The sequence below is a fragment of the Pediococcus acidilactici genome (genome assembly GCF_016127815.1).
Lineage (GTDB): Bacteria > Bacillota > Bacilli > Lactobacillales > Lactobacillaceae > Pediococcus > Pediococcus acidilactici.
On sequence record NZ_CP066046.1, the window covers coordinates 919,518 to 976,549 of the forward strand.

Below are 57,032 nucleotides of genomic sequence, written 5' to 3' on the forward strand. Positions count from 1 at the left end.
TTTGCCAACTGCCGTAGGACCCACAATTGCTAAAACTTTTTGCATCTCATCCTCCTTGAATAGTTGCCCGGACTTGTAATGCGCGGGTCGGATAATCCGTAATCACGCCTAAAAAGCCCTTTTGAAAGCAAAATCTTAAATCACTTTCCACGTTAATTGTCCAAGGGCGTAAACGTCGTTTTCCTAGAAGAAAACGATGCCCCCGAACCCAAGCCATACTAGGGTGCCAATTTTGAATTACCTTACGGTGCGTCAACTTGCGAGCTGCCTTTGCGTTAAATTTGAACAAACTAGCCATCTCTACGTCTGGCTGTAAAGTATGCATTGTAACTAATGTTTCCGGGTTAAAACTCGAATACACCAGCTCGAACGGGTAGTCGAGATCCTTAAAAAAACTAAACACTTTTTGTTCAATCCCAGGATACTTAAATTTGTCGGACTTCAGTTCTAGATTAAAGATTCCGGTATATCGTTCCGCAATTAGTAAGTCGACCACTTCTTGCAATGTAGGGATTTTCTCGTTTTGGTACCTTCCGCTAAAGGAGCCTCCAGCGCTTAGCTGCTTTAACTCAGCTAAAGTATGGTCAAATACGCGGCCCGTTCCGTTAGTGGTGCGATCAACAGTCTCATCATGAATGATCACCATTTCACCATCTTTAGATAAATGTACGTCCGTTTCGATTCCATCAGCACCCTCTTCAATTGCTTTTTTAAAGGCTGCTAGTGTATTTTCAGGTCGAACACCCTTACTGCCCCGGTGGGCGATTACTTGCGTCAACATAACATTCTCCTAGATCTATTTCTGGTATTTTTGGGCAATTCAGCGCATAATTAGGATAACCTAGATAAGGAGCTGAATTACATGGGTAAATTTGTTAAGGGATTCCTTTTTGGAACCGTATCAACTCTTGGTGCCATTGCAGGTGCAATGTATACCTTTCATAAGGTAGTCGTGGAGCCTGTCGAAGAAATCGAAAACCGTGCTGAAGAAAATCGGCGACGCGCAGAGCGTAAACGGCACGCGGCCCAAAACGGTTAATTCGTTTTAAAAACATTGCTAACCTTAAGTTGGCACCAGTATACAAAAAGAGATTGGGTTAATTCCATTTTAACCCAATCTCTTTTTAATATTTAGCCTTTTTAGTTTTTCCATCCCAACGTTGGTAACCATATTTCAAAATATATAGTTGTTTAAAGCCGCGTTTTGACAAAAGCATTGCTGCCCGTCCACTAAACGTCCGGCCTTGATCGTATAAATAAACTGGTAAATCAGGGCGTAACTCTTGCGTCCGACTTTTCATTTGGGAATAAGGGATGTTCCGCGCACCTAAAATATGACCGGCATCAAACTCTTTCTTTTCACGCACGTCAATCACTTGAGCCTTGCGCATCCCCGCTCGAAAAGCTTCATTATCCAATTGGGTTGCAATCTTGCCCCGCTTCCAATACATATATAGTTGATAAAGTAAGTAGGCAATGATTAAGATAATGATTACGGTATTGATCCAAAATCCACTCGAATTACTTGCTGCTGCAGCTACCATGTTTTATTCATCTCCAAAATTCTATATATTAAGCAAATACCCGCGCTAATGAAGCAGCGCCGATTACCCCCGCGTCGTTACCCAAACGAGCAAGCTTCAATTGGGTTGAAGAACGCACGGTAGAGAATGCAAATTTTTCAAAGTTATCGCGAACCCGATCTAACAAGAATTCACCAGCTGCTGAAACGCCACCGCCAATTACAATGCTTTCAGGATTTAGCGTATTTGCTAAGTTACCAAGTGCCAAACCGAGCATGTAGCAAACGCGATCCACTACGCGCAATGCTAAAACGTCGCCTTCCTTTGCCAAATCAAACACTAGCTTAGAAGTGATGTCTTGCCCATCGTCTGTTTGGCGCTTCAATTCAGAATCACCAGAGAATTCTTCAGCCATGTCACGAGCTACATGTACAACACCAGTAGCACTAGCGTATTGTTCTAAGCAACCGCGCTTACCACAAGTACATAAGTAGCCTTCTGGATCAACCGTTACGTGGCCGATTTCTCCAGCTGCGCCAGCCTTTCCATGTAATAGTTGACCACCAGCGATCAAACCGCCACCAATTCCGGTACCAAGGGTAACAAACGCCACGTCGTCACCGTTTTCTCCGGCACCTTTCCAGCGTTCACCCAAGCCAGCCACGTTTGCGTCGTTGTCAATTGCAAACTTAATGCCCGTACCTTTTTCAATTTCTTCTTTGACGTTTTGGGTTTCTTTCCAATTTAGGTTAAATGCACCAATTACCGTTCCGCGTTGACGATCAACGGTTCCAGGAGTACCCATACCGATTCCAATAAATTGATCTTTGCTCATCTTGTAAAGATCAATGTGGTGATTAATGGATTCAATAATGTCCGGGACAATGTGAGAACCTTCATCAAGGACGTTCGTTTCTACGCTCCATTTTTGTTGGATCTCGCCATCCTCAGTTAAAATAGCAAACTTGATTGTTGTTCCACCAAGGTCAACCCCAATTAATTTCCGTTCCATTAGTCTAAAAAACCTCCATTTTTTTGCTTATGATCTCTAACTTCTTCAATATGGTGCTCGTGCCGTAAAACTAATTGAGCTTTTGCAAAAGTCGGCTGGTCAATTACCCCCGCTTTATACAAATTTTTCAGTTCAATGCTCATCAATTCAATATCCCACTTGCGTTTACCAACGTAAACAAAGACACCAAATTGCTTTAAAAGTTGTTGCACATCATAAAGTGTTTTCATAATACCATCTCAACTAATTTACCAAATTATCGCTATAATGTAAACGCTAATTTCACAAATACTCCCAATAAAATTAGTAGAAGAACCCCGCTACCAAGTCTTTTCTTTAGGGGTACTTTGCCTAAATTAGGGAAGCTAAACCCGTAACCTAGTAGAAAGCCAGCGACTAGCCCGCCTAGGTGGGCGAAAATATCAATATTTGTACCAAACATTCCGCTAACGATTCCCAACGCACTAAAAATCAGCATTTGGCGGCCCATTCCGGCTAAAAAAGGATAGTTTCGGTATTGCTCAGCCATCATTATCCAGACACCTATAATCCCAAAAATGGCCCCGCTAGCCCCTGCTGAAATACTATTTGGTGCAGCAAACGCTAAACTAACTACGTTGGCAAAAATTCCGGAAAGCAAATAAATTAATAGAAAACGCCCGTGACCAATTACCTGTTCCAGTAAGCGTCCAATAAAATAAAGCGTGATCATGTTAAATAACAAGTGCTCGAAACCGATGTGCACAAACATGGAAGTAAACAAGCTTGCCCATCCAGCACCATCTTTAATCATGGCTGGCACCATGGCTCCGTGAGTTACCAAAACCGTCAGATCAGTTGATCCGCCTGCTAAGGTTAGCCATAGGTAAACCAACACGTTCAACGCAACTAAAGTAATCGTCACGAAAGGTCCGGCAAAAAAGTTTTTCAAATTAATTTTTGTTTTGTCCATTCTATCTTATCCGTTCGTTTTTAAATTGAACCCCTTGCTCGGTAATAATTAGATCCATCGTCACGTCAAATTGATCTACCGGCCAGTGAGCAGCAGGATAAACTTGCTGATTAAATGCTAACACAATTTTATGTGCTTGCGGAGCCCGTTTTAAATAACGGTCGTAGTATCCTCCGCCAAATCCTAAACGATTACCGCCTGTTTGCTCGTAAGCTAGCCCCGGGACCACAATCAAGTCAAGAGCTGTGGGTGCAACCGGAACCCCGTCCACGGGCTCTAAAATGCCAAAGGCCTGGGGTGCCAACTGGGTCTGGGAGGTTAACGAAACAAACTCCATCCGTCGATTTTCAAAAGTTTTAGGAACCAACACTGAAATCTTGCATTCTTGCAGGCGTCGGATAATGGGGGCCGTGTTTAGCTCAAATTTTTGACTTAACGTAATTGCTACGTTTTTTGCCGTGCTGACCGCAGTTTGTTCAAAGAACCGTTCCATAATTTGCTCTTCTAGCTTAGCCTTAACATCCGGAGACAACTGTCGCAACTGTTCTATCTGACGTTGCCGAAATTGTTTTTTATCCACGGGCCTCTTCCTCCTGATTCGGTGAACTTGTAATAAAAAAGACCAGCAACCTCCAACTTGGGGCCCCTAGCCTTAATTATTATTTAGTTTCTTTGTGTAATGTAACCTTGCGTTCACGTGGGCAATACTTGTTTAATTCCAAACGATCTGGATTGTTACGCTTGTTCTTTGATGACAAGTATTGACGGTTATGGCATTCAGTACATTCTAAAGTAATGTGTACACGCATTGGAATGACCTCCATTAATTATATATATTTGAATTCTAAAATCCACTAGCATTATACATGCTACCACGATTTACATATTTTTTCCATAATGAATTCGATAAATTACCCATTTAAGTTTTGCGCAGCCGATTCTTTAGTCGCCTTAGTTGGGTTTTCTAAGGAAGACTTCGATTGGACGTCTTTCCAGTAAGCTTCATAAATCTTCTTAGCCGCGTTCATGTTATCAGCTTCACTAGAGGTACTCAACCCTGGTAGTGCCAATGCCACGACGACTTGCGGATCGTTAGATGGTGCAAAAGAAGCTAAGGATAGCGTTACCGTTGACTTCCCATTAGTAGTGGTCTGCGCCGTACCAGTTTTAGCCGAGATTCCTGGTGAAATACTTGCAAGCGGTCCCCCGGTTTTATATTTATTGGTACCGTGCACTACCTTATATAGTCCGTCCGTAACCATTTTCTTTTCTTCCTTGCTCATGTCGATGTAATTCAACACTTGCGGGGTGGTGGTGCTTTGTACTGCCCCTAGCTTACCATTTGAACGACTACTTCGGATTTGTTCCACCACGTGAGGAGCAATTCGATACCCTCCGTTAGCAATCGTCGACATGTACTGTGCAATTTGAATTGTGGTGTAAGCATCGTAGTTCCCAAAGGAGAGGTCTAACGCCTTACCAATGTCTGCCGCACTCGAAGGTCCTTTATAACCTGCCGATTCCCCCGGAATATCAATTCCAGTCTTTACTCCGAGGCCAAACTGTTCAAAGTATCCCCGCATTTTGTTAAACACGGTCGGATTCATCCCAGCTAATCCTGCACCTTCTTTGTACTTGAAACCGCCCTCCTTCATGGCTAATTGCATCATGTAGGAGTTTGAAGAAACTTCTAGCGCGGTCGATACGTCAACCGGCATATTCGCACTACCCGTACTGTTGAACCACGAACTCTTTGAACCCGTTCCCGCCAACTTAATGGGCTTATCAATCAGGGTATTGTCTTTTGGAGTAATTACCCCGTCCATTAAGGCTCCGGAAACCATGGCGCCTTTGACCACCGATCCCATTACAATTGGCTCGTTAATAGTTCCGAGGGCGTTATCGGTGATTTTACCGGTTGACGGATCGCGATCTACTCCGGCCAAGGCAATTACCGCCCCGGTCTTCGGATTCATTACCACCGCGTACCCGCCGGTTGACTCGCCGCCCGCGTTTTGGGAAGCTTCCTTCATGATTTTTTGCACTTCTTCTTGGAACTTAGAGTTAATTGATAAAACTAGGTTATCACCCTTCTTACCAGCGTACTTTTGCACTCGTTTTACCACTTGGTTGCCCGAACTAACTTCCACAGAAGTCTGGGATTTAGTACCCTTCAGTACTGGTTCATAACGTTTTTCAAGGTAGCTTTGGCCAACGCGATCATTGCGGGCATAGCCTTCCGCCAAGAGGGTGTTCACTTCATCGCTAGGAAGTCCGACTTTGGAGCTGCTAACCGTTCCGGCAAACGACTTTACGTCATCGCCAGCAGGATAGTTTCGGGTCCAACTAGTAGTGATCTTAACTCCCGGCATCTCTGACAAGTGTTCCCCAATTTGAGATAGTTCCTCGCTGGTTAAATCAGTCTCCTTAATGTAAACCGTCGATAACTGGTAAGCTCCGCTAATGGTTTTATAGATTCGCGCGGCATTCTTTTGCCAAGCAGTCAGTTCAACGTGATCCTTTTTGACCGCGGCAATCTCTTTTTCTTGCAATGCCTTACTAGAAAGGTTTTCCCGGTTAGGAATTTTTTGCGCGTAAGCTTTACTATTTTTACTGTCAGCTAAAAGATAGTTCGCAATATCAGTTGAAGTAAGGTCATTTTTTTCAACCGTTAAATACTTGCTTAACTTATTAGCTACGTCGTACATATCCTGCGGTAGGACGTTCATATTCTTAGTATAAGAAACCGCTTGGTGCGCCTTATTTCCCACTAAAACCTTACCCGTGGAATCGTAAATCATCCCGCGTTGTACATTTTCGGTTTCTACCATGTTATCCGAACGGTTAACCTCGGCTTGGAGCTTTGAGCCGTACAAAATTTGTAAATAGCCTAATTGGCCAATCAATAATAACAATAACGCAAAGACACCAAAAAAGATTAAATTTAACCGAAACGGTAATTCACTTTTTTGCCGCCGAAATTTTTTCTTCGGATTTTTCATGTCCACATATTACTCCTTAGTTAAATCACTTCGTTTATTCTACCAGAAAATATGCCACTTCACTAACTGATTAGTAAAGTCTTAAAGATGTTTTATGCTATCCTAATACTATTAATAAATTGCTTGGGGGATCTTTATGCAAATTAATAACCAAAAACGTGATTTATTGCTCAGTAGCTGTATTCCCGCTTTAGTAATGCTCACCTACTTTATTTACCGGGGCTTTGCTCCATTTGGTAGCTCGAGCTTACTAACCGTGGATATGGGCCAGCAATATGTCGCTTTTTATGAATATTTTCGGCAAACTATTTTAGGACACCCGGGTCAACTTTTTTACTCCTTTAGCAACGGCCTTGGGAGTGACATGTTCGGCACCTGGGCCTACTATTTATTAAGCCCAACTAATTTAATACTGCTTTTCTTTAAAAAGGAAAGTATTACTACCGGGATCCTAATCGTTACCCTAGTCAAGTATGCTTTGGCAGGCTTAACCGCAGCGCTTTATTTGCATCACCTTGCACGAAGCCTTGGACGAAATCCTAACCGGCTTAGTGTGGCAGGTTTTGCTACTTCCTATAGTTTAATGGCCTTTTCAATTGCAAACCAGCTCAACCTTTTTTGGCTTGATGCTCCAATTTTATTGCCACTGATTATTATGGGAATCGACCAAATTATCGCCGATCGCAAGCTTAAATTGTTTGTAATTAGCATGACCGCCATGGTAATTATTAACTATTACTTTGCGTACATGATTGGAATTTTTACGGTGATGTATTTTCTGTGGCGCAGTCCCCGCCTCAATTGGCGTAAGGCGTGGACCTTTGTGCAGGCTTGGCTGGCAGTGGGAATCTTTTCTGCGGTGACCTGGATGCCGACTTTGTGGGCACTTTTGCACGGAAAGGCTAACTACACTGAAAACACCTTGCAGTGGAAATTCGAATATAATCCGCTCAAGATGGTTTTAAAGCTATTTCCAGGAACCTTTAGTTTTAAACAAATGTCCGAGGGACTTCCAAACATTTACGTCGGGATGGTAATTTTAATTGCGGTAATCGCCTACTTCTTTAACCGCCAAATTAAACTTTCTCAACGCCTAAGTGCCTTGGCAATCACCGCAATCTTCTTGCTGTCATTTTGCTGGTCACCACTAGACTTACTTTGGCACGCTATGCAGTTTCCGTGGTGGTATGCTTACCGATTCAGCTTTATCTTTAGCTTTTGGATGATGATGCTTGCCTTTTGGGGGATGCTTTATCCTCTCCAAAATAAGCTATTAGCCCCGCTGGTCACTAGTCTACTAGGACTATGTTTAATCCTACTGGCAGGTATCCAGTTCTTGCCAAAATCGCAAGACTTTTTATCTAACGACCAATTAATTTTAGGCGGAATCCTTTTCATAGCTGCTTTGCTACTATGGGTTGGCTTACAGAGCGCAAATTCCAACCCGGCGTTGCGTTCGATTATGCTTGGATTAATGGTCCTCGACGTTGGAATTAATGCCGTTTGGTCTTTAAACCGCATCAGCTACGTTAGCCAAAGTGAATTTCAAACTTATAGTGTCGCAGCGCGGAAAGCTCTCCGCCAAATCCAAAAACATCCCGCAGATTTTCAGCGGATTGGTACTAATTACTTCCGGGCAAAAAACGATCCCATTCAGTTAGGCTTTAACAGTGGAGCTAGTTTTAATTCTAACTTAGAAACTAATTCCCTAGAGGCCATGGCGGATTTAGGCCAACCGACCACTTCGGGAAACATTACCTATATGAACGGAACTTTACTATCAGACGCATTTTTAGACTTTCGTTCCTGGTCGCTCGTTGACGCCCAGCCTAAGAAAAATCCGTTTTTAACCCGGAGCGTCCGGCACGATATTTTACAGCGTTATGATTACTTTGATAAAACTCGGTATGCGAATAACTACCGTAACCCTTACGCAATTAGTTTAGGGACGATGACTTCACAACCAGTTACCAACCAGTTACCAGCCTATCGTCCGTTAGAGTACCAAAACGCAATTATGACCGCGTTGGGTGGCCAAAGTAAGGTCAACCTCTTCGGCGACCTCACCAGCACTGCACAAATTTATTATTCCAACGTCAGCACCTCGGCTGACGTCCGGAACGCAGTGCTTAATAAACAAAAACTAAATAAGGGTTCCTCGGTTACTTTTGAAGTGGTTCCTCAAACTGACGATCCGCTCTACATTACCGTTGGCAGCCAGATGAACTATCATAATGCCGACATTTTCGTTAATAACCAACGCATTACCGAAGACATTGACTACGACCATCCAATTGTTTTGTCAGTTGCCGACCATAGTCGCGGCAAGCGGGTGCGAATTCAAATTGTGCTGAAGAAATCGACCCTATTAATGTCTGATTTTGGAATTTATCAACTTGATTTTGCTAAATTTAAACAGTTAGATCACGTTGCACAAAATAACCAGCTTACGGATGTACAAGCTAACGGCAACGTGGTTACGGGAAAGCTTAGGGCAACTACAAAGCGGCCGTACCTGTTTACCTCGATCCCATATAGTCCGGGCTGGCACTTAAAAGTAGATGGCCACGCGGTCGCTACCCAAAAAGTTGCCAACCACTTCTTGGGTAGTGCAGACAAAATTTCGTCAGGCACCCACCAATGGAAGCTCACTTATTACCCTCCTTTACTAGGAATGGGAACTATCATCACCCTTCTGGGTTGGTTAGGTTTACTAATCAAACTGTGGTGGCAAAAATCGCGGCGTAAATAAATAAAACAAAAAATAACTCAAAGGAGATTAGAATCCACAAGGACCCTAATCTCCCTTTTATTTTCCTAGCTAAGTTAATAATAAAACACTAACTAAAAAGGACTAAATCTGAGTAACACCTCAAGATTTAGTCCTTTTATCATTGATATATTGAAAGTTTAAAAACTACTCCGCACTCTTAACGGTCAAAATCTTCACCTTCATATCGCCGCCTGGTGTAGCGATTGTGACTACGTCGCCAACCTTCTTACCTAACAAGCCCTTAGCAATTGGTGAATCATTTGAAATCTTACCAGACATCGGATCTGCTTCAGCAGCACCCACGATGGTGTATTCTTCGGGTTCTTCATCAGGAAGTTCTTGGAACTCTACAACCCGGCCTAGGGAAACTTCGTTACTATCAATCGCTTCGTCATCGATAATTTCAGCATAGTGAAGCATGTGTTCAATCGTGTTAATTCGGCTTTCCACCATACTTTGTTCATCCTTAGCTGATTCATATTCTGAGTTTTCAGATAAATCTCCAAAGCTACGGGCGATCTTAATCCGTTCGATTACTTGTGGCCGAGTTTCCGTTTTTAAAGTTTCTAACTCTTCTTCTAACTTTTGCTTACCATCCAAAGTCATTGGATATCTTTTTTCGTCTGCCATTCTTTCACCTCAAAAATTATTTATTATATTGTCGGTCGCGACCTGCATGTGCAAGAATATCGCGAACTTTGGTTACTAACAAATCAATTGCTACGCTATTTTCCCCACCTTCGGGAACGATAAGATCAGCATAGCGTTTAGTTGGTTCAATGAATTGATGATACATCGGTTTAACCCCGGTTAAATACTGGGTAATGATTGATTCTAGGGAACGCCCCCGTTCCTGGGTATCTCGCTCAATACGCCGAATAATCCGAATGTCGTCATCCGTATCAACGTAAACCTTGATATCCAGCATGTCACGAATGCGTTCGTCGCTTAAAATCAAAATTCCTTCTAAGATGACCACGTCCGTAGGTTCCTGATGAATCACCTCGGGACTTCGGGTTGAAATCGTATAATCGTAAACCGGAACGTCAATCGCCTGCCGCTGTTTGAGCATTTTCAAATGTTGATACAACAAATCTGAATCAAAAGCTAACGGATGGTCATAGTTAACCGCACGCCGCTCTTCCATAGTCATTCCCGCTTGATCCTTATAATAAGAATCCTGTTGGATAATTGAAATTGAGTGTCCATCAAGTTGTTCAAGAATTTTCTTACTAACGGTTGTTTTCCCGCTTCCAGATCCTCCGGTTACCCCAATAATAATTGGACTATTTTTCGTACTCATTAATCTAATTCCTCACTATTTACCTTCCGGATTGTATTTTGCCACGTCATTATTAAACTTATCAAAGTCCTTATAGAACAAGACGTCGCCAACTTTATGGCCACCAGCCTTCTTAGTTACCGCAAAGAAGTATAGGTATCCATCTTTAGTATCAGCATTAATTACTGACAAAATCGAGTTTTCGCCTGGATTATCAACCGGACCAGGCATGTAACCGGTGCTTACCCGGGTGTTATATGGGCTTGGGTTTGCTAAATCCGATGCAGTTAGATTTTCCGTAGCCGATTTCTTTACGGCATATCGGGTCGAAACGTCAGAACCGAGTGTTTCACCTTGTTTAATCCGGTTCAAAAATACGCCCGCAATCTTAGTCCGGTCGCTAGCTTTACTACCTTCCATTTCTACTAAGGACGCAATGCTCAAGGTTTGTTGGACAGTTAAGCCCTTTTCCTTGATTTTGCCGTAGTAAGGTTGGAGTACGGCATCTTCTTTTGCAACCATTTGGGTGACCACGTCTTTTAGACTGGTATCCTTGCTAACTGAATAACTAGCTGGGAAGAGATAACCTTCCAAACGGTAACGAACGCCCTGCGCATCCATTGCAGAACCTAACAACTTAGGGTACTTCTTAGCTAACTGCTTAATGAAACTTTCATCCTTCATCAGCTTCAAGAAGTCTTTTTTAGTAAAGTATTTCGAATCTTTGGCGATTGAATCGGCAATTTGATCGATATTTTCGCCTTCTTTAATTAAGATCCGCGGTCCGTTTAGCGCAATTGGTTCAGCCGCTCCGCCCTTTTCAAGTTTAGTAGCAATTTGCTTTAAAGTCATCGAAGGCTTTAAAACGTAGTAGCCAGCTTGAAAATTATTCAACTTTTGCTTTTTCGTGTAATAGTTAAAGACGGCTCCGCTTTTAACCACCTGCTTCTTTTCCAAGATTGAACCAACTTCCCGAGCGGTTGAACCAATCGGAATGTTCACTTCAATCTGTTTATTACTTTGCGGGTTTAATGGTTTAAGTGAAGAGCTATAGTACCGGTAGCCCATGAAGGTAGTAATAATAATTACTACCGCCAAAATACTAATTACCCACTTGATAATTTGATGACTGTTTTTATTAGCGTGACTATTATCAGTCCGCCTCCGCCGACTTTGATTAGAATCGTTGCTGTTATTATTCAAGATTTCATTCTCCTATCGTTTACAATACTGGTAATTATACAAAATTATCCCTTAATGTGCATTAAAGTCACCAAGTTGTAATCCTTAGCGAATTGTTGCTCCTAATTGGGTTTCTAATTGTTCAACTACCTTCGCAAATTCCTGGTTAACGGTATCCTCTTGTAAAGTAGCATTTCGATCTTGATAGGTCAATTGGTAGGCGAGCGATTTAGTTCCCGCATCTAAATGATGTCCAGCATAAACGTCAAACAATTTAACGTCCGACAGGTATTTTTGCTTGGTGCCTTGAATAACGTCTAATACTTGTTCGTTAGTAACCTCTTCAGCCACTAGTAACGCCACGTCACGGGTAATTGCTGGATATTTGGAAATCACTTCGTAATGTTGCATTTGCTTTGGTGCATCAATAATTTTACTTAAGTTCAATTCAAATACGTACGTTTCGTTGATCTTGTATTCTTGCGCAGTGGTTGGGTGAACTTGACCAACAAATCCAATAAGCTGATCGTCTAAGTAAATGTCCGCAGTTCTACCCGGGTGCATTCCCTTGCGATCTTGGTCAGCAACGTATTTAATCTGGCCTTCTAACGCCATGTTTTGGAGGTACTTTTCTACAATTCCCTTAGCATCAAAGAAGGAAACGTTTTGTTGCGGTTGGTTCCAAGTCGTTGCTTGCAAGGATCCGGTAATTGCTCCTGCTAAATGTTCCACTTCTCGTGGTTGAGCTTGCCCTTCAACTGAATAAAAGACCCGCCCTTGTTCATATAGCGCCACGTCGTCAACAAAGCGCGCGTGATTGTAAGCAACGTCGTCTAACAGCCCACTAACTAAATTCATTCGTAAAGCTTCGTGATCCAAGGTCATTGGCCAAGCTACCTTAACTGGTTCAGTCGTTTGCTTTAAGAAGTTTTGACTCTTGGCAACCGTAGTTAAGCCATAACTCATTGCTTGAGTTAAACCAAGCCCTTCTAAAATCTGCCGTGAATTCCGCATGATTTTTTGCTTTTCGGTTAATTGACCTACCGTTGGAGCTCCGGTTGGTAGCGTTACAGGCAGGTTATCATAACCGTAAATCCGGGCGATTTCTTCTAGAAGATCAGCTTGTAAATGAATGTCCCAACGGCGTACTGGCACGGTTACTTCAAACGTTTCCGCATTTTCATCAGTGGTTACGTCAAAACCAAGTCGTGCAAAAATTGCTTCGACTTCACTAATCGTTAGAGTAGTTCCCAACACCCGGTTAATTTTAGCCAACGTAATTGCTACCTTGACTGGTTCTTTAGTGGTTGCAGCGCCCACGACTTCATCCGGATAGGCTTGGCCCTTACCAAATTCAGTAATCAAGGCAATAGCCTCGTTCAACGCATCCGTTACGGCACCGTAATCAATTCCCCGTTCAAACCGCATCGAAGCTTCGCTGTGCAAGTTATGGAAACGAGCGGTCTTACGAACCTTGATCGGATCAAAAATAGCTGCTTCTAGCACAACCCGACTGGTAGTAGGTTCCACTTCCGAAGTCAAGCCGCCCATTACCCCTGCTAAGGCAATTGGCTGGCCATCTGCAGTTACTACTAAATCTTCGTCACGGAGCTGTCGTTCTTCGCCATCAAGGGTGGTAAATGAGGTGTCCGCTTCAGCTTTAGCAACGCCCACCGTCTTGCCTTGCAATTGGTCGAGGTCGTATGCATGCAATGGTTGACCATATTTCAACATTACGTAGTTAGTAACGTCCACTACGTTATTGATTGGTCGAATACCGACCTTCATTAAAAGGGTTTGGAGCCAAAATGGGCTGTCAGTTACCTTTACTTGGTCAATACCACGCATTTTATATACCGGAGCAAGTTGATCATCAGCAATCTCAACTTTAATTTGGTTACTTAGTTTTGCATCCGTGGCGCTGGTTACTTCGGGAACCGCCTCAAACTGAGCCGTTTGGTCTAAAATGGCCGCGATTTCATGCGCGTTTCCGTTCATACTGAACATGTCCCCCCGGTTAGGAGTTACAGAAGTATCGATGACGTCATCATTCATCCCTAAAATTTCCATGACAGAATCACCAGGATGAACGTTACTATCAGCTGGGAAAACGTAAATGCCATCTACGTACTTCTTAGGAACCACGCTATCCGGAAAACCAATTTCTTGCAATGCGCAAATCATTCCGTTTGAAGGGACACCCCGCATTTTACTGCGTTTGATTTTAACGTTGTCTTTAATTCGTGAACCGTGTAACGCCACGATGACGTCTTGATCCGCAGCAATGTTAGGCGCACCACAAACAATTTGGATTGGTTCTTCTTCGCCAACGTCAACTTGGCAAATATGTAAGTGGTCTGAATCTGGGTGATCAACCACTTCCAAAGTGTGGCCCACCACAATTTTCTTTAATTTATAATCTAACCGCGTAACCGAATCGACTTCCACGGCAGTCCGCTCAATTTTTTCAGCTAAATCTTGCGGTTCGATGTTGCTTAAATCCAAATACTTGGATAACCATTGATATGAAAGTTTCATTGTTAACTAACCTCGCTTGTCAAACTGGGATAAAAATCTTACGTCGTTTAAATAGAAGTTCCGAATGTCGTCAACTCCATAACGCAACATTGCAAATCGGTCGGGACCTAATCCAAAGGCAAACCCACCGTATTCTTCAGGATCGACGCCGGCCATCTTAAGCACGTTAGGATGAACCATTCCGGCACCGAGCACTTCAATCCAACCGGTATTTTTGCAAACTGAACAACCCTTGCCCATGCAGTTAAAGCACGTTACGTCTGCTTCTACCGATGGTTCGGTGAATGGGAAGTAACTAGGACGCAGGCGAACTTCAAAACGATCGCCAAATAGTTCCTTTGCCATCGTAATCAAGGTCCCCTTCAAATCACCCATGGTAATGTTTTTATCAATTACCAATCCTTCGATTTGGTGGAACTGATGCGAATGAGTTGCATCGTCTGTATCCCGCCGGTAAACCACGCCTGGAGAAATCATTTTTAGCGGTCCCTTACTAAAGTCATGCTTTTCCATTGTCCGGGCTTGTACTGGAGAAGTTTGCGAGCGCATTAAGACTTCGTTAGTAAGGTAAAAAGTATCCTGCATATCGCGTGCCGGATGGTCCTTAGGTAAATTTAACATCTCAAAGTTGTAGCGATCCAATTCCACTTCGGGACCTTCCACAATCTGGTAACCCATACCTAAGAAGAGGTCTTCCAAGTTATCAATGATTTGTTGGATAACGTGCGGTTGGCCCTGGCGAACGGGTGAGCCTGGCAAAGTTACGTCAAGTGTTTCGCTAGCTAATTGCCGGTCGAGGGCCGCTTGTTCTAACTCCGCCTTTCGAGCTTCAATTTGTTCCTTTAAGTTATCGCGAATTTGGTTAGCGTATTGGCCCACTTTAGGCCGTTCTTCCTTACTTAAATCGCGCATCCCCCGTAAGATTTCCGTCAACGGCCCCTTTTTTCCTAATAAGTTAACCCGGATTTTATTTAACTTTGATAACTCATCCGTGACCTTAATTTCTTGTAGGCCCTTTTCTTCTAGTTCTTTTAACTTGTCCTGTAAACCCATAATCTTTCCACCTTTCTGCAAAGAAAAAACGCCCCTAAAAAGGGACGTTTTAAACGCGGTACCACCCTTGTTTGCAATTACTTGCACACTTGGTTAGCCCCATAAGGGTGGCCAACCCGCCTATTCTAAAACGAAGCGAATTCACCGCAACTAGTATCGAAGGTTCTCAGCTTTCCCTTCTTCTCTGGCTACTAATCTCAACCGGCTACTACTCTTCTAGCTTGATATTGTATTCACTTAGCTACTTTAACTAAAATCCTCGCCGAGGTCAATAGTCAATTAGTACCAACAATCCGCAAATTTATGCGCGGCTTCTAAGACTGGCCGGAGCCCTTCGCCTTCTTCAGTTAAGCGGTACTCAATTAAGGAAGAATCCTGATAGGTACATCGTTCGACCAATCCTTCTTCTTCCAAATTCTTTAACCGCTCAACCAACACCCGGTCACTGCACTTCGTTACCGAACGTGATAGGTCCCGAAAACGTTGTGGACCGGCACTGGTCAGCACTTCTAAAATCAAACCGTTCCATTTCTTTCCTAAAATATCAAATAGGTGTTCAAACTTTGGACAAAGTTCAAAATCAGTTGGTGTTTTTTGGTGTACATTTTGCATATCAAAAACCTCTTTAACTAAATCAACTTAATCACTTTATTTTTATACTCTAATAATTTAAGCCGCAAGTTTTTCCGAACGTGGTCCGTATATTCACTTACTGCTTGGGCATCGTCTACAAGAGAGACAATGCTGCTTTCTGCATACTTAGGACGAGCAATTGTAGCTCCCCACATATGCTTTAAAATAATGTCTTTTTCTTTGTCATTTAAAGTAGTAATTTTTTCGGCATTTCGTAAAGCAACCCGGGGATGGATAAATGCATGGGTACCAAGCGTAAACTTGGTCGTCCGCCAATCATAGTAAAACAGATCGTGCAATAATCCCGCCCGCGCTGTGGAGCGAACGTCTAAATGGAATTTTTTTGCCAATAAATAACTTTCATAGGATACCCGGATACAATGATCCAACCGGGTTCCGTTATGATGCTGCGTATAGTTTTTCAATCGTTGTACTTCGTCTGTTTCAAGTAAATCGCCGACTAAATCTAAATATTGTGCATCATTTTCCCAATCCAATACCTTCATCTAAAGCTCCTTTTGGCTAGTTAGTTACTCTAATATTAACTGCAAACTTTTTTTAATCAAGCCATTTACGCAAATTAACCGAAAATGTAACCAAACCTTAACTAACTAAACCAAACATTAAAACTCCCGCCGCTACGGCCACGTTCAAGGACTCAGCATTCCCCTTGATGGGAATGTAAAGGTTGCAATCGGTAGCCTTAACTAATTCAGGGCTCATCCCGTTCCCCTCGTTACCCATGATTAAGGAAAAATCTTTTGGAGCATCGATGTCTCGGTAACTTTGGGCATGCTCGTCTAAAATAGAACCGTAAACGGCTTGACGAGCTTGATGGCAAGCCTCAATCCACTTTTGTAGGTTAAGCCGCTTTAATTGTAAATGGTACTGGCTGCCTTGCATAGCCCGTAGAATCTTCGGATTGTAAAAGTCAGCGGTTCCGCTCCCAAAAATCACGCCAGTAAATCCGGCCGCGTCAGCAGTTCGCACCATTGTCCCAATGTTTCCAGGATCTTGGACGTTATCCAACAACAGCCATTGCCCCGTCGTGTCACTAGGCATTTCGTAAACCGCATCGTCCACGTAACCAATTAAAAAGATTCCCTGCTCGTGTACCGTATCGGCAATGTGCTTAGACACTTCTTTAGTAACCACAATTAACTTATCTTCGTCAACGTTAGCTTCTAAGCTTGCTAGGTCAAATCCCTCCTCCACAATTAAATACTCGTACTGACGTTCTTCAACGAGCGCCGTTTCTACCGGATGACGCCCTTCTAAAAAGAAACGGCGGTACTTCTTGCGACCATTATTAGTCTTTAGCTTTACCCATTCCTTTACCTTGGAATTTTTTACAGAAGAAATCTTTTCTAACATTATCTAATCTCCTTACCAATTGTAAGTATAACACACTTACGCCATTTTTATATTATCATTAAGCTTGGCAAATTGATATACGTGCTAATAACTAGCTTAGCTAGTTGAAAATGATAAAATTATAGTTGTAAGTTAACGACGAAAGGGATGAACGTTATGCAAGCAGTTCACATGCACGTGGTCGGCCGCGTTCAGGGAGTCGGTTTTCGTTTTATGACCAAACACCTTGCGGATCAAATGAAAATTACCGGTTGGGTCAAAAATAGCCTCGACGGTTCGGTAGAAATTGAGGCTCAAGGACCAAATGAGATCTTAAAGCAATTTATTCAAGGGGTTAAAGCATCTCCTTCTCCTTCTGGGCGGGTGGATAAATTAGTGGTCAAGGAAATTCCGTCGTTTCAGGCTCGCGAGTTTTTAGTTAAATACTAAAGTACGTTGAAAAAGCGGGCAAAATCAAGTATAGTTACCCTTGTGTATTTCTAGTATTTATAAGTAAGAAGGGAACCATACGCAGATTATGAAAAAAATAAAACGAATCTCGACAATTAGTTTAATTGCCGGGCTAGGATTGGTCTTAAGCGGTTGTGTTCAACGCGACAGCCATGGCCACCCTTATGGCTTTATCTATGACAATTTAGCAGTTCCAATGCAACACTTCATGGACTACCTCTCCCATTTAGTTGGCGGGAGTTATGGTTTGGCAATCATCTTAATCACCTTTGTAGTTCGGTTGATTTTATTACCACTGATGGTTAACCAGTCCCGTAAGGCAACCGTTCAACAAGAAAAGATGTCTTACATCCAACCTCAGCTAAAAGTACTCCAAGAGCGTAATCAAACTGCTAAAACGCCGGAAGAAAAGGCTGCGGTCAGCCAAGAAATGATGGCTTTATACCGGGATAACAACATTAGCATGACTGGCGGGATCGGTTGCTTGCCACTGTTAATTCAATTCCCAGTATTTGCTGCTTTATACGCCGCAATTCAATATTCTCCTGAATTGCACCAGGGAATTTTCTTAGGAATTGACCTTTCCAAATCAAGTTTGTTATTGTCCATAATTTCATTCTTGGTTTACCTCCTGCAAGGCTGGCTTGGAACACTTGGGGTTCCTGAAGAACAACGCAAGACGATGCGGTCAATGATGGTCATTAGTCCGTTAATGATTTTGTTCTTCACCTTCTCTACGCCCGCTGGGTTAGGACTTTACTTTGCGGTTGGTGGAGTATTCGCATGTATCCAAACATTACTAATCAACTTCTACCGTCCACGGATCCGGGCTCAAATTCATGAAGAAATGAAAAAGAACCCTCCAAAGATTATTAAACCAGCTGGTCCAGTAGATTTGGACAATGCAGACGCTTCGGACGCAACTAAGCCAACCGAAACTGCTCCGCAAACTGCAACCACAAAGACTACTACTAATTCAACCAAAAAGAACGTTAATCACCAGCGGAATGCTGGAAAACAACGGCATCATCACTAATGAGATGTTTAAAAGAAGTCAGGTAGTTCGCAAGCATTAATTGAAAAGGGACCGTTATGCCAATTCGGGCATAACGGTCCTTTTTGGTTAAACGGAACAAGTTGACTTTTGCTCTATTAAAGCCAAACTAACCAAATAGCTTTTAAGAATCCCCTTAACCCCCTTTTTTGCTAGCAATCATCCGTCACGCAATGGGAATTACTACGGGCTGATTGGCCAGCAACGGAATTCGTTTGCCTTGGCTAATTACCGTTCCCCCATTACGATCGCACGTGATGGTCAGTTGACCACGGCTTACTTTAAAATGGACGAGGCCGTCTTTAATTGGCAACTGGCCGTGTAATTTTTGAAAATAAGCTAGGTGAGGCTGGATTTCAAATGTTGTGTAACCCGCTTGGGTGGGGCGTAATCCGAAGAAATAGCGCCCCAGTAGATAAACTGGACTTGCTCCCCAAGCATGACAAAGACTTTTTCCGAAGGGGTCGCCATACATTGCATACTGGGCATCCCCCGATACCTGCGGATCATACTCTTCCCAAACGGTGGTGGCCCCCTTTTCAACCATTGCTCCCCAGTATTCTTTAATGGTTTGATACACTTGGTCATATTGTCCTAGCTTACACAAAGCGTCTTGTTCAAAAAATTTAAAGTACGGGGTGGTCAATGCCGTAACCCGATCGTTTAGGAGGACGCGGTCCAAAATTAACTGCTGCTGTCTGCGATCAACCACCGCAAAAAGGACCGCTAAAATATTAGCATGGCGGGTTACATGTCTCCGTTTAGATTCATAACTATCAATAAACGCCCCGCTTGCTTCATCCCAAAAATACTTCCAGACATTTTGTTTTAGTTGGTCAAAGCGTTGCTGATAATGCTGGGCATCCGCGGTTTTTCCCAAGACTTTCTTAGTTACCGCCATTGCTTTTAACGCTTGCAATAAAAACATCTGTTCAGCAGCAACTGGCCCTTCTTTATCAATTGGCGACCAATCCACAAAGATCCAGTCTTGTGGCCGGCCAATAATGAAGTCTAGGGAATTGGTTTGTGCTAGTAAGTAATCCATCATCTTCTCCATCCGGGGCATAATCATTTGCAAAAAATCACGATCTCCAGACATTTCGTAATGGTTGTAAATGCTAATAATCCACAACAGCGAATAATCAACGGTGGTATTAATGTGTTGGTGAACCTCGTCATGGCCACGTAACGCTAAAATGGTTCGTCGGTCAACCTCTTCGTTAAAAAAGGAATATTGGTTAATAAAGTTATCTTGGTAAGCATCTCCGCCCCAGATCCAGCGGTCCCGTTTAATGCCATCGATAAAGAAAAGATCGCTGCATAGTTTGAAAGTGCGTAACGAAACTTGCCAAATTTGGTTAAGCAAAGGGTCATCCGATTTAAAAATGCCGTGATTTTGCATTGGTAAGTCGATTTGAGTCGCTACAACTTCTAGTTGTCCATCGGGATAGTCTGGAATAAATAGGTAACGGAACGCCCGTTTAGGCAGTTCTTCATTTTCCCTTACATCGCGTTGCTGATAATAACAGTTAACGGTATCTAAAGCTTCGGCTACTGACTCTCCATAGCAAACTTGGATCGGGTGGCTTAATTTAGTAAAACGAACGGTGGCATTAATTTCCCTACCAAAATCAATTAACTTTCCGCCAGCTCGCTCAACAATTTGCTTTGGAAAAGTTTCTCGACATCGATATGGGATTTGATTAGGATCATCCGTGTTGCTAGTAAACATTGCACTCCACCCGACTGGACGTTCTTGAATATAATTACTTGCAACCCAACTAGCATCGGAATAAATTTCCGCTCCCGCAACGTATACACAGGGTAAGTCTTTAGCACTAAATACGTAGATAACAATTTGCTGTTCCCCTGCGGTTAAATTAATTGGTTCGTTTAACGAATACTTCTGTTCATTGACCGTTACGTATCCCGGTTGATGGCTACACACCATAAAACTAGTTGCGTTTTTAAGCTGGTAAGTTTTTAAAAACTTTACGTTCCGGTAACAATCCTCTAAGTACCAGTATGCCGGCCATTGCATCCCCCGTTCTTCACGAGAAAAGTTCTGTAGCATTCCTTGGTGAATTGCAAAATCTCCAGGATACCAAATCCAATAAGTTTGATTCATTTTATCTCCCTTCTAACGCGTTTTCCGGCGCCGTAGCATTTGAACAATCCCAATTGCGAAGGCACCTGAAATTAACGCACAAGCAAAAATTATCCATAAAAAATTTTGTACTGACCACGCCATTAACGTCGGTGTAAAAAGCGAAAAAATTGCCGTGCATAGCCGCACGAATCCATATGAAAAGCCGGTAATGGAAGCGCGAACTTCTACCGGATAGAACGTCTGGGTCCAAATTTTATAAATTGGTTCGCCACACAAAGTGTTTGTAGCGGAATAACAAACGTACGCAATTGCAAAGGCCCACCAAACGTCGCTCCAAACTCCCGCACAGAAAAAAGATACCGCCCCAATTAAAATAGCTCCTTCCATTACTGGATACCGGTACTTGGTGTCCGCAACCTTCACGTAAATGGAATTCGATGCCAGATTAAATACGTTAGCAATTAAGGCAACCAAGGTTGCAAATGCTTGGGTGCGGTGCGAAACCGTCACCAAAAAATAATTTACGAAAGAACCCCACGTATTAGCAGGCAGGTTCCAAAATAAATAAAACATCGTTAACGCCACTAGAATCTTTAAGTAAGCCGGATTCTTTAAAATTTCGCCTAGTTTAACCCGTGGCTGACCATTCTGCGAATTAAAAGTCGCTTTTTGGTCGTCCACCAACGAATCTTCCACTCTTTTAAATTTTGGAGAAAAGACCCGAACTGACCAATTAACCAGGGCAACTAAAGCAATTACGCTAAAGATTACCCGCACCGAACCGACCGTCATTGCCGAAGTTAAAAATCCTAAAAATTGCGATAACAAAATGCCAACCGTCCAAAAGATTTGGGTAATCGTAATTGCTCGGCCATACATTGCGTCAGAAGTTCGTTCTGAAATTACGGCTAACGAGGTGGGCAAGTCCGCCCCCGAAGCTATTCCCGCAACGATGGTTCCCATTAGCAAAATTGGTAAATTAGGGGCGAATGCAATAATGATTGCCCCCACCGCCACGAATAAAATATCTAAATTAAACACACGGACTCGACCAAACCGATCGGCTAGCCATCCACCAACTACGGCACCCAGCGCTACCATCAAAGTTAACAAGGTCGAAATTAACCCGGATAACAACGGGCTTAAGTGCATAATTCGAGTCCAAATTGGTAAAGCTACTCCCAAACTAACTAGCAAACTAGAGTCCAAATAAGACGCCGTTCCCGCAACTAAAACCAACGAAAACGTTTTACGATCCATTTTTGGGGTTACTTGTTCACCCATCCTCTTCAACTCCTCAATCAAATCTAACCCGTTTTTTTAAAAGACTTAGAAACGTTTCTATGGTTTATATACTGCGGCCGTTTGATAACGCTTACAATATCGTTGGCACAGCTATTCGATTGCAAAACTCCAGGTCTATTTTGCGGTTTAGTTACCCGCAAGGTTCCCTTAGTTGGTTCATTAAAGCCAAAAATTGCAACAAAAAAGCACCCTTCCAGGATTTTAGTAAAATCCTGGAAAAGTGCTTAGTTCGTCATTTTTAATAATTTTGGTCGTAGCCCGGGTTTTGTAGAATTGGCAATTCAATTTTAAATACTGAACCCGATCCCACCGAACTTTCTAACGAAATCGTTCCGTGGTATTCCTCAATCAGTTTTTTAGCAATGGACAGTCCTAGGCCGTTGCCGCCTTGATCCCGGCTTCGAGCCTTATCGATCCGGTAAAACCGGTTAAAGACGAGCTTTAAATCCTTTTCGGAGATCCCCTCGCCAAAGTCTTGCACCGCAATTTCAACAAATTGCTTAGTGTTGGCAATCGACAAGTGAATTTCCTTACGTTCTCGAGAGTATTTTACGGCATTATCTAGCAAAATCACCAGTATTTGTTCTAAGTGATTACGGTAAATTTGCACAATCGGCTCCCCGATCAACTCATTGTCCATCGTAAACTGAAACTCCGGATGGATCATCTTAAAGTCGTTAAAAACTTGGTTGACGAGCCGAGCCACGTTGGTCTTTTCATTTGGGTAATTAATTTCGATTTGGTCTGCGCGCGTTAAGTCCAGCATTTCACTGACCAAACTCTTCATGCGCTGAGTTTCTTCCAATGAAGACTCAATCGATTCTTCCAGTACCTGCGGATCGTCTTTCCCCCATCGTTTAAGCATCTTTAAGTGGCCTTCCACCACGGCAACGGGGGTCCGCAATTCGTGAGAAACATCCTCAACAAACTGTCGCTGTTGGTCAATATAGCGTTGCATCCGATCAATCATGCTATTAAATTGTTGGCTTAAGTCCTCCAATTCATCGTTAATGTTCAAAACCGGTACCCGAGATTCCGTTTGCGGATCCTTTTCTAATTCCCGCATCGTGACGTTAATGGAGCGCATTGGCCGGAGCAGGTAAGACGCTAAACCATACCCGAAAATCGAAATAATCATAAAGACCAGTAGCGAGGTCAACCCAAACAACCAAATTAAGCGGTGGTAATTGCGTCCGTAGTCCCTAAGCAGGTTGACAACTTCCACATAGCCAATTTTTTGCTTATTTCGGTTAATGATGGGAGCCTGCCCCACGATAATTTTTTGCCCGTGGTACTTTTGGTGCTTAACCACCCGGTGGCTGACTTTTTTCATTTGCAACGGATTTCGCTGGTTAGAAAAAACGGTTTTCCCATTTAAATCATAAACGGTCACTGCCAAATCCTTACGCGTCAAATTAGCTAGCAAATTATCGTCAAAAACCCGGTGTTGGTGCTCCGTAGACTTTTCGTTAAAATTAGGCCGAAAAATATTGGTAGTTTGATAATTGATAACCTGAGCACTGCGGAGCCGGTCGTTAACCTGACTAATTGTATTTTCAACGTTATGCCGTTCTACGGAGTAAAGTGAGCCGGTTAAAATTTTAAACAAGAAAAACGAAAACAGGCCAAAAATTACCAAAACTCCGACACCGGTGCCGATCGCCCATTTCCATTTTAGGGAAACCCGTTGATTACGAATTGCTTGCTTCAACATCTTAGGTCCTCATCACGTAGCCGGTGCCCCGAACCGTTTGGATGTAGCTAGGCTGCCCTGCCACGTCAATTTTATTCCGTAAATACCGGATGTAAACGTCCACTACATTGGTTTCCACGCCATCTTCCAAACCCCAAACCTTACTCAACAAAGTTTCCCGGGATTGAACCACGTTTACGTTCTCCATTAAAAGTAGCAAGAGCTCATATTCACGTTTAGTTAAATTGATTACCTCGTTATTTCGCTTAACGACCCGATTTTCCTTTTCAATAACGATGTCTTTAAATTCTACAGTCGTTTGGTGGAAAGAAGTATCCTGTTCTTCGAGGTCAACCCGCCGAAGAACCGCACGCAAACGAGCTAACAATTCTTCGATGGCAAATGGTTTAACGATGTAATCATCGGCACCGTGGTCTAATCCGGACACCCGATCAATAATTGAATCGCGTGCCGTCATCATAATAATTGGGGTAATCTTTTCCCGGCGAATCCGGCGACAAACTTCAATCCCGTTAATTTCAGGCAACATTAAGTCCAATAAAATCGCGTCAAAGTCTTCTGAAAGGGCGGCTTCTAAACCGGTCCGACCATTTCCTTGGACTTCGGTTTCGTATCCTTCATGTTGTAGTTCTAGCTCTACAAAGCGAGCCAAACTCTTTTCATCTTCAATTATCAAAATTTTACTCATTTTTTCCGCTCCAAAATTAAATTATTTTAATCTCTATACTTCTAAATTTTAACATTGTCAACTGGCTTTGCCTAGCAGTTCTCTAAGTTGCTGACAAGCGTTTTTGTTGGAGGTATGCATTTTTCTTTCTGGCCGTCGCAATAGCGAATACGCCTATTCAAAACCGACCCAAAAATTAAGCAGCGACTAAAAACATTTGTGTGATAATTTTAATGAAGTCACAACGTGTGCCCTAAGTTAGTTTTTCCCACTTAACCAAAAATCGACCCTTATGCCCAATTGAGGCATAACGATCGATTTCCAGTTACTGCTCGCAAATTCCCCAACTTTTTACTCCCAATCTTCAAGGATATTTAAGTCAAGGCTCGCGAACAGTTCTTTTTAATTATCTAAGTCTATTGTTCTTCATACCATGAGTAATGGAAAATGCCGTCACGGTCAACCCGTTCGTAGGTATGTGCACCGAAGTAGTCCCGTTGTGCTTGTAATAAGTTTGCGGGAAGTACTTCTGAGCGATAAGAGTCGTAGTAAGCAACCGCAGCTGAAAATGCGGGAACCGGGATACCTGCTTTAACAGCAAGGGCAACTACTTCGCGAACTGCATCTTGGTACTTCTTTGCAATTTCTTGGAAATAATCATCCATCAATAAGTTGCTTAGTTCCGGATTCTTGTCAAATGCATCGGTGATGTTTTGCAAGAATTGGGCACGGATAATGCAACCAGCACGCCAAATCTTAGCAATCTCACCAAAGTTAAGGTTCCAGTCGTAGTGCTTAGAAGCTACCCGCATTTGTTCAAATCCTTGTGCGTAGCTCATAATCTTACTGAAGTAAAGCGCTTGGCGAATCTTTTCAACGATTTCCTGCTTGTCCACATCGAGTTTTGGATTAGGACCAGTCAATTCTTTGCTTGCAGCAACCCGTTCGTCTTTTAGAACCGAGATGTAACGCGCATAAACTGATTCCGTAATCAATGATTGTGGAACCCCTAATTCAAGGGCGTTTTGGGAACTCCACTTACCAGTTCCCTTGTTACCACCCTTGTCCATGATCATGTCAACAATTGGTTTGTCGCTGCCAAGATCGTCTTTCCGGGTTAAGATGTCTGCAGTAATGTCAATTAGGTAACTATCCAATTCACCCTTATTCCATTCTGCAAAGATGTCAGCAATTTCTTCAACGGAAAGACCAACCATTTTACGCATTAAATCGTAACTTTCGTCGATTAACTGTTCGTCACCGTATTCAATTCCGTTGTGGACCATCTTTACGTAATGACCAGCCCCATTAGGCCCAATGTACGTTACGCAAGGTTCACCATCTTTAGCTTTTGCAGCAATTTGTTCAAAAATTGGTGCTACAAGGTCGTAAGCTTCCTTTTGACCACCTGGCATCATTGAAGGACCTTGTAACGCCCCTAATTCACCACCAGAAACTCCGGTACCGATAAAGTTGATTCCAGATTCATCAAGTTGCTTGTTACGGCGCATTGTGTCTTCAAAGTAAGTGTTGCCACCGTCGATTAACACGTCACCCTTATCCAAAAGCGGCAAGAGTTCAGCAATCACTGCGTCAGTTGGCTTACCAGCCTTAACCATCATCATAATCCGACGAGGTTTTTCAAGCGAATTAACAAAATCTTCAATCGTGTAAGAAGGAACTAACTTCTTATCACTATGATCTTCCATTACTTGTTTTGTTTTAGCAGCCGTCCGGTTGTAGATGGCAACCGTGTATCCGCGGCTTTCAATGTTCAACGCGAGATTTTTTCCCATTACGGCCATTCCAATGACCCCAATTTGTGGTTTATCCATGTTGCTATTCCTCCTCTTTGACAACGACTCTGTCGAATTAATACTACCAAAAAAATCACTTTGATTAAAGAAGTTTAAAACAAAAAAGCAACAAAAGGACCTAGGCTCCTTTTGTTGCTTTTTAATCATTAGTTAGCTTTCACGTCAATAACTTGTTTGCCGTTGTAGTAACCACAACTTGGGCAAACACGATGTGAAACTCGTAATTCACCACAGTTTGGGCATAGTGCCAAACCTGGAGTAGTTAACTTAATGTGTCCACGACGATTACGCTTACGTGTCTTTGATGTTCTTCTTGCTGGAACAGCCATCAATGAGCACCTCCTTTAAGAGAATTACGGTCTCCCGCTTAATTTAAAGCCTTACTGATCAGAATTATCTTTCAATAAATCTTTTAACTTTGCAAGGCGTGGATCAACTTGTTTATCTTGCTCCGACTCCGCGGCTACTTCCGAAACCACTTGCCATTCTGCACCAGAAGGCATAGTGCCCTTCTGTTCTTCATCAGGGGTTAAAACCTGCATGGGAACCTGTAAAACTACGTTGTCTTCAACCAACTTATCGACATCGATTACGTCATCCTTGACTAACATGACCACTTCTTCTTGTGGGAACGTGTCAATCAAACTAGCACTATCCACGTAAATTTCATTGACAAAAAAGTCAAGTTTTAAGTGAACTGGTGTTAAGGAACGCGACGACGGAACCGTTAAATCACAACTGATCTCAGCATCAATCATAACTGAATCCCGGTCGTTTGTCACGGTGCCTTTAAAATTGATTGGTGAGCATTTTAAAACTACATCTGGAAAGCGTTCGATTAAAGATTGTTCCAAATCCATTGTCTCATCGAACTGAAACGGTTCTTTATGCTTACGCAATTCTGTAAAATACCATTCCATAGTGAACCTCCAATGCAACAGAAATAATTATACCATCTAGGATTTCTTTGTCAACGTTTTTTCCTTGACATTCTTTTCTAAAATCGGCGTCCTTCCCCATTCGTAAGGCGCCACCATTTGATATAGCTCATCCGCGCGCTTAGTTAGCTGATAACTGGCAGTAAAATCCGCTTTCGTTACCTTAGTCATCAGAACTTCACGAAAATCGTGTTCCCGCAAATAGGCTTGCCCCTGAGCATTAACCGCCAGCAGACGAGTCTTTTGCAACGGACTCAGTGCCCGCAGGTTTAATAAAATAGCGGTTAATTTGCGTTGTAAACTAGTATAGCTATACCGCTTGGTTTTTAAATTTGTCATTAATTCCATAAAGGAACTACTTTGTGCCGCTTGGGCAAGGATCCGATTTTCAATGCCTTCGTTAATTCCACGGATTTGGCGTAATTCTTTAGCAGAAGTTGTTTTTAACCGGTACTCTAAGAAGGGCCAAAATGTTTGCCAATCAACCGGCTTTTGCCGTTCTAACACCTTTTCCATTCGGTCAGGTACCGCTTGTTGATACTGATCATCATTCCGTTGAATTGACTGACGAATGGCTGTCGCGCTGGCAATCGTGCCCTTGATTTCTTGGTCTAGGTGCCCCGCTTGCAACCGTTCCACAGGCAATAAAGTTAATTTAGGTGCTAGCCGCAACTGCCAATAAGCATAGTTAACCCCTAAAATATCGTTAGACCGGCTTAACGAACTTTCCGCAAACAGCTGACTGGCGAAACTTTGATTATAATCTTGCTCGCTAAAAGTCCGGTCAAGTAACCGACTTTGTGCTTGAAAATCTAATCCAGGGGTCTCACACCCAAATGCTAACGCATCCGCTCGAAGCCACTGGGCAATCTGAACTCCCGCTTGGGCAAAATCTCGCGCGGCTGCCACAGCGTACTCAGTGGGCATTTCCACTACTAAATCGGCACCACTTTGCAAGGCCACGGCTGCCCGTTCCCACTTGTTTATTAAGGCCGGCTCTCCCCGTTGCACGAAATTGCCGCTCATTATCACGATCATCACGTCGGCTTGGGAAGTTTTCCGAGCAGTTTTCAACAAGTACTGGTGTCCATTATGAAACGGATTAAACTCCGCAATTACCGCACAAGCCCGCATTCTACTACCTCCTGCAGCTAAAAAACCAGCGCGTAGTCTGTTCATCTACCGGCGCGTTACCAAAATCTGCAAAGTACTTCACCGCAGAAAAGCCCGCTTTCTGTAATAAACCAACGTACGTATCTAACTCGTAGGTTCGTTCAAAATGGGTCTCTTCCGTCCGGTAAAACGCGTCTGACGTTGGATCTTGCTTAGTAAAGAAGGTTAGATCATGTTCAACATGGTATTGATCTTCACCCGCATAGCTAGTCCAAAGAAAAACCTGCTGGTCGTCTTGATAATTAAACATGTATCCCGGATATACTTCTCCCGTTTGGTAAGGAGTAATCACGTCAAAAATAAATTGACCACCCTCCTTTAAGTGATCGTGCACCTGCGTAAAGGCCGTCAATAACTCAATTTCGTTTGCTAAATAGCAAAACGAATCGGCGTAGCAAGAAATCACGTCATAGGTGGGTAATTCCGCTAAATCAAGCATATTCCCCTGGACCAGTTCTAACGGAACTTTTGCAGAATACGCGTGTTGTTCCGCTAAAGCCAACATTTCACTTGATAAATCAAAACCGGTCACCTTTTGGCGTTGTTTTGCCAACTTAACCGCCAGGCGCCCGGCTCCACAAGCTAACTCTAGCCATTCGTGGGTTTGATTCAAATCAACTTGCTGTTTGGTATATTCAAACCAATTTTGGTACTGTTCTTCATCAAACAACTGGTCATAAAGCACCGCAAAGCTCTGGTAAATCATTATTCAGTAATCCAATCCGCAATTTCTACGTTTTTAGCTTCTGACCATAACTTTTCCAAGTTATAAAACTTCCGTTGGTCAGTTTGGAAAACGTTAATTACGATGTCACCTAAGTCAATGAGGATCCATTCGGCCGCCCGGTAACCTTCAATTCGACGAATTTCTACGTCGTTTTCTTTTGCTTTTTCAATAATTGCGTCTGCAATCGCTGCTACTTGTCGATTTGAGTCCGCGCTAGTAATCACAAAATAGTCCGCCAAGGTGCTGATTTCGTGTACATCTAAGGCAATAATTCCTTCAGCACGTTTACTATCGGCTGCTTTTACTACTAATTCTAAGCTTTGTTTGTTATCCACTTTCATTCTCCTTAGTCGTTAAGTTTTGCAATCCACGCGTTGTAACTGTCAATGGTGGCGGGGAATACCGGGCGATTGTTGGCTACTAAATAAGCCAGCGTATTCTTCATCTGAAGCGCAACGCCCTTTGGTAAACTTTGTTCCGTAATGATGCGCGCTTGTTGCACCCCGTCAAAATCCCGGCCGTCTTCAATATAATCGGCCATAAAGACAATTTGGTCAATTAAAGTCATGTATGGTGCTCCAACCGTGTGTCGCCGAATTGCATTTAAGATTTCTTCATCTTGAATTTTTAATTCGTTTTTGACAATTTCTGCTCCGACAACTCCGTGCCAAATCGCGTTACCATAATCTAACAAAATCGGGTCCAGTTGTAATTTATTAATGTAACCAATAAATTCACTATCAGGCCGATTTTTAGCATAATCGTGCAATAAAGCCGCAATACTAGCTTTTTCCACGTCAGCGTCATTTTGTTTTGCTAACTCAATGGCCTTTTGTTCTACGCGTAAGATGTGGTCAAATCGGGGACCTTGAACGCTTTTTTGTACCGCCGCAACCAATTCTTCTCGGTTCATCGGAATATAATTATTTTCGTAAGTCAACTCTACTTTACTCATATAAATGATGCTCCCTTATATAATCTTCTACAGCATCGGGTACTAAATATTTAATTGAGCACCCTTTATTAACCTTTTCCCTAATCATGGTTGAACTCAAATCAAAATGGGGAGTGTCCACCCAAATAATCGGATACTTCGCATCTCGCTCGTACTCTGGCCGGTCGACCCCCACAAAATGAACCATGCGGGCTAATTTATCGATTTCGTGCCAAGTTGGCAAGTAGTTAACCATGTCACCACCGATAATAAAGTAGTAGTCGTTTTCGGGGTGCATTTCTTTTAACGCCTTGACCGTATCGTAAGAATAACTGGTCCCCCCGCGATTAATTTCGATTAAATCTAAATCAAAGTTAGGGTTCCCCTGAATTGCCAAGCGAACCATTTCAACCCGATGCTCCGCAGCAATCGCTTCTTTTTTATCCACGTGAGGTGGCAGATAATCTGGGATGAACAGAATTTTATCCAATCCTAATTGGCTAGCCACCTGTTCTGCAATCATTAAATGCGCAAGGTGCGGCGGATTAAACGTTCCGCCTAAAATGCCAATTTTCTTGCCCTTTGCTTGTGTTAGTGGTTCTTCAACCACCTCTACTTGAACTCCCGAAACACTTTTTGACTTTGTCGAAATCAATATTAATCACCTTACCATTATATCTTTTGAACGTTTTCTGAAATCTCTCTTTTATCTGGGTCTGCAGAAACTTTAAACAAAACCAAAACGCGACCGATCGTTTGTACGACTTGGATGTCGGTTTGCTGTTCAATAAACTCCTTAACCTCGGCAGTCGTTACGTCGGTATTTTGCTGTAAATTAATCTTTAATAATTCGTGGTTATCTAACGCGCCGCCTAATTGAGCAAGCCAACTCTTGGTCAGTCCGTTTTTACCAACCGAAAAAACGGGTCGGAGATGGTGTGCTTGAGCACGTAAATAACGTTTTTGTTTTCCTCTTAATTTCAAATCAATACTCCTTTATTTAGTTACTTACCAGCGATGGTACTTCGTTCTTAGATTAGAGCCCGCCGGATTACTACTGAAATACCCTTTGGTGCCCAAGCGGTAACCACGCTTCCCGCGGGAACTGCAATCCAGCCTAAACCTTCAAAGACTACGTCACTATCTTCCTCAATCTTAAAATGGTGACGTGCTAATTCAGGCAAATTGGCCAGATTTTCTGCCGCAGGTGGTGTCAAAAGTTCTCCAGCGTGTTTTTCATAAAAATGATCGGCATTAGCTAGCTTAGTGCGATGAATCATTAGATTGTTATCAAAATAGGCAGTGACTGAGCCCGTTGAATGTTCGTAGTCAAAGCGCGCCAAAGCACCCGCAAATAAAGTTTGCTCATCACCTAATTGATAAACGCGCGGTTTAATCGTCTTTTTCGGCGAAATGTACTTAAGATCTTCCGCCGTTAACACGTGTGCCATCTGATCGTTATGCACAATTCCCGGTGTATCAATCATTTTGCTGTGATCGTCAAATGGAATTTCAATCCGATCTAACGTAGTTCCAGGAAAACGGGACGTCGTAATTACGTCTTTGATCCCGTTGCGTAAGGCAATCAAACTGTTAATTAAGGTTGATTTACCAACGTTGGTAACCCCTACGACGTAAACATCACGTCCATCGCGGAGTTGTTCAATCTTATCAAACAATTGTTCTACCGCAGGACGTTGTTTAGCACTGGTAATCATCACGTCTACCGGTTCAATTCCGTTAGCCTTTGCTTGTTGCCGTAGCCATTCCCGCATCCGGTGCCGTTTGATCGATTTAGGGAAAACATCCGCCTTATTACCAACTAAAAGAACCGGATTGTCCCCTACAAAACGGTGCAGTCCGGGAATTAAGCTACCATTAAAGTCAAACATGTCCACCACGTAAACCACTAGCGAATCTGAATCACTAATCTGACTCAATAGCTTTCTAAAGTCGTCATCACTAATGCTAACTGGTGCAATCTCATTATAATGACGCAACCGGAAGCAACGTTGACAATATAATTGTCCGCTTTCTAGACCTTTTTTTAAGGCCGACGCCGGCGTGTACCCCGGAAGCTGAGCATCTTCCGTTTGTAACGTTGCCCCGCACCCAATACACCGAATTTCTTCTTCGTTCATTCTTATAATAACTCCTTATGCCAAACTAATTCCGGATACTTTTTCTTCAAAGACCGCTTAATGAATAGCTCTAAAAAACGGTTCAACTTGGTATTCCAAGCATCCGTTTCAATTAAGGGCTTTACTAGCACTCCCCGTACTCCGGATAAATTGGCCGCTACCATGTCAGTAAGGAGTTGGTCTCCCACCATGATGGTCTCGGGCTTTTTTAGACGATATTGTCGTAAAACTCGTTTAATGCCTACCGTTAACGGTTTTAAAGCTCGGGCATCAAACTCTAAACCAAAGCCAGCTACCGCCTTGGAAACCCGACTGTGGCTATTGTTTGAAACTACAATTACCCGAATGCCTTCCCGTTTCAATTCACTAATCCACCGCTTTAATTCTGGCGTACCATCCGGATTGTTCCAGGCAATTAAAGTATTATCTAGGTCGGTTAACACGGTGGTGATTCCCTTGGCCTTTAAATCTTTAGCGGATAGATTGTAAATTCTTTCAATCATCCACGTTGGTTTAAAAATGTTCATAATCTTTCTCCCCATGATTACTGTCTGTTCAATTATAAACGATAGGAATGCTTTTTGAAAAGAGAAGCCAACCTTAATTCTACTTCCATTCCGGACTTTTCGTTAAATTAAGACGGTAAGCGGTGATTACTTGGACAACTTAATGTGTTGGCACATTTTCATCCAAATTGACTCACTTCAAAATAAAAAGGACCGCGCTCACCATGGAGCGGACGATCCTTTTTAGTAGTCACTTAATTAAGTATCTAATTAAAGAGCTTTTTTAGCTTCTTCAGCCAAAGCCTTAAATGCGTCAGCATCGTTTACGGCAAGGTCAGCAAGCATCTTACGGTTCATGTCGATACCAGCTTCCTTAAGACCGTGCATTAACTTGCTGTAGCTCAAACCGTTCATTCTTGCAGCAGCGTTGATCCGTGCAATCCAAAGACGACGGAATTCGCCCTTACGGTTGCGACGGTCACGGAATGCGTACAAACCAGACTTCATTACTTGGTCTTTAGCAACCTTAAATTGAATATGTTTTGCTCCGCGATATCCTTTAGCAAGTTTTAATACGCGCTTACGACGGCGACGTGTTACTGTTCCACCCTTTACTCGTGGCATAATAATTCCTCCTTAAATCACCCGCAGGTCATTTACTTTTCTGTTTAATTTAATTACTTGATGTTTGAAAGTAACTTCTTATAACGCTTTACGTTAGTACTGTCCATCATGTCTGTACCACGTAATTGACGACGTTGCTTCTTAGTCTTTCCATGGAAACGGTGACTTGTAAAAGCATTTGCACTCTTTAGACCGCCATTAGCAGTTTTCTTAAAACGCTTTGCAGCAGCGCGGTTTGTCTTCATTTTAGGCATAATCTGTTCCTCCAGAAATTTAAATTATTTATCAGCATTAGGAGCCAATACCAAGAACATGCTCCGACCGTCCATCTTTGGACGAGCTTCGATCCGAGCGATGTCAGAAGTCTCCTCAGCCATCCGTTCAAGCACTTTACGACCAATGTCTTTATGGGTAATTGCCCGACCCTTAAAACGAATTGATACCCGAACTTTATCTCCTTTGCCTAAGAACTTCTTAGCGTTCTTAAGTTTAGTGTTAAAGTCGTTTGTATCAATTGTCGGACTCAAACGGATTTCTTTAATGCTGACAGTCTTTTGCTTTTTACGAGCTTCACGTTTTTTCTTTTGTTGCTCGAAACGATATTTCCCATAATCCATAATCTTGGCTACTGGTGGTTTTGCCTTTGGGGAAACTACGACAACGTCAAGATTGGCTTCTTCAGCAATTTGGATTGCTTCTGCCTTTGACTTAACCCCTAATTGATCACCATTAACACCAATCAAGCGGACTTCACGAGCCCGAATGGTTTCATTTACCATTGTATCTTTTGCTATGGTTCTTCACCTCCAGGAAAATTATCGAGAATGCAGAAAAGCGGATGGCACACGCCACCCGCTTTTTTGGATCTTCAACATCCATTCAACGTTCTTTAGCCCAGCAACTTCTAAGTTACAAGGCGAGAAGCGGTGGCCTCTGCTTTTTCTCAACGTTTACTAAGATACCAAAATAATCAGTCTCTGTCAACTAAACTAAAAAATTATTTTTACATAAAGAGGTTTACGTAGATTGGAACTAGAATGTCCATCGCTAGTGAAACGATTACAACCGCTACGGATGCCATTGCACCTTCAATTGAACCTAATTGAACCGCTTTGGCTGAACCAACGGTGTGTCCGGAAACTCCCAGTCCTAATCCAGTTCCCACTTTAGAGATATTTTTGAGCTTAAAGATTTTAATTAAGAATTCGGCTAACGCATAGATAATTACGGCATTGATAATGCAGACCATCGCCGTAATTGCCGGATCCCCTCCGATCCCCTTGGCAATCGGCATGGCAATTGCGGTAGTTGCTGATTGAGGCAGCATAGCCGCAATCGAAACTCGGGATAGTCCCATTAGCTTGGAGACCATGTGAATACCAAATAGGGAAATAAAACCACCGACGAACAAGGTTAGGAATACATCTACCCAGTACTTCTTAAAAATATCGTTCCGCCGATATAGCGGAATCGCAAACGCCACGGTAGCCGGGTTTAAAAACCAAAAAATCATGTTGCCGCCTGGTAAATAGTACTTTTTATAAACTGCGACAGTTGTGGAACCAATTCCCTTTCCCCAAAGAACTAAGATTACAATTCCTAAAACCATTCCAACTAATAACGGGGTAAATAGGAAGAAGCCTTTGCTAACTTTAAAAAGCCACATTCCAATTAGATAAACTACTAAAGAAATAAAAATTCCGGTAAACGGTGTTGCTAAAGCTGCATCCATTATTCATCGTCCCCCTTTTTACCCGTAATTTTTTGGTGAATTCGAATGAAAAATGCTCCTACGTATGCAATTACGACCAGGAGAATAATTGTCGAAATGACCACCACGATAATATCCTGGAGCCCTTCCCTTTTCATTAAATCCAAACTACCGGCTAATTGAATTCCCGATGGAACGAATAAGAAAGCAATTAAGCCAATCATAAAGTCACCAAATTTTTCAACTTGTTCGAGTTTAACAATGTGGGTCGCCAATAAAATATATAAAATAATCATACCAATTAACGGAGTGGGAACCACAATGTTTGCGGGAAATAGCTGAGAAATGATTTGCGAAACGAATAAAATCGCCGCAAAAATCGCCATTTGAACAAGGATTGGCGTCTTCTTTTTCTCTTGATCTTTTTTCATCAGAATTCCTCCTTAAAACACTTGATTCAAGGGCTTTTCTTCCCTTGCTCACCATTAATTCTAAGTGATTTCGATCGATTTGTAACCGTTTTCACAATCAATTGACCCTAATTCTGGATAGAATACCAACTACCCGAGATGAAATGCCCTTAATAATTTCAACATAAAAAGTGACCACTTCTCTAAGCAATTTAACCTAGAGTTGTGATCACTTTTTAAAAATTAAGATAACTAAAAGTTTATGGAATAACTTTAATTTCCATCAACTAAGTCACCCGAATTATTACTCACTTCATCCCTAAGTGGCGTTTGGTTTCGTTAACGTACGAACGGCTCACCGGAATCTTAATTCCATTCGATAACGTCAATTGGTAAGTATGGTTGAAACTTGGTTGTAATTCAAAAACTGAATCAAGGTTAACCACGTAACTACGATGTACTTGCAAAAACTTTTGCGGATCCAATTCTGCCAATAGTTTTCGGAGGGGCTGCTTGCTGGTAACTAATGGTAAATTGGCCACGTGAATAATTACCGTGCCCCCCTGCGCTTCTAAATAAATAATGTTATTTTTCTTAATCACGATCGTTCGTTCTTCATTAGTAATTGACAGTCGCGGATTAAGATATTTTTGCTGGTAATTGGCGGAATCGCGTTGCTGCCGATCCAATAATTTTTTGATCCGGTCAAGCGCTTCATTAATGCGACTTTGCTCAAATGGTTTGAGTACGTAGTCCACTGCCTCAGCACTAAACGCATCTAAAGCATATTGGTCGTAAGCAGTGGCAAAGATCACGTATGGTGAAACCGGCATTTTCTTCCATTTTTTCGCCAAAGCCATTCCATTACCATCTTCAAGCTTAATATCCAAAAATACCAAATCGGGATGTTCATTTGCTACATACTGGTCGGCCTCCACCACTCCATCAGCTTCCGCAACCTGGTCAACGATGGGGTTTTCCTCCAATAAGTAATTTAATTCTTGGCGAGCTAATGGCTCATCGTCAACAATCAATACTTTCATCACTTTTGCTTCCCTTCTTGAAATGGTATTTTCACGGTGATTGTCGTTCCTTCAGAGCTTGATTGAATATCTAAATTTGCTGCCTCACCGTAAAGTCCCGCAAACCGGGCGGTTAAATTTTGTAAAGCCGTTCCACTACCACTTTGAGAATCAACCACCTGGTGTCCTAACTGTTTTAAGATATGAGGGTCAATTCCGTGCCCGTTATCTGCAACCACGATTTTTAACGCGTTGGCAACTTGACTAACCCCCACCTTAATCTGTTGATCCTTCATTTTGGGATTAAAGGCGTGGCGAACCGCATTTTCCACTAAAATTTGGATTGTAAACGGTGGGACGAGGGCATTTTCGGACACCGCGTTGCTAAACAGCACCCGGTACCTTCCTGGAAAACGAGCCTGTTCCAAAGATAAATATGCTCTTACGTGTTTAAATTCTTGTGATAATGGAATTACCACCTCCCGGCTCCCCATCAAGTTAGCCCGGAAATAGGTACTTAATTGAATCAACAACTCCCGTGCCTTTTCACTGTCTTGGCGCATCACCGCGACAATTGTATTGATTGCATTAAAGAAGAAGTGCGGGTTCACTTGGGCATGTAACGATTTAATTTCTGCATCCTTAACCAGCTCAGTTTGCCTTTCCATATCACCCAGCATAATCTGCATGGCCAAGATTTCTCCGAGCCCCATCCCTAATTGAATTTCTACCGGGCTTAATCGCCACTGTTCTTTATAGTAAACTTTTAAACTGCCAATAATCTGTTCTTTAATAAACAACGGGACCACAATTGCCGAATGGAGCGGGCATTTGGGCTCTGAACAATTAATTTCGTGAAAATTATTGGCAATTTGTACCTCTCCGGATTGAATCGCCTTCAAAGACAGATCGGTTCGAATCGGTTGCCCGGCAATGTGATGGTCGCTTCCCGCCCCGACGAAGGCGAGGATTTTTTGCTTATCCGTAATTCCGATTGCATCAAAATTAGTGTACTTAAGCATTAAATTGGCAACTTCTTGGGCCGATTTGTAATTAAGTCCCTGGCGAAATGCCGGTAACGTTTTTAATGCTAACTGGAGCACTGAACGAGTTTGGGTTGCTTGTACATCCACTTCTTGTCGAAAATATAATGCAACGATTGATAAAAACACCGAAGTCCCTAGTGCGCTGACCGTAATCATGGGAATCGCGATATACCTTACCAATCGCCAACCCGTGGGACTGAAAATTAGGATAAAAGTCATCTGGATGGTTTCCATCAATAATCCAATTAAAAAACCGTGCCACGGCTTCATGGTCGCAAACCGATGCTGCTTTTGATTAGAAAACCATCCCGATAAAATTCCAATCAAAATTGAGCTTGGAATATAAAAAAGTGCGTCGTTAGTTAAGGATTCTTGTAAAACACGATGAACTCCAGCAACTGCGCCGACAATCCCACCAACCATTGGTCCGCCAATGATTCCAGAAACGGTAACCGTTAAAATACGGATGTTAGCCACCGAATAGCCTGCTGGAATTCGTAATAATAACGGATTAAAATGGATCGAATTATCAGGCGAAAGCTCAATCCCAATCAAATTAGCCGTAATCGTAAAGAAAGCAAAGATGATTATCAACTGAAATTTAGCAGCGCCGTCCTGTCGAAAGAGTAATTTTCGAAACGGCGGAAAATTAACGAGAAAAAAGGCCAAAATAATAATCAGGCCCACCCGTTCAATCATTAGTAAGGTTAAATTTAGCATCTGAATCCTTCTTTCGTGCTTAAGAAGTTCCTTTCCTTCAATTATACATGAAACGCCTTTCTTTGCTTAGCCGTAGATCGATCTTTTAAAGCCATTTGGGCAACTAAAAAGAGCTATGTAAACCCACCTGGATTTACATAGCTCCCGAAAGCTAAAAGTTTTTAATTTTTGCGACTGTAGCTATCAATGTCAGCTTTAATATCTTGCATAAATTGATCTACTGAAACAGTTTGTGAGTTATCTTCACCATAGCGACGAACACTAACCGCGTTAGAATCCATTTCGTTGTCCCCAACTACTAAGATGTATGGAATCTTTTGGGTTTGTGCTTCACGGATCTTGTAACCCATCTTTTCGTTGCGGTGGTCAACTTCAACCCGGATGTCTTGGTCAGCCATTTGTTCACGCAACTTATCTGCGTATTCACCATGCAAGTCATCCTTAACTGGGATAATCGTTACTTGTTTTGGTGCTAACCAAGTTGGGAAGGCACCCTTGTACATTTCAATTAGGTAAGCCGTGAAGCGTTCCATAGTTGAAACTAACCCACGGTGAATCATAACTGGGCGGTGTTCTTCACCATCTGCTCCGACGTAATGTAAGTCGAATTGTTTTGGCAACATGAAGTCTAATTGGATTGTTGATAGAGTTTCTTCGTTACCAAGTGCCGTCTTTGTTTGTACGTCAAGCTTTGGACCGTAGAAAGCAGCTTCGCCTTCTGCTTCAACGTAATCTAAACCAAGGTCGTCCATCGCAGCTTTAAGCATTGATTGTGAGTGGTTCCACATCTCGTCATCGTCAAAGTACTTTTCAGTATTTTCAGGATCACGGTAACTAAGCCGGAATGTGTAATCCGTAATGTCAAAGTCGCGATAAACTTCAACCATCAATTGTAGAACTTTCTTGAATTCTTCTTGAATTTGATCAGGCGCAACGAAAGTGTGACCATCGTTCAACGTCATTTCACGTACCCGTTGCAAACCAGAAAGGGCACCAGATTTTTCGTAACGGTGCATCATTCCAAGTTCAGCAATCCGTAATGGTAATTCACGATACGAACGGATGTGGTGCTTATAAACTTGAATATGGGATGGGCAGTTCATTGGCCGCAATTCAAGCATTTCGCCGTCACCCATGTCCATTGGTGGGAACATATCTTCCCGATAGTGTTGCCAGTGACCAGAAGTCTTGTATGCATCAAGGTTCATTAATACTGGTGTGTATACGTGTTGGTAACCATGTTGGACTTCCTTGTCGATGATGTAACGTTCGATTGTCCGACGGATGGTTGCCCCGTTTGGCATCCAGTATGGTAATCCAGCGCCCACTTCTGGATCAACAAAGAAGAGGTCGAGGTCGTTACCAATTACCCGGTGGTCACGTTCACGAGCTTCCTTTTGGCGTGCTAATTCAGCATCCAAGTCTTTTTGGTTGAAGAACGAAGTACCGTAAATCCGTTGTAACATTGGATTACTTGACTTACCTTCCCAATAAGCACCCGCAACGGATAGCAATTTGATGGCTTTCAATCCCGAAGCATCTGGTAATGCAACACAGTCACTGACGATTAAGCTGCCATCAACGTCGTATACGTTAACCTTGCCGTCTTTAGCGTTTTTCTTAACTAGCTTAGCTTGGTAAGGGTCGCTATCAACCTTAGCTAAAGCATCTTCAACGCTTAACATCTCATGACTCAAAGCAACCTTTGCTTGAATCATATCTTTCATTTTATCTTCAATAGCGGGGAGTTCGTCGACCGAAATTTGTTGACCTTCCTTATCGGTGTCAGCATAAAAACCGTGTTCGATGTTACCAATTTCCCCAATCCGGATTTCCGGATAAATGCTCTTGATTGCGCTTGTCAATACTAAAGCTGCTGAATTCCAGTTTACCAATTGTCCATCTTCGGAATCCTTGGTAATGATCTCAACCTTTCCATCTTGGTCAAGTGGTTGGTCCAAATTAACCAATTCATCATTAACTTTTCCAGCAACGGCGTTTTTTGCTAAACTTGTACCAATTGACTTCGCAATTTCAAGTACGGTGACACCAGCACCAAAAGGTTTTACACTGCCATCTGGAAATTCAATCTTAATCTCTGCCATAATTACACGCTCCCTTTACAAAAAATAGTATAAAAAAATCCCTGGTATTTTCATACCAGGGACGTGTTAGACGTTATTTCACGCGGTTCCACCCTCGTTGCAGACTACTAGAACGTAATCCACCACTTAATTAAACCGATAACGGTGGCAACCCGAACTGATATTTCGATCAGTCTCTAGTCAAGTGGGAAGTTTTTAGTTGCTTTGCTTACAGTCCATGGCGCGGCTCCCTGAGGTTAAAAACTACATGTTTGACTCTGATTTACAACTTCATTATATCCATTCAAAATTGCTTGTCAACCCTGTCGATGATTTTTTCCGATTAAAGTAACCTCTTCACTTAAAAATTTGATCCGTTCCATTAACCGTTTGGCCTTTAAAGGTTCGGCCTCCCCGCGTTGGTTTACCGTTAAGTGTTCCTTTTCTAGTTGCTTCATTGAAAAGTTAGAGGTGAAGAACGTTGGTAACTCTTCTTGCATGCGATATTCTAAGATTACGCCTAAAATATCATCCCGTACCCATGCAGAAATACTATCTGCACCAATGTCGTCAATCACTAAAATTGGCGCCTGCTTGACCGCGTCAAGCTTGCTTTGAATTTCTTTAGAATCCCCAATCGTGTTTTTTAATTCCACCGCTAAACTAGGAAAATGAACGATGGTTGTCGAGTAATTATGTTTGGCTAATTCATTAGCCATTGCACCCATCAAGTAGGTTTTTCCTACCCCAAAGCTACCGGTTAAGTACAAGCCTCGGTGGAATTGGTCCGGTGCCTGATCATAAGCGGCCACAAAATCCATCGTCTTACTTAAAGCAATATTCCGGTCAGGCTCTTGGTAGTAATCACTAAAATCAGCCCGCCGAATCATCTTTGGCATACTAATTGACTTCACCAGCGCTTGCCGCTGGGCCGCCTGGCGTCTCATTGTCATTTCTTTAGTAGGCACGTACTCGATATCAATTAGGTGATTACTGAGTACTAACTGGGGCTCGTAACCCGGCAAAAAGGAGGGCTCGTGCCGCGCAATCTTCCTGCGTTCGTTAACAAATTCGTATAGTTTGGCCGCTCCCCGCTCCAAAGCTTCCGTAGTTAACTCCGCTTGGTGTGTTTGGCAAAAGGCCACAACTTCGGGATCCTGATAAACAGTTTTCATCACCGACTGGAAACGTTGGTCGAGTTTCCGTTTATTCATCAATCCCTCAATTGCTTCGCGAATATTTTCCATTTGTTACTCCTCCTTTCGCCGTTCACGTAATTTTTTCAATTTTGCATTAATTTCTGCAGTAGTCGGCACCGCTTGAGAATCATTAGCATTGTTAGTTGCAGTTTTAGTATCTTTTTTGGCCCAATCTGGTAGGGTTTCGCGCTGAACGACCGGCTTACGTCTTCCATACGACTTGGTAGCTTGTTTTTGCTTTTTAGCCTGGCGTTCACGCACAAATTCTAACGCCTTTTGCGGAGTTTTTACGCCATTTTTAATCCACTCGTTGGCGATTGCCTCAACTAAATTTTTATTCAGCGTCGCCCGGCCCTGATCAACCAAGACATAGAAAATCAAAAAATTAACGACGCTAACCGGCAGTTGACCCGTTTCCACTATGCCGGTAATTACCCGTTTTTCCGCCGTGGTGGTAAAGCCCCCGGTTTCTTGCTTAATCTGATCAATAAAGTCTACCGGAGCCAATGCATACGTTGACTTAATCACCGTTTGCTCCTCGGCCGTGAGCCCTTCTAAATTGAGCTTTGTAGGCGAAGTTGGCATAGCCGCTGAACTAGCCGTTTTCTTCGCGCCTTGCTGATTAGCATTGGCGTATTTTTGAGCGATCCGAGTCTTCAAAGTTCGGCTATCAATCCGATTATCTTGAAAATTAGTGGCCGACTTAATCAGTTCCGCCATTTCACTTTCCGTAATTCCGTAAATAGTTTGTTCCACCATAATGAGGTGGCGGTTTTCTTCTAGGCTTTGACGATCCACAAAGCTAGTGCTAAGCATTTGAGTAAGTAAGTTAAAGTCAAAATTATTATTGAGCGTTTCTGAATCCGTTTGTGGCTCGTCCAGCTGAATTTGCTTTTGCACGGCAGAGATTGGCCTTGGTTTGTCGACCACGCTGCTGCCAATTTGGAAATAGTCGCCTAAATTTTTAGAGACATCATAAAAATCGGCGTGCTCAACCTGGCGTTTAATTAACCGCCGACTTAACCGTTCAAATTCATTTTCACCAACCGCACCAAGCAACAATGCGCTTAGCGTGTCGTCTTTGAAAAAGGTAATCGGGTCAGCTGGCGCTTGCAAAACGTACAAAAATAACGCCCGATTATCAACTTGTTTACGAAAAGTTTTTAGCAAACCCAAGGCTTCTAACCGGCCTCGCGCTTCCATAATAGCTGGTAAATCAATTCCCAGCCAATTCAGTAATATTGTATGGGTAAACTGTTCATTTAAAACCGTCGCTTCTTCATTTAGTTCCCAAAGCGTCATTGCTAAACTGTACGCATCCGAAGATAATAACGGACGATACAGCGCCGTTAATGCCCGACTTTCGTAGTCGGTCATTTGTCGATCAGTATTCACAATAAACGAGTCGTTTGGTGCTAAGTTACCCATTGGTTCCGTCATTACTTATGATCCTTTTCTTCTTCATCTTTTTTGACCATATCCTGGAGTTCATTCAAGAAAACGTTCATGTCCTTAAATTGCCGGTATACGCTGGCAAACCGAATATAAGCGATCTCATCTAAATCAACAAGAATATTCATTACGTATTCTCCAATCACTTGACTAGAAACTTCGCTTTCTCCCAATGAACGAATTTTATTTTCAACCTTGTCCACAATATCAGTCATTTGTTCCATTTTTACCGGTCGCTTTTCTGCTGCCCGGACAATCCCTTTAAGAATCTTATCGCGATCAAATTCTTCTCGCGAACCGTTTTTCTTAATCACTAATAACGGGGTGGCTTCCACCCGTTCAAAAGTTGTAAAACGAAAACCACAATCTTCACATTCACGCCGACGACGAATTACGCGGCCTTCATCAGTTGGTCGACTATCTACTACTCTCGAGCCATTATTACCACAATGTGGGCATTTCATATTATTTCACCTCGCCGGTCTTTCCGGATGTCTGGAGTAAATTTTGTTTAACAAGCCATTCTATCACTTGTTTTTGGGTGGCTTCAATACTACCACTACTATCGATGGTTACATCCGCTTTTTTTTGTTTAATTTCAATCGGCATCTGAGCGTCAATTCGTTTTTGAGCATCCTCACTAGTCAAATGATCCCGTTCCATCAGTCGGCGGAGCTGTTCTGCTGGAGTTGTTGAAACCACCATAATGCAATCGACTAAAGTCTCGTATCCTTGTTCGAACAAAACTGGGGCATCTAAAACGACCACGGACTCCGTCGTAAAACTTTTTAACTGGCGGATGATCTCTTGGCGAATTACGGGTTGGACAATTTTATTTAACTCCCCTAGTTTTTTTGACTCCCCAAAAACTATTTTACCTAATTGCTTACGGTCAACTTGTTTTTGTTCATTTAAAATTGGGGTCCCAAATGCCTTAACTAATTGTACCTTAACCGCTTTAAATTCCAAAACTGCGTGGGCAATTTCGTCAGCGTCCACAATTGGAATTCCTTTATCTCTCAAAAAATTACTAATGGTGGACTTTCCCATCGCAATTCCACCTGTTAGTCCAAGGATCTTAGTCATTTTCTGGCGTTAAAACTTGGCAATGCGGGCAAAAATGAGTACTGCGCTGAGCTACCTTAATTTGTTCGATGGGAGTTTGGCAGCGTGGACACGGTAATCCTTGGCGATGGTAAACGTGCAGCTGGTTTTGGAAACTGCCGGCATGCCCAGTAGCATCCAAATAAGAAAACACGGTGGTTCCCTTTGCCGCAATGGCTTCGTTTAATTCGGCAAAAATACTTTCCCGTAATAATTTAATTTCGGCATCGGTAAGTGAATTAGACCGGCGCTGCGGATGAATTTTACTTAGCCATAAAACTTCATCTGCGTAAATATTGCCCAATCCCGCAATTAACGACTGGTCTAGAAGAAAGCTTTTCATCACCCGTTTACGACTTCGAAGAGCCTTCGTAAGGTAGTCTACCGTCAGCGTTTCTGGCGTTGGTTCGGGTCCGATCGTCTTCAATCCCCCGACTTGCATTTCTTGCCCCGTGGGGGTTAAAACCATTCGACCAAATTTTCGGGTATCGTTATAGCGTAAATCCTGTCCATCATCTAATTCAAAAATAACGTGGTCGTGTTTGTTGTAAGGTTGGTCGCGGTCTACCACCGCGTACTTTCCTTCCATCCGGAGGTGGGAAACCATTGAAAGCTGATTACTGAAATCAAAAATCAAGTACTTTCCTCGCCGGCGAATTGTTTCAATTGTTTTATTTTTTAATTCTGCCGCGAACTGGTCCGCTTCAGGGGTGACCATTTTAGGATATCGCACCACCACCCGTTGAATTGTACGGCCCTCTACCAGACCGACCAATCCGCGTCGTACCGTTTCTACTTCAGGTAACTCAGGCATTTATTCATTCCTCCGTTATTTAGCGTCGTACCAATTATTTCCCCATGAAGTTTCTACTTTTAACGGAACATCCAATTTAATTGCGGAATCCATCACTTTAGGAACTAATTCTTTAATAACGCTCATTTCCTCATCAGGCACTTCAAAAATCAATTCATCGTGCACCTGTAACAACATTCTGGTTTTCAACTGCCGTTTTTCTAACTCGTTTTGCATGTTAATCATTGCAATTTTAATAATGTCGGCCGCACTACCTTGAATAGGGGTGTTCATCGCAGTTCGTTCTGCAAATGACCGAACGCTAAAGTTCGAAGCGTGGATGTCAGGTAAGTACCGGCGCCGGTGGGCAATCGTTTCTACATAGCCCTTCTCGCGCGCAGTTTCTACCGAACCATCTACATATTTTTTTACTCCCGGATATTCTTTAAAGTAAGTGTCGATGAACCGTTTGGCATCCTTACGAGAAATCCCAATATTTTGGGAAAGCCCGTAATCACTAATTCCATAGACAATCCCGAAGTTAACCGCCTTTGCTTGGCGCCGAATGTTAGGAGTTACTTCACTAGCATCCTTCAAACCAAAAATCCGCACCGCGGTACTGGAGTGAATATCTTCGTCCTTCTTAAACGCTTCTTGTAAATGATGATCGCCCGTAATGTGTGCTAACACGCGCAATTCAATTTGCGAATAATCAGAAGATAAAATATGCCAACCTTCGTGTGACGGAACAAAGGCTTGTCGAATCTTCTTGCCTTCTTCAATCCGAATTGGAATATTTTGTAAATTCGGGTCTGTTGATGACAACCGCCCAGTTTGTGTCAAGGTTTGTTGGTAGGTAGTGTGCACCTTTTGATCCGTAGAATGAATCACCTTCAACAAACCATCCACGTACGTTGATTTAATTTTAGCGATCGTTCGGTAATCTAAAATGTGATCAATAATTGGCGAGTAGCCGCGTAGTTTCTCTAAGACGTTGACCGCTGTCGAATATCCGGTCTTGGTCTTTTTAATTACTGGAAATTCTAGTTTTTCAAATAAAATGTGTCCCAATTGTTTAGGCGAGTTAATGTTAAACTCTTCCCCAGCCTCTTGATGAATCTGGTTTTCCAACTCACTAAGCCGTTCGGTCAATTCGCTTTGCATAGCCCCTAAACGCTCGCGGTCAACCTTAATTCCGCTAATTTCCATCTTTGCCAGCACAATCGATAATGGTAGTTCAATTTTCCAATATAAATCGGCCTGTTGGTTGTTAATCAACTCTTCTTGCAAGCGCCGCCCTAGTTCACCAATTACGTCAATTTTGTGGGCGAGGTGCTCTAGTAAAACGTCTTTTGCGGGCACCGCCCGTTTAGCTCCGGTACCGTAAACTTCTGCATCGGTTTTAATGTCTTCAATGTCATGTTCGTGAGCAAGTTGCCCCAAATCATTAGAATTATCGTTGGTATCTAACAGGTAGGACTGTAATAAAATATCGTAGTTAATGCTATTTAAGGTCACGCCTAGTCGATGTAAACCTACGTAAGTACGCTTCCCATCAAAGACGTTTACGACCACCTTTTGGTTCGCTAATATTTCAGATAACGCGGGTTCTCGTAATAATTCAACGTCGTCGCTTACCCAAAGCTCTTTATCAGTTCCAATTGCGAATCCGCAAAATTCAGATAGGTGATAATTTTTCTCTGGCATTTCCAAATAGAAGTTAATTTCTTTCTCCCATTTGGTAAAGTCCGGTAACGTATCCTTCGTTAATACGTGATACGCTAATTTTTCACTTACCTTTTCTTCCGTTGGTTTATTTTGCTGTAACGCCGCTAAGAAAGTCCGGAACTTCATCTTTTGGTAGAACTCTTGTAAAAAGGTGATGTTTTTTCCGTCATACTTTAAATCCGCCAATCCGATTTCTACGGGAGCGTCCCGCTTAATGGTTGCCAACGTCTTCGAAGTGAAGGCTGCATCCCGATCCTCAATCAAGTGTTCCTTCATTTTGCTTGGTTTCAAATCATCCAAATTGTCGTAAAGATTCTCAATTGTCCCAAATTGCTTCAACAACTTGAGGGCGGTCTTTTCGCCGACCTTAGTTACCCCGGGATAATTATCGGAAGTGTCACCCGCTAGACCTTTTAAGTCAATAATTTGCTCAGGAGTGATTCCCAGCTTTTCTTTGACGTGGCGTGGCGTATACTCTTCGACTTCACTAACCCCTTTTTTAGTTACCGCAACAGTAGTTTCTGCACTACTTAATTGCGTTAAATCTCGGTCTCCGGTAACCACCACCACTTCGTAATCGTCACGTTCCGCTGCTAACGATAGGGTACCAATAATATCGTCAGCTTCATAATTAGGTAATTCATAAGTTTTGATACCGTATCCGGTCAGCAACTGTTTGATATAAGGCATCTGCTCTGATAACTCTGGCGGAGTTTTTGAGCGACCTCCCTTATAATCATCGTACATTTCCGTCCGGAAAGTCGTTTTTCCAGCATCAAAAGCAACCAATGCCGCCGTGGGCTGGTATTGTTTTAAAATGCTGTCCAACATTTTATTGAACCCAAAAATTGCGTTAGTGTGCAGTCCATCCGGATTCTTGAACTTTTCTAGCGAATTATGCAACGCGAAAAAAGAACGAAATGCAATACTGTTCCCATCAATTAACAATAACTTATCTTTTGCCATAGCTTCCTCCGTTTTCTATCTCCCTTAATCATACCAAAAACCGAAGGCCAACGTGAATAAGATTGACCTTCGGTTCTAAATGAAAATTAAATTTTTGATTAATCTCGACTCCAACCAAAAATGGTTAAGAAGTACTGGAATAGGTTAATGAAATCAAGGTATAAACTAAATGCCCCTTGAATGGCAAGTCCCGTTTCGGAAACCCGGTCGCCATAGCTCAAGTAAAGATTCTTCATCGATGCCGTATCAAACATTGACAAACCAGCAAAAATTACAATTCCAATCAAGGAAAAGAAGAACGTTACTGCGCTGCTGTGCAAGAAGAATAGGTTAATCACCGAAACGACCACCATTGCGATTAAAGCAGCCAGTAAATGCGTCCCCAACCGCGACAAATCGCGTTTAGTGGTTAATCCGATCACGCTCATCACGACGAACACGGCAGCTGCCGAGAAGAACGCTCCCGCAATCGTTCCAATGCTGAAGAGCATAAACACGCTGGAAAGCGTGATTCCAAAGAATCCCGAGAACGCAAACAACATTAAGAAACTAACCGTTGGATTTTGTAGCGCCGTCTTCTGCCCAAAAATCATGAAAAGAAATAGCGCAATGAAAATCAGCCAGATTCCCATCCGCCCTTGGCTTAGAAAGGTCATCACCGCTGGGCGCCATACTGTAGCGCCTAAATAAGCAATGATTCCAGAAAAAGCAACCGCGGCCGCCATCCAACCGTACATTTTAGTTAAAAATCGGTTTAAGCCGATTGTATTATTTATTACTCTTGGTTGTTGATCCAAATTGATCCCCCCATTTAAATCTTTCCCATATTGTAACAGGAAAGCAACTAAAAGGCTATCAATTAAAGTCAAGAAAGGTCAAATTTTTACTTTTCCTTAACCAAGGCTTTATAAGCATCTTCGTATTTTAAAATGTCGCCAGCTCCCATGAAAACTAGCACCGCATTGTGTTGGTTTGCTAACGCAGATAGGTCGTCTTCATGGATAATCTTTGTGTCATGACCAATTAAATTAGCCAAATCTTGTGACGAAACTTTCCCGTTTGCTTCACGAACTGAACCAAAAATCTCGGTCAAAACAACTTGATCGGCAAGGCTCAAGCTCTTAGCAAAGCCGTCTAGCAGCGCGGCTGTCCGGGTATAAGTATGTGGCTGAAATACTGCAACAATTTTCTTATCTGGGAATTCTTGCCGTGCCGCATCTAGGGTCGCTTTAATTTCTGATGGGTGGTGAGCATAATCATCAATCAAGATGTTATCACCTACCGTAGATTTCGAAAAACGGCGTTTAACTCCTTGATACGATAGTAATTCCTTTTGGACTAGTGCCAAATCAATCTTTTCAAAGTAAGCTACTGCAATTACGGCTAACGTATTGAGAACGTTGTGCTCGCCAAAAAGGTTGATTTTAAAATGTCCAATTGGTTCACCGCGGTGTTCCACGTCGAATTCTGATCCGGTCGTGGTCCGGACGATGTTTTTCGCCTGAAAATCATCATTGTCTGCAGTTCCATAGTAATAAACCGGAACATCAGCATGCAATTTCCGTAAGCTTGCATCTTCACCCCAAGCAAAAAGTCCCTTTTTAACTTGACTAGCTGCTTGTTGGAAGGCACTTTCAACGTCGGCCAAATCTTTATAGTAGTCGGGGTGGTCAAAATCAACGTTAGTCATGATCATATAGTCCGGATGGTATGCGATGAAGTGGCGACGATATTCGTCAGCTTCAAACACGAAAAACCGGGCATCGGGAACCCCTTTACCAGTACCATCGCCAATTAAGTAACTAGTCTTGTCTACTCCGCCAAGCACGTGAGCCAATAAACCAGTGGTGCTGGTTTTTCCATGAGTCCCCGCCACTCCAATACTGGTGTATGCGGCTAATAATTGTCCTAAAAATTCATGATAACGAACGACCTTTAAGCCCATTTCGCGAGCGCGTTTTATTTCAGGATGGTCATCAGTAAAGGCGTTTCCCGCAATCACCGTCAAACCGTCACGTAAGTTATCCGGGTTGAAAGGCAATACCTTAATGCCTGCCGCAGCAAGACCGTCTTCGGTAAAAACGTAGCCGTCTACGTCAGAGCCCTCAACTTGATAACCTTCATCATGTAAAATTAATGCTAAAGAGCTCATTCCGGACCCTTTAATCCCAATAAAATAATAAATTGTATCTTTATCCACCTTTACCACTCCCATAATAAATTGTTTTCAGTTTACCACAATATTAATCATCATTTTCTTCTGGGTGATAAAAAACTTCGCGAGGCTTAGAACCCCGTGATGCCGAAATATATCCTGATTCCTCTAACTGGTCAATAATCGTTGCCGCCCGGTTATATCCAATTGAGAAAACCCGTTGTAATTTTGAAGTTGAAATGGTGTCTTCTTGAGCAATGTATTCAAGGACGTCATCCATCAACTCGTCCGTGCTATTTAGTTCCGCGCTCTTTTCCTTCAGTTCGGTTGGGTTGAATGCATAATGCGGCGCCGCCTGTTCACGAACAAAATCAGCAATATCATCAATTGCGTCACTAATAAATGCTCCTTGTAAACGCACCGGATTGCTCTTTCCGTTACCAAGGAACAGCATGTCTCCTCGTCCAAGTAACCGTTCCGCTCCACTTTGATCCAAGATGGTTCGTGAATCTACTTGACTAGAAACCATGAACGCCACCCGGGTTGGAATGTTGTTTTTAATTAACCCCGTGACCACGTCCACGCTAGGTCGCTGGGTAGCAATCAGCAAATGAATTCCCGCTGCCCGCGCTTTCTGGGTGATCCGCACGATGTAATCTTGCACTTCAGCTGCCGAAACCATCATTAAATCAGCTAATTCATCAATAATCACCACAATGTATGGCATTTGGTTAGCATCGTCTCCTGCGCGACGGGCCTTTTCATTAAATTGTTCTAAGTTACGGGCTCCAGCAGCTGCCAAGCGTTCGTAACGTTGATCCATTTCGTTGGTGACCCACTTCAATGCGGCAGCTGCCGCTTGAGGATCCGAAATGACCGGTGCTAGTAAATGCGGCAGCCGGTTATACGGTGCCATTTCAACGGCCTTCGGATCAATCAGCAACAACTTCAGCATTTGCGGAGTTGCCTTATATAGTAAGGATACCAATACACTGTTAATGAACACACTTTTACCAGAACCAGTAGCACCAGCAATCAATCCGTGCGGCATTTTCCGTAAATCATAGACTTGCGGTTTACCAAATAAATCGACCCCTAGAGCGATCGTAAGTGGAGATTTACTTTCTTGAAATACAGGCGATTTAATAATTTCACTAAGCGGAACTGGCCGCGGATGCGGATTAGGAATCTCAATTCCAACGGTATTTTTCCCAGGAATTGGGGCCTCGATTCGAATATCCCGCGCCGCTAATTGCAGCTTTAAATCATCCGTTAAATTAGTGATTTTGTTAACTTTAACTCCGCGTCCAAGTTCAATTTCAAACTGAGTGACGGTTGGCCCCACCGTCCAGTTGACTACTTTAGCGGTAACTTCAAAGGCGTTTAACGCATCATCCAACCGCTGCGCTTGGTCGGCAACCCATTGGTCTTCATCTCCGTTTTGAACGACAGGATCCGGTAGTAGGTCTAAACTCGGAAAATGATACCCGAGCATTTGTTTAGTGGTTTCTTGCGCTACTGGAATTTGTGGTTCTTTAACCGAACGAGCGGGTTCCCATGCCGTTTGCCTTGGGTTAGTAACTTTTTTAGGTACTTCCACCGGCTGAGTAAAACTCTTCGACGTTACACTAGCCATTTTTGCCCGTTCGTCTAATTGTTGCGCCGAAGCCGGCGGAATTGCTGCAGACGGAGCGGTCGATTGAGTAACCGGCTTAGTTTCCGGTGCTCCCGGAGCAGCGCTTGCTAATGAATGACTTTGCTCCTCGCGCGAAGTCGTAGTGTCAGAATCGCTGGCCGCCGATTCATCAAGTACCGGGTCGTTTAACTCTTGGCGACTAGTTAGTTGGCGCTTGGCTTGATTCAATCTGGGTAAAGGTCGCCGAGTTAATTCGTAATTACTAATTGGCAACCGGAATCGACGTACAGGTCGACTATCAACCAAACTAGTCGATTCGGATTCCAAACGTGCTGAAGACCTAACTGTACTATTGAGATCACTCGCTTCGGTGTCAGGGGCTTGCGTTTGCGCCAATTTTTGCTGAATTGCGGGCGTAAATGGATGATCCGACTTCAACCTTTTCGCTGAATCCGTTGGTTTTCTAACCGAATGGTCGTCCATTTTGAGGCCTTTTTTGCGAAAAAAAGCCGGTCCATCGTATTTAACCATTTAAATCCTTCCCTTATTAGTCAAAAATATGATTTCCCTTTGCGAAATCAAAAGCCGTTCCTACTTCAAAATCATCTGGTAAAATTAAGGCACCCTTTTTCTGAGGTGCATTTTTTAAGTGCAGTTCTCGTCCGGAAGCAATCATCCCGTCACTAGAAACACCGCGCAGTTCACCAGGCCATATAATCATTCCATCTGGCATCATGGCGCCTACCTTAGCCACTACAACTTTAATATCAGCCTTCATGTTCGGCGAGCCGCTAACAATTTGAAGTGTTTCGCCATTGTCGACTTCGGTTTCGGTAATTTGAAGGTGATCGGAATCTGGGTGCGGCTTAACCGTTTTAACGTACCCAACCACGAACTTAGGACTTTCGTCAGCAACCAATTCATCTGCAAAACCTGCCTGCCGCAACTGTTCATTTAGCTTTGTAACTTGCGCGGCAGTTAAGGTAACCGGTCCGTGGCCATCTAACTCGGGTAACACGTTGCTAACTTCTAAGAAATTATATCCGGTGGTAACATTACTATCGGCGTCAAAAATCCGCACTACGTTATCCTTTTGCTCCACCGCCTGCTTTTCCGCGTCAGGGTTAACCATGGTAATTAAAATATCTCCCATTGTTTTTGGATTATAACTAGCTACTAACATCTCAATTCTCCTTAAATATTACTTTTTAATTCTCAAACCATTCCCATTAATGTTAGAATTAATGGAAAAGGAAGTGTTTTCATGTCATCTAAAACATCTGCGTTAACTGCACTAACCATCACCGCTTTAGCTTCGTTCGCCGTAGGCACGTTGGTGGCAACTCAGATTAAGGGACATCGTAAAGTTCGTCCCCAAGCCGCCCTTGCGCGTGTCCGGCGTTCTTTTGAAGAAGAGGGGCCCGTTGAAGGCGCTTGGATCGAGTCCAAGCCATCTCCCCTTAACCGGCATGGTCTAAAGGCCTCCGTATATTACGGCGGCATCACCAAATACGAAAATAACGAACTAATTCAATACGAGTTCATTGCCGACGCCTACACCGGCACAATTATCGACATTTACCGTCGTTAATTTCTTAATCATAACCAAAGCAAGCCGAGAAAAATTTTCTCGGCTATTTTTGTGTCTCTGCCGGTTTAGTTGCCTAATCTAAAAATGAGCAACTAACTTGTAAATTGGTTGGCCCTTTTCACTAAACTTGTGCTCGTATTCCGTTTCAACGTTGTCTTCGTTTTCGGGACTATTGTGTAAGTCTAACCAGACTCCTTCAAAAATCATCCCGTAATTATTGAGACTAGTCAATGAATACTCAAAAAGTCCCTGGTTGTCCGTTTTAAACTCTAATTTACCGTGTTCGACTAAAATTTGTTCGTAAACTTTCAAAAAGCTTTTATAAGTTAACCGCCGTTTTTCGTGCCGGGTTTTTGGCCATGGATCTGAAAAGTTCAAAAAGAGCTGGTCTACTTCACCATCTGCAAAATAATCGGTTAATTCTGCGCCATCCGCATGTAAAAATTGTAAATTAGGGAGTTCTTCTGCTAAGGCATTTTTTAGCGCAATCGCCACCACTGTCTTTTGAATTTCAATCCCAATAAAATTGTATTGGGGATATTTTTTAGCCATGTTGATGATAAACTGCCCTTTACCAGTCCCCACTTCGATCCAGAGTGGTTGTTGCTTAGCAAAACGTTCATGCCACTTTCCTTTATAAGCCTGTCCATTTTCAACAACCATTTCAGGGTGCTCCGCAATCAACTTGGGAGCCCACGGTTTATTTCTTACTCGCATAATTACCTCTTTTATCTGTGTATTTTTTTAATATAACGTGGTACTAACCACTGAGTTAGCAACCAGGCCGTAATCGCTTGGACCACGATTGCCCATCCTAAAAACGAGAGCGACCAATTAGTCACACAGCCGGCCAGCGTTAATAAAATCGCGCTTAATAGTATGATTCTTTTTAAGACGGATAACAAGCCCTTTTGTGCCATTTCTGCATCAACGGGGTACACTTGCACCATTGAATTTGCCTGAACGGGCCGGTAAACGTCTACTAATTGAATCACGATTAAATACGTGGTTAACGCGCCCACCATCAGTTTCAACCATTCCTGATCACTGTACGCAACAATTAGCATACCTACAATTAAGAGCCGGATCATCAAGCTTCCTAGGTCACCGCTCCGGACAATCATAATTGAGTATAAGTAAGAAAACATTGATGATTTTCCTGCCAAAAATTTTACTAAACCATCGGCATAGCGACGTCGTTTAGCCTTAACGGGCAAATTTTTCACGGTGGTAAATAAGCTGAAGAAGCGGTATAACCGTCTCATTCGTTTTTGTTCCGCATCGACCGCCGCCTGCCAATTAAAACTGCCCTTTTCCATGAGGCGGTTTAGGCGCTGCCATTCTAATACTAACCATCCCAACATAAGCACCGCGGCTATTAAAGGGAATCTTATGATTAAGCTAACAATAATCGCGTCAATGAGCAACGTGATTTTCCGGTCCCACCGCGGTCCTGCAAAGTAATAACCTTGATACCGAATTAATACGTTGGTAAAACTGCCTAATATAACTGTTAGGATGACCCCCACCACCAAGAATAATTGGTGGTAAGCCAAAGCTAACAGTGGAAAAAGCAACAGGATACCGATGCCAACCGGAATTAAAACTGAAATTAACGTCCGACGTAAAGATTTCCTTAAATAGGCAGAAATATCTTTTTCCTGGCTCATTAAAAATACCGGATCAGCATTTTTAAGCAAGAGCACTGGCTGCCCAGGCAAAGTTAGCAAAAAACTAACTGTCGCCACTAAAATCAGGCCATAATTTGGCAGAGGCTGTAAAGTTTTCAGCCAATTAGCGTACGCTAACCCTAAGCCGCCCCCAAAAAATAACAGGGCTAAAACTAAATGATCATTTAATACGTATTTTAAATATTTGAGAATTTCAGATTGGTAAGTTTTAGCTCGCTGCTGCCACAATTCACTCATGACGCTCACCCTTTGCAATCGACAAATAAATATCGTTCAAGCTAGCTGTGGGAGCATTAAACTGCGTTTGGAAGTCACCCAGTGTGCCAACCGCCTTTAACTGCCCTTCGTTAAGCAAAGCAAACCGGTCACAGTATTTTTCTGCCGTATCAAGCACGTGAGTAGACATTAGTACCGCTGCTCCCTGTCTTTTCTTTTCATTAATAATTCCTAGCAGGTCATCAATGGCTAACGGATCCAACCCTAAAAAAGGTTCGTCAATCACAAAAAGCCGGGCGTCAGTCATGAACGCACAAACAATCATGACCTTTTGGCGCATCCCTTTTGAGAAGTTTGCAGGAAACCATTCGAGTTTATTTGCCAAACGAAATTTTTCTAAAAGTTCCATGGCATTCTTCCACGCGACCTTTTCATCTAGGTTATAAGCTTTAATGGTAAGTTCTAGATGCTCTTTTAGCGTTAACTCGTCGTACAAGACCGGCATCTCGGGAATGTACGCCAACTGTGCTTTGTAAGCTGCCGGTTGCTGGCTTAGTTGGATATTATTCAAACTGATGGTTCCTTGCATGGGTTGCAACAAACCAATTACGTGATTAATGGTGGTTGACTTTCCGGCGCCGTTCAACCCAATCAAGCCGACCAATTCGCCTTCGTGCACTTCTAAATTTATATCTTTAATGACTGGCGTTTGCGTGTATCCACCGGTCAAATGCTCAATCTTTAGCGTCAATTTATAATCCCCAATCGTATTAAAAATCTCTCATCGATTATACCACATCCCGCTCGAAAACCCGGTCGTCAATCCGCACAATTACGCAATTTTCGTGTATAATTAGCCTGTATAAGACAAGTTTTGTATTGGAGGTAATTTTATGGACGAAAATTGCGTATTTTGTAAAATCATCACTGGCGACATTCCTAGTTACACCGTCTACGAAGACGACGTGGTAAAGGCTTTTCTAGATATTTCGCAAGGAACCCCTGGTCACACGTTGGTAATCCCCAAAAAACACGTGCCGGATATCTTTAGTTACGACCCTCAGCTTGCAGCCGACGTATTTTCCAGAATACCTAAGATTGCTAGAGCCGTTCGCGACAGTAACCCAGATATTAAGGGAATGAACATCATTAACAATAATGGCAAAATTGCTTACCAAAGTGTTTTCCATTCCCATTTCCACCTCGTTCCTCGTTATACCGACCATGATGATTTTGGCATGCGGTTCGTGGACAACAGTAGTCACTACGATGAAGCTCAATTAACCAAAATTCAAAATCAAATTAAAGATAAATTAGGTGAATAACATGGCAAAAAACAAGCGGCACCCTTGGCTAAAAGGAATTGTAGGTTCTTGGGTAGGTTGGCAAACGGTTAAATACGTTAGCCAACACCCCCACTTCTTAAGGGATTTAAAGCATTCGGTAAAAAATTATGCTCAAGCCATTAGCGATTTTGGAGACGCTCTCCAAAGTCTACGTTTAAACACGGCTCAAATGAAGGTTGAACTAAAAAAGAGTGAAAAGACCCTTAACGAAATTCAGCAATCGGTTAACCGTTTTCAATACAAACTCGAACCTCGGATGGCAAAAATCAACGAACTGCAAAAACATCTCAGTAATGAACTTAATCAGGTGCAAAAGGAAGTTGTTGCTAAAAAAAGAAAATGAGCCAAATTTTTTCTTAAGATTATCCGAAAAAGTTTATCGAAACCTTAATTATGTTATGATAGGTGCTGAGTTTAACTAATACTATTGTTAGGATGTGTGGATTTAATGAAAAAAGTTTTACTTGGATTCGCTAGCATTGCGATGGCTTTTACCTTAGCTGCGTGTGGTAGCAAGACGGTTGCCACTACTTCAGGTGGTAAAATTACTCAAGATGAGTATTACAGCAGTTTGAAGGACACTTCAAACGGTAAGCAAGTTTTACAAGAAATGATTGTTAATAAAGTTCTTGAAAAACAATATGGTGATAAGGTTACTAAGAAAGCCGTTGATAAACA

General features: G+C 42.6%; 61 protein-coding genes and 1 other annotated feature (2 of these 62 cut by a window edge). Of the genes, 8 read left to right on the top strand and 53 right to left on the bottom strand.

Going from position 1 to position 57,032, the window contains the following annotated elements:
• On the bottom strand, positions 1-45 hold the start of the coding sequence (gene miaA, locus I6H64_RS04620) for a tRNA (adenosine(37)-N6)-dimethylallyltransferase MiaA (RefSeq protein WP_008841393.1). Its footprint begins 873 nt before the window's first position; only the first 45 of its 918 coding nucleotides appear in the window; the start codon lies at positions 43-45; its stop codon lies off the left edge, out of view.
• Position 46: 1 nt separating this feature from the next.
• Positions 47-781: a glycerophosphodiester phosphodiesterase gene (locus I6H64_RS04625; protein WP_008841394.1), complete on the bottom strand. Its 735-nt coding sequence runs from the start codon at positions 779-781 to the stop codon at positions 47-49.
• 81 nt (positions 782-862) lie between these two features.
• On the opposite strand from I6H64_RS04625, the gene I6H64_RS04630 reads away from it, so the two are divergent.
• A complete protein-coding gene (locus I6H64_RS04630) occupies positions 863-1,039 on the top strand; it encodes a DUF3042 family protein (RefSeq protein WP_008841395.1) in 177 nt (58 codons plus the stop codon).
• Positions 1,040-1,124: 85 nt separating this feature from the next.
• Here the strand turns inward: I6H64_RS04630 and I6H64_RS04635 are convergent, their stop codons facing one another.
• From I6H64_RS04635 to I6H64_RS04665, 7 genes are all read right to left on the bottom strand, one after another.
• Positions 1,125-1,544: a rhodanese-like domain-containing protein gene (locus I6H64_RS04635; RefSeq protein WP_002831431.1), complete on the bottom strand. Its 420-nt coding sequence runs from the start codon at positions 1,542-1,544 to the stop codon at positions 1,125-1,127.
• Between the two features lie 28 nt (positions 1,545-1,572).
• Positions 1,573-2,535: an ROK family glucokinase gene (locus tag I6H64_RS04640; RefSeq protein ID WP_002831430.1), complete on the bottom strand. Its 963-nt coding sequence runs from the start codon at positions 2,533-2,535 to the stop codon at positions 1,573-1,575.
• Entirely contained in the window at positions 2,535-2,765 is a 231-nt protein-coding gene (locus I6H64_RS04645) for a YqgQ family protein (RefSeq protein ID WP_002831428.1), read from the bottom strand. The genes I6H64_RS04640 and I6H64_RS04645 overlap by 1 nt, the downstream gene beginning before the upstream one ends.
• A 32-nt stretch (positions 2,766-2,797) precedes the next feature.
• A complete protein-coding gene (locus I6H64_RS04650) occupies positions 2,798-3,487 on the bottom strand; it encodes a rhomboid family intramembrane serine protease (protein WP_008841397.1) in 690 nt (229 codons plus the stop codon).
• Between the two features lies 1 nt (position 3,488).
• Positions 3,489-4,067, bottom strand: a complete 579-nt coding sequence (locus I6H64_RS04655) for a 5-formyltetrahydrofolate cyclo-ligase (RefSeq protein WP_008841398.1) — start codon at positions 4,065-4,067, stop codon at positions 3,489-3,491.
• Positions 4,068-4,146: 79 nt separating this feature from the next.
• Complete coding sequence (rpmG, locus tag I6H64_RS04660) at positions 4,147-4,296, bottom strand: 50S ribosomal protein L33 (RefSeq protein WP_004165222.1); 150 nt, start codon at positions 4,294-4,296, stop codon at positions 4,147-4,149.
• A 102-nt stretch (positions 4,297-4,398) separates the two neighbouring features.
• Complete coding sequence (locus I6H64_RS04665) at positions 4,399-6,489, bottom strand: peptidoglycan D,D-transpeptidase FtsI family protein (protein WP_036685272.1); 2,091 nt, start codon at positions 6,487-6,489, stop codon at positions 4,399-4,401.
• A 136-nt stretch (positions 6,490-6,625) separates the two neighbouring features.
• On the opposite strand from I6H64_RS04665, the gene I6H64_RS04670 reads away from it, so the two are divergent.
• The gene (locus I6H64_RS04670) at positions 6,626-9,241 is read left to right on the top strand and encodes a YfhO family protein (protein ID WP_056985007.1); all 2,616 of its coding nucleotides are present in this window, start codon (positions 6,626-6,628) and stop codon (positions 9,239-9,241) included.
• 165 nt (positions 9,242-9,406) lie between these two features.
• Here the strand turns inward: I6H64_RS04670 and greA are convergent, their stop codons facing one another.
• The 8 genes from greA to I6H64_RS04710 all read right to left on the bottom strand — a co-directional run bounded on the left by greA (position 9,407) and on the right by I6H64_RS04710 (position 17,324).
• Complete coding sequence (gene greA, locus I6H64_RS04675; protein WP_002831420.1) at positions 9,407-9,892, bottom strand: transcription elongation factor GreA; 486 nt, start codon at positions 9,890-9,892, stop codon at positions 9,407-9,409.
• A gap of 16 nt (positions 9,893-9,908) precedes the next feature.
• On the bottom strand, positions 9,909-10,565 hold the full coding sequence (udk, locus tag I6H64_RS04680) for a uridine kinase (RefSeq protein ID WP_002831419.1): 657 nt from the start codon (positions 10,563-10,565) through the stop codon (positions 9,909-9,911).
• Between the two features lie 15 nt (positions 10,566-10,580).
• Entirely contained in the window at positions 10,581-11,747 is a 1,167-nt protein-coding gene (gene mltG, locus I6H64_RS04685; protein WP_008841403.1) for an endolytic transglycosylase MltG, read from the bottom strand.
• Between the two features lie 84 nt (positions 11,748-11,831).
• Positions 11,832-14,264, bottom strand: coding sequence for a phenylalanine--tRNA ligase subunit beta (pheT, locus tag I6H64_RS04690; protein ID WP_056985010.1), 2,433 nt, complete (start codon positions 14,262-14,264; stop codon positions 11,832-11,834).
• 6 nt (positions 14,265-14,270) lie between these two features.
• Positions 14,271-15,317, bottom strand: coding sequence for a phenylalanine--tRNA ligase subunit alpha (pheS, locus tag I6H64_RS04695; protein WP_036685292.1), 1,047 nt, complete (start codon positions 15,315-15,317; stop codon positions 14,271-14,273).
• 279 nt (positions 15,318-15,596) lie between these two features.
• Complete coding sequence (locus I6H64_RS04700) at positions 15,597-15,929, bottom strand: winged helix-turn-helix transcriptional regulator (protein ID WP_004165691.1); 333 nt, start codon at positions 15,927-15,929, stop codon at positions 15,597-15,599.
• A gap of 17 nt (positions 15,930-15,946) precedes the next feature.
• Positions 15,947-16,456, bottom strand: coding sequence for an HD domain-containing protein (locus I6H64_RS04705; RefSeq protein WP_002831412.1), 510 nt, complete (start codon positions 16,454-16,456; stop codon positions 15,947-15,949).
• A 97-nt stretch (positions 16,457-16,553) separates the two neighbouring features.
• Complete coding sequence (locus I6H64_RS04710) at positions 16,554-17,324, bottom strand: TrmH family RNA methyltransferase (protein WP_008841408.1); 771 nt, start codon at positions 17,322-17,324, stop codon at positions 16,554-16,556.
• Positions 17,325-17,480: 156 nt separating this feature from the next.
• On the opposite strand from I6H64_RS04710, the gene I6H64_RS04715 reads away from it, so the two are divergent.
• Both I6H64_RS04715 and yidC read left to right on the top strand, forming a co-directional pair.
• Positions 17,481-17,753: an acylphosphatase gene (locus I6H64_RS04715; RefSeq protein ID WP_036685275.1), complete on the top strand. Its 273-nt coding sequence runs from the start codon at positions 17,481-17,483 to the stop codon at positions 17,751-17,753.
• A gap of 88 nt (positions 17,754-17,841) precedes the next feature.
• On the top strand, positions 17,842-18,810 hold the full coding sequence (gene yidC / locus I6H64_RS04720; RefSeq protein WP_008841410.1) for a membrane protein insertase YidC: 969 nt from the start codon (positions 17,842-17,844) through the stop codon (positions 18,808-18,810).
• A 184-nt stretch (positions 18,811-18,994) separates the two neighbouring features.
• Here yidC and I6H64_RS04725 read toward each other — a convergent pair whose 3' ends face one another.
• The 33 genes from I6H64_RS04725 to ytpR form a co-directional block, all read right to left on the bottom strand.
• The gene (locus I6H64_RS04725; RefSeq protein WP_008841411.1) at positions 18,995-20,956 is read right to left on the bottom strand and encodes an alpha-L-rhamnosidase-related protein; all 1,962 of its coding nucleotides are present in this window, start codon (positions 20,954-20,956) and stop codon (positions 18,995-18,997) included.
• 12 nt (positions 20,957-20,968) lie between these two features.
• Positions 20,969-22,222, bottom strand: coding sequence for an MFS transporter (locus I6H64_RS04730; RefSeq protein WP_008841412.1), 1,254 nt, complete (start codon positions 22,220-22,222; stop codon positions 20,969-20,971).
• 259 nt (positions 22,223-22,481) lie between these two features.
• Positions 22,482-23,957: a HAMP domain-containing sensor histidine kinase gene (locus I6H64_RS04735; RefSeq protein ID WP_008841413.1), complete on the bottom strand. Its 1,476-nt coding sequence runs from the start codon at positions 23,955-23,957 to the stop codon at positions 22,482-22,484.
• A 1-nt stretch (position 23,958) separates the two neighbouring features.
• Positions 23,959-24,645, bottom strand: a complete 687-nt coding sequence (locus I6H64_RS04740) for a response regulator transcription factor (protein ID WP_002831403.1) — start codon at positions 24,643-24,645, stop codon at positions 23,959-23,961.
• Between the two features lie 395 nt (positions 24,646-25,040).
• The gene (gene gndA, locus I6H64_RS04745) at positions 25,041-26,459 is read right to left on the bottom strand and encodes an NADP-dependent phosphogluconate dehydrogenase (RefSeq protein ID WP_002831401.1); all 1,419 of its coding nucleotides are present in this window, start codon (positions 26,457-26,459) and stop codon (positions 25,041-25,043) included.
• Between the two features lie 128 nt (positions 26,460-26,587).
• Positions 26,588-26,770, bottom strand: a complete 183-nt coding sequence (gene rpmF, locus I6H64_RS04750) for a 50S ribosomal protein L32 (protein WP_057782251.1) — start codon at positions 26,768-26,770, stop codon at positions 26,588-26,590.
• Positions 26,771-26,821: 51 nt separating this feature from the next.
• Positions 26,822-27,361, bottom strand: a complete 540-nt coding sequence (locus I6H64_RS04755; RefSeq protein WP_002831396.1) for a YceD family protein — start codon at positions 27,359-27,361, stop codon at positions 26,822-26,824.
• Between the two features lie 36 nt (positions 27,362-27,397).
• Positions 27,398-28,513, bottom strand: coding sequence for a tRNA(Met) cytidine acetate ligase (locus I6H64_RS04760; RefSeq protein WP_008841414.1), 1,116 nt, complete (start codon positions 28,511-28,513; stop codon positions 27,398-27,400).
• 4 nt (positions 28,514-28,517) lie between these two features.
• Positions 28,518-29,258: a class I SAM-dependent DNA methyltransferase gene (locus I6H64_RS04765; RefSeq protein ID WP_008841415.1), complete on the bottom strand. Its 741-nt coding sequence runs from the start codon at positions 29,256-29,258 to the stop codon at positions 28,518-28,520.
• The gene (gene rsfS / locus I6H64_RS04770) at positions 29,258-29,614 is read right to left on the bottom strand and encodes a ribosome silencing factor (protein ID WP_002831393.1); all 357 of its coding nucleotides are present in this window, start codon (positions 29,612-29,614) and stop codon (positions 29,258-29,260) included. The genes I6H64_RS04765 and rsfS overlap by 1 nt, the downstream gene beginning before the upstream one ends.
• Positions 29,615-29,625: 11 nt before the next feature.
• A complete protein-coding gene (gene yqeK / locus I6H64_RS04775; RefSeq protein WP_002831392.1) occupies positions 29,626-30,234 on the bottom strand; it encodes a bis(5'-nucleosyl)-tetraphosphatase (symmetrical) YqeK in 609 nt (202 codons plus the stop codon).
• On the bottom strand, positions 30,227-30,868 hold the full coding sequence (locus I6H64_RS04780; protein WP_005916510.1) for a nicotinate-nucleotide adenylyltransferase: 642 nt from the start codon (positions 30,866-30,868) through the stop codon (positions 30,227-30,229). Before I6H64_RS04780 ends, yqeK begins: the two co-directional genes overlap by 8 nt.
• Positions 30,869-30,885: 17 nt before the next feature.
• Positions 30,886-31,197 (bottom strand): ribosome assembly RNA-binding protein YhbY, encoded by a 312-nt coding sequence (gene yhbY, locus I6H64_RS04785; protein ID WP_008841416.1) that lies wholly within the window; start codon positions 31,195-31,197, stop codon positions 30,886-30,888.
• 47 nt (positions 31,198-31,244) lie between these two features.
• Complete coding sequence (yqeH, locus tag I6H64_RS04790; RefSeq protein ID WP_056985012.1) at positions 31,245-32,354, bottom strand: ribosome biogenesis GTPase YqeH; 1,110 nt, start codon at positions 32,352-32,354, stop codon at positions 31,245-31,247.
• A gap of 2 nt (positions 32,355-32,356) precedes the next feature.
• Entirely contained in the window at positions 32,357-32,881 is a 525-nt protein-coding gene (locus I6H64_RS04795) for a YqeG family HAD IIIA-type phosphatase (RefSeq protein WP_008841419.1), read from the bottom strand.
• Positions 32,882-33,130: 249 nt separating this feature from the next.
• The gene (rplT, locus tag I6H64_RS04800) at positions 33,131-33,484 is read right to left on the bottom strand and encodes a 50S ribosomal protein L20 (RefSeq protein ID WP_002831385.1); all 354 of its coding nucleotides are present in this window, start codon (positions 33,482-33,484) and stop codon (positions 33,131-33,133) included.
• Between the two features lie 53 nt (positions 33,485-33,537).
• Complete coding sequence (gene rpmI / locus I6H64_RS04805; RefSeq protein ID WP_002831382.1) at positions 33,538-33,738, bottom strand: 50S ribosomal protein L35; 201 nt, start codon at positions 33,736-33,738, stop codon at positions 33,538-33,540.
• 24 nt (positions 33,739-33,762) lie between these two features.
• Positions 33,763-34,263 carry a translation initiation factor IF-3 gene (gene infC / locus I6H64_RS04810; RefSeq protein WP_002831380.1) on the bottom strand — a complete coding sequence of 167 codons (501 nt, stop codon included), beginning with the start codon at positions 34,261-34,263 and terminating at the stop codon, positions 33,763-33,765.
• A 41-nt stretch (positions 34,264-34,304) separates the two neighbouring features.
• Positions 34,305-34,429: a sequence feature (ribosomal protein L20 leader region), on the bottom strand.
• Between the two features lie 58 nt (positions 34,430-34,487).
• Entirely contained in the window at positions 34,488-35,216 is a 729-nt protein-coding gene (locus I6H64_RS04815; protein ID WP_008841420.1) for an LrgB family protein, read from the bottom strand.
• Positions 35,216-35,626, bottom strand: a complete 411-nt coding sequence (locus I6H64_RS04820; RefSeq protein ID WP_002831377.1) for a CidA/LrgA family protein — start codon at positions 35,624-35,626, stop codon at positions 35,216-35,218. The genes I6H64_RS04815 and I6H64_RS04820 overlap by 1 nt, the downstream gene beginning before the upstream one ends.
• 287 nt (positions 35,627-35,913) lie before the next feature.
• The gene (locus I6H64_RS04825) at positions 35,914-36,648 is read right to left on the bottom strand and encodes a LytR/AlgR family response regulator transcription factor (RefSeq protein WP_005916495.1); all 735 of its coding nucleotides are present in this window, start codon (positions 36,646-36,648) and stop codon (positions 35,914-35,916) included.
• Positions 36,648-38,393, bottom strand: coding sequence for a sensor histidine kinase (locus tag I6H64_RS04830; RefSeq protein WP_036685277.1), 1,746 nt, complete (start codon positions 38,391-38,393; stop codon positions 36,648-36,650). Before I6H64_RS04830 ends, I6H64_RS04825 begins: the two co-directional genes overlap by 1 nt.
• Before the next feature lie 161 nt (positions 38,394-38,554).
• Positions 38,555-40,498 carry a threonine--tRNA ligase gene (gene thrS, locus I6H64_RS04835; RefSeq protein WP_005916492.1) on the bottom strand — a complete coding sequence of 648 codons (1,944 nt, stop codon included), beginning with the start codon at positions 40,496-40,498 and terminating at the stop codon, positions 38,555-38,557.
• 296 nt (positions 40,499-40,794) lie between these two features.
• Positions 40,795-41,724 carry a primosomal protein DnaI gene (dnaI, locus tag I6H64_RS04840; protein ID WP_008841422.1) on the bottom strand — a complete coding sequence of 310 codons (930 nt, stop codon included), beginning with the start codon at positions 41,722-41,724 and terminating at the stop codon, positions 40,795-40,797.
• 3 nt (positions 41,725-41,727) lie between these two features.
• A complete protein-coding gene (locus tag I6H64_RS04845) occupies positions 41,728-43,116 on the bottom strand; it encodes a replication initiation and membrane attachment family protein (protein ID WP_008841423.1) in 1,389 nt (462 codons plus the stop codon).
• Complete coding sequence (gene nrdR, locus I6H64_RS04850) at positions 43,116-43,592, bottom strand: transcriptional regulator NrdR (protein WP_002831371.1); 477 nt, start codon at positions 43,590-43,592, stop codon at positions 43,116-43,118. The genes I6H64_RS04845 and nrdR overlap by 1 nt, the downstream gene beginning before the upstream one ends.
• Before the next feature lies 1 nt (position 43,593).
• Entirely contained in the window at positions 43,594-44,214 is a 621-nt protein-coding gene (gene coaE / locus I6H64_RS04855) for a dephospho-CoA kinase (RefSeq protein ID WP_008841424.1), read from the bottom strand.
• Positions 44,207-45,046: a bifunctional DNA-formamidopyrimidine glycosylase/DNA-(apurinic or apyrimidinic site) lyase gene (gene mutM / locus I6H64_RS04860; protein WP_008841425.1), complete on the bottom strand. Its 840-nt coding sequence runs from the start codon at positions 45,044-45,046 to the stop codon at positions 44,207-44,209. The genes coaE and mutM overlap by 8 nt, the downstream gene beginning before the upstream one ends.
• A 15-nt stretch (positions 45,047-45,061) precedes the next feature.
• Positions 45,062-47,719, bottom strand: a complete 2,658-nt coding sequence (gene polA, locus I6H64_RS04865; protein WP_008841426.1) for a DNA polymerase I — start codon at positions 47,717-47,719, stop codon at positions 45,062-45,064.
• Between the two features lie 98 nt (positions 47,720-47,817).
• The gene (locus I6H64_RS04870; RefSeq protein ID WP_008841427.1) at positions 47,818-48,588 is read right to left on the bottom strand and encodes a Bax inhibitor-1/YccA family protein; all 771 of its coding nucleotides are present in this window, start codon (positions 48,586-48,588) and stop codon (positions 47,818-47,820) included.
• Positions 48,589-48,602: 14 nt separating this feature from the next.
• On the bottom strand, positions 48,603-49,919 hold the full coding sequence (gene murC, locus I6H64_RS04875; protein ID WP_036685279.1) for a UDP-N-acetylmuramate--L-alanine ligase: 1,317 nt from the start codon (positions 49,917-49,919) through the stop codon (positions 48,603-48,605).
• Between the two features lie 43 nt (positions 49,920-49,962).
• Positions 49,963-52,041 carry a DNA translocase FtsK gene (locus tag I6H64_RS04880; RefSeq protein ID WP_056985015.1) on the bottom strand — a complete coding sequence of 693 codons (2,079 nt, stop codon included), beginning with the start codon at positions 52,039-52,041 and terminating at the stop codon, positions 49,963-49,965.
• A gap of 16 nt (positions 52,042-52,057) precedes the next feature.
• Positions 52,058-52,693 carry a YtpR family tRNA-binding protein gene (gene ytpR / locus I6H64_RS04885; RefSeq protein ID WP_005916483.1) on the bottom strand — a complete coding sequence of 212 codons (636 nt, stop codon included), beginning with the start codon at positions 52,691-52,693 and terminating at the stop codon, positions 52,058-52,060.
• An 81-nt stretch (positions 52,694-52,774) separates the two neighbouring features.
• Here ytpR and I6H64_RS04890 point away from each other — a divergent pair, with 81 nt between their 5' ends.
• Positions 52,775-53,101 (top strand): PepSY domain-containing protein, encoded by a 327-nt coding sequence (locus I6H64_RS04890; RefSeq protein ID WP_002831359.1) that lies wholly within the window; start codon positions 52,775-52,777, stop codon positions 53,099-53,101.
• A gap of 78 nt (positions 53,102-53,179) precedes the next feature.
• On the opposite strand, the gene trmB is transcribed toward I6H64_RS04890, so the two are convergent.
• From trmB to I6H64_RS04905, 3 genes are read right to left on the bottom strand one after another with little or no spacing between them, the layout of a single operon-like run.
• Positions 53,180-53,818, bottom strand: a complete 639-nt coding sequence (gene trmB, locus I6H64_RS04895) for a tRNA (guanosine(46)-N7)-methyltransferase TrmB (RefSeq protein WP_002831357.1) — start codon at positions 53,816-53,818, stop codon at positions 53,180-53,182.
• Between the two features lie 11 nt (positions 53,819-53,829).
• Positions 53,830-55,029: an ABC transporter permease gene (locus I6H64_RS04900; protein ID WP_036685281.1), complete on the bottom strand. Its 1,200-nt coding sequence runs from the start codon at positions 55,027-55,029 to the stop codon at positions 53,830-53,832.
• Positions 55,022-55,759, bottom strand: a complete 738-nt coding sequence (locus tag I6H64_RS04905; RefSeq protein WP_008841433.1) for an ABC transporter ATP-binding protein — start codon at positions 55,757-55,759, stop codon at positions 55,022-55,024. The genes I6H64_RS04900 and I6H64_RS04905 overlap by 8 nt, the downstream gene beginning before the upstream one ends.
• A gap of 142 nt (positions 55,760-55,901) precedes the next feature.
• Between I6H64_RS04905 and I6H64_RS04910 the strand changes: the two genes are divergently transcribed.
• The 3 genes from I6H64_RS04910 to I6H64_RS04920 form a co-directional block, all read left to right on the top strand.
• Entirely contained in the window at positions 55,902-56,333 is a 432-nt protein-coding gene (locus tag I6H64_RS04910; protein WP_008841434.1) for an HIT family protein, read from the top strand.
• Position 56,334: 1 nt separating this feature from the next.
• The gene (locus I6H64_RS04915; RefSeq protein ID WP_056985017.1) at positions 56,335-56,697 is read left to right on the top strand and encodes a hypothetical protein; all 363 of its coding nucleotides are present in this window, start codon (positions 56,335-56,337) and stop codon (positions 56,695-56,697) included.
• A 105-nt stretch (positions 56,698-56,802) separates the two neighbouring features.
• A protein-coding gene (locus I6H64_RS04920) for a peptidylprolyl isomerase PrsA (RefSeq protein ID WP_036685286.1) crosses the window boundary here: on the top strand, positions 56,803-57,032 show its 5' end (the start). Its footprint extends 664 nt past the window's final position; only the first 230 of its 894 coding nucleotides appear in the window; its start codon is at positions 56,803-56,805; its stop codon lies beyond the right edge, outside the window.

Excerpts from the sequence above, each read along its gene's own strand:
- I6H64_RS04735 (WP_008841413.1), bottom strand. The coding sequence starts at position 23,957 with ATGTTGAAGCAAGCAATTCGTAATCAACGGGTTTCCCTAAAATGGAAA.
- udk (WP_002831419.1), bottom strand. The coding sequence starts at position 10,565 with ATGAGTACGAAAAATAGTCCAATTATTATTGGGGTAACCGGAGGATCT.
- I6H64_RS04710 (WP_008841408.1), bottom strand. The coding sequence starts at position 17,324 with ATGTTAGAAAAGATTTCTTCTGTAAAAAATTCCAAGGTAAAGGAATGG.
- I6H64_RS04635 (WP_002831431.1), bottom strand. The coding sequence starts at position 1,544 with ATGGTAGCTGCAGCAGCAAGTAATTCGAGTGGATTTTGGATCAATACC.
- I6H64_RS04910 (WP_008841434.1), top strand. The coding sequence starts at position 55,902 with ATGGACGAAAATTGCGTATTTTGTAAAATCATCACTGGCGACATTCCT.
- I6H64_RS04880 (WP_056985015.1), bottom strand. The coding sequence starts at position 52,041 with ATGGTTAAATACGATGGACCGGCTTTTTTTCGCAAAAAAGGCCTCAAA.
- rpmG (WP_004165222.1), bottom strand. The coding sequence starts at position 4,296 with ATGCGTGTACACATTACTTTAGAATGTACTGAATGCCATAACCGTCAA.
- I6H64_RS04740 (WP_002831403.1), bottom strand. The coding sequence starts at position 24,645 with ATGAGTAAAATTTTGATAATTGAAGATGAAAAGAGTTTGGCTCGCTTT.
- pheT (WP_056985010.1), bottom strand. The coding sequence starts at position 14,264 with ATGAAACTTTCATATCAATGGTTATCCAAGTATTTGGATTTAAGCAAC.
- I6H64_RS04670 (WP_056985007.1), top strand. The coding sequence starts at position 6,626 with ATGCAAATTAATAACCAAAAACGTGATTTATTGCTCAGTAGCTGTATT.
- ytpR (WP_005916483.1), bottom strand. The coding sequence starts at position 52,693 with ATGTTAGTAGCTAGTTATAATCCAAAAACAATGGGAGATATTTTAATT.
- thrS (WP_005916492.1), bottom strand. The coding sequence starts at position 40,498 with ATGGCAGAGATTAAGATTGAATTTCCAGATGGCAGTGTAAAACCTTTT.
- gndA (WP_002831401.1), bottom strand. The coding sequence starts at position 26,459 with ATGGATAAACCACAAATTGGGGTCATTGGAATGGCCGTAATGGGAAAA.
- rplT (WP_002831385.1), bottom strand. The coding sequence starts at position 33,484 with ATGCCACGAGTAAAGGGTGGAACAGTAACACGTCGCCGTCGTAAGCGC.
- yqeH (WP_056985012.1), bottom strand. The coding sequence starts at position 32,354 with ATGAACGAAGAAGAAATTCGGTGTATTGGGTGCGGGGCAACGTTACAA.
- nrdR (WP_002831371.1), bottom strand. The coding sequence starts at position 43,592 with ATGAAATGCCCACATTGTGGTAATAATGGCTCGAGAGTAGTAGATAGT.
- I6H64_RS04890 (WP_002831359.1), top strand. The coding sequence starts at position 52,775 with ATGTCATCTAAAACATCTGCGTTAACTGCACTAACCATCACCGCTTTA.
- I6H64_RS04765 (WP_008841415.1), bottom strand. The coding sequence starts at position 29,258 with ATGATTTACCAGAGCTTTGCGGTGCTTTATGACCAGTTGTTTGATGAA.
- I6H64_RS04630 (WP_008841395.1), top strand. The coding sequence starts at position 863 with ATGGGTAAATTTGTTAAGGGATTCCTTTTTGGAACCGTATCAACTCTT.
- I6H64_RS04845 (WP_008841423.1), bottom strand. The coding sequence starts at position 43,116 with ATGACGGAACCAATGGGTAACTTAGCACCAAACGACTCGTTTATTGTG.
- I6H64_RS04650 (WP_008841397.1), bottom strand. The coding sequence starts at position 3,487 with ATGGACAAAACAAAAATTAATTTGAAAAACTTTTTTGCCGGACCTTTC.
- dnaI (WP_008841422.1), bottom strand. The coding sequence starts at position 41,724 with ATGGAAAATATTCGCGAAGCAATTGAGGGATTGATGAATAAACGGAAA.
- I6H64_RS04665 (WP_036685272.1), bottom strand. The coding sequence starts at position 6,489 with ATGAAAAATCCGAAGAAAAAATTTCGGCGGCAAAAAAGTGAATTACCG.
- coaE (WP_008841424.1), bottom strand. The coding sequence starts at position 44,214 with ATGACTAAGATCCTTGGACTAACAGGTGGAATTGCGATGGGAAAGTCC.
- rpmF (WP_057782251.1), bottom strand. The coding sequence starts at position 26,770 with ATGGCTGTTCCAGCAAGAAGAACATCAAAGACACGTAAGCGTAATCGT.
- I6H64_RS04795 (WP_008841419.1), bottom strand. The coding sequence starts at position 32,881 with ATGAACATTTTTAAACCAACGTGGATGATTGAAAGAATTTACAATCTA.
- infC (WP_002831380.1), bottom strand. The coding sequence starts at position 34,263 with ATGGTAAATGAAACCATTCGGGCTCGTGAAGTCCGCTTGATTGGTGTT.
- yqeK (WP_002831392.1), bottom strand. The coding sequence starts at position 30,234 with ATGAGTAAAGTAGAGTTGACTTACGAAAATAATTATATTCCGATGAAC.
- I6H64_RS04755 (WP_002831396.1), bottom strand. The coding sequence starts at position 27,361 with ATGGAATGGTATTTTACAGAATTGCGTAAGCATAAAGAACCGTTTCAG.
- I6H64_RS04705 (WP_002831412.1), bottom strand. The coding sequence starts at position 16,456 with ATGAAGGTATTGGATTGGGAAAATGATGCACAATATTTAGATTTAGTC.
- yidC (WP_008841410.1), top strand. The coding sequence starts at position 17,842 with ATGAAAAAAATAAAACGAATCTCGACAATTAGTTTAATTGCCGGGCTA.
- I6H64_RS04730 (WP_008841412.1), bottom strand. The coding sequence starts at position 22,222 with ATGGGTGAACAAGTAACCCCAAAAATGGATCGTAAAACGTTTTCGTTG.
- I6H64_RS04900 (WP_036685281.1), bottom strand. The coding sequence starts at position 55,029 with ATGAGTGAATTGTGGCAGCAGCGAGCTAAAACTTACCAATCTGAAATT.
- trmB (WP_002831357.1), bottom strand. The coding sequence starts at position 53,818 with ATGCGAGTAAGAAATAAACCGTGGGCTCCCAAGTTGATTGCGGAGCAC.
- polA (WP_008841426.1), bottom strand. The coding sequence starts at position 47,719 with ATGGCAAAAGATAAGTTATTGTTAATTGATGGGAACAGTATTGCATTT.
- greA (WP_002831420.1), bottom strand. The coding sequence starts at position 9,892 with ATGGCAGACGAAAAAAGATATCCAATGACTTTGGATGGTAAGCAAAAG.
- I6H64_RS04700 (WP_004165691.1), bottom strand. The coding sequence starts at position 15,929 with ATGCAAAATGTACACCAAAAAACACCAACTGATTTTGAACTTTGTCCA.
- I6H64_RS04830 (WP_036685277.1), bottom strand. The coding sequence starts at position 38,393 with ATGCTAAATTTAACCTTACTAATGATTGAACGGGTGGGCCTGATTATT.
- I6H64_RS04815 (WP_008841420.1), bottom strand. The coding sequence starts at position 35,216 with ATGGATGCAGCTTTAGCAACACCGTTTACCGGAATTTTTATTTCTTTA.
- rpmI (WP_002831382.1), bottom strand. The coding sequence starts at position 33,738 with ATGCCTAAAATGAAGACAAACCGCGCTGCTGCAAAGCGTTTTAAGAAA.
- I6H64_RS04725 (WP_008841411.1), bottom strand. The coding sequence starts at position 20,956 with ATGAATCAAACTTATTGGATTTGGTATCCTGGAGATTTTGCAATTCAC.
- mutM (WP_008841425.1), bottom strand. The coding sequence starts at position 45,046 with ATGCCTGAGTTACCTGAAGTAGAAACGGTACGACGCGGATTGGTCGGT.
- I6H64_RS04645 (WP_002831428.1), bottom strand. The coding sequence starts at position 2,765 with ATGAAAACACTTTATGATGTGCAACAACTTTTAAAGCAATTTGGTGTC.
- I6H64_RS04825 (WP_005916495.1), bottom strand. The coding sequence starts at position 36,648 with ATGAAAGTATTGATTGTTGACGATGAGCCATTAGCTCGCCAAGAATTA.
- I6H64_RS04640 (WP_002831430.1), bottom strand. The coding sequence starts at position 2,535 with ATGGAACGGAAATTAATTGGGGTTGACCTTGGTGGAACAACAATCAAG.
- I6H64_RS04820 (WP_002831377.1), bottom strand. The coding sequence starts at position 35,626 with ATGAAAAAAGATCAAGAGAAAAAGAAGACGCCAATCCTTGTTCAAATG.
- pheS (WP_036685292.1), bottom strand. The coding sequence starts at position 15,317 with ATGGGTTTACAGGACAAGTTAAAAGAACTAGAAGAAAAGGGCCTACAA.
- I6H64_RS04625 (WP_008841394.1), bottom strand. The coding sequence starts at position 781 with ATGTTGACGCAAGTAATCGCCCACCGGGGCAGTAAGGGTGTTCGACCT.
- I6H64_RS04915 (WP_056985017.1), top strand. The coding sequence starts at position 56,335 with ATGGCAAAAAACAAGCGGCACCCTTGGCTAAAAGGAATTGTAGGTTCT.
- I6H64_RS04760 (WP_008841414.1), bottom strand. The coding sequence starts at position 28,513 with ATGCGGGCTTGTGCGGTAATTGCGGAGTTTAATCCGTTTCATAATGGA.
- I6H64_RS04715 (WP_036685275.1), top strand. The coding sequence starts at position 17,481 with ATGCAAGCAGTTCACATGCACGTGGTCGGCCGCGTTCAGGGAGTCGGT.